The 55,649-nt window shown below is 68.2% G+C and carries 59 protein-coding genes, 1 pseudogene and 1 riboswitch (2 of these 61 running past the window's edge); of the genes and pseudogenes, 25 read left to right on the top strand and 35 right to left on the bottom strand.

The features are described 5' to 3' along the window. Together A9X00_RS21025 and A9X00_RS21030 are read right to left on the bottom strand one after the other, a co-directional pair. Positions 1-566, bottom strand: partial view of a TetR/AcrR family transcriptional regulator gene (locus A9X00_RS21025; RefSeq protein ID WP_067157889.1) — the 5' portion only. The gene continues 70 nt to the left of window position 1, outside the view; 566 of the gene's 636 nt are visible here — the first part of the coding sequence; it begins with the start codon at positions 564-566; its stop codon lies beyond the left edge, outside the window. Between the two features lie 2 nt (positions 567-568). Then, complete coding sequence (locus tag A9X00_RS21030) at positions 569-1,531, bottom strand: pirin family protein (RefSeq protein ID WP_067157892.1); 963 nt, start codon at positions 1,529-1,531, stop codon at positions 569-571. A 126-nt stretch (positions 1,532-1,657) separates the two neighbouring features. Here A9X00_RS21030 and A9X00_RS21035 point away from each other — a divergent pair, with 126 nt between their 5' ends. Then, the gene (locus A9X00_RS21035) at positions 1,658-3,049 is read left to right on the top strand and encodes a chloride channel protein (protein ID WP_067158091.1); all 1,392 of its coding nucleotides are present in this window, start codon (positions 1,658-1,660) and stop codon (positions 3,047-3,049) included. On the opposite strand, the gene A9X00_RS21040 is transcribed toward A9X00_RS21035, so the two are convergent. Both A9X00_RS21040 and A9X00_RS21045 read right to left on the bottom strand, forming a co-directional pair. Next, positions 3,050-3,598 (bottom strand): Dps family protein, encoded by a 549-nt coding sequence (locus tag A9X00_RS21040; RefSeq protein WP_067157895.1) that lies wholly within the window; start codon positions 3,596-3,598, stop codon positions 3,050-3,052. Between the two features lie 87 nt (positions 3,599-3,685). Continuing rightward, positions 3,686-4,597, bottom strand: a complete 912-nt coding sequence (locus tag A9X00_RS21045) for a DNA-3-methyladenine glycosylase (RefSeq protein ID WP_067157898.1) — start codon at positions 4,595-4,597, stop codon at positions 3,686-3,688. 60 nt (positions 4,598-4,657) lie between these two features. Between A9X00_RS21045 and A9X00_RS21050 the strand changes: the two genes are divergently transcribed. Then, positions 4,658-5,056, top strand: coding sequence for a nuclear transport factor 2 family protein (locus tag A9X00_RS21050; protein WP_067157901.1), 399 nt, complete (start codon positions 4,658-4,660; stop codon positions 5,054-5,056). A 4-nt stretch (positions 5,057-5,060) separates the two neighbouring features. On the opposite strand, the gene A9X00_RS21055 is transcribed toward A9X00_RS21050, so the two are convergent. The 5 genes from A9X00_RS21055 to A9X00_RS21075 all read right to left on the bottom strand — a co-directional run bounded on the left by A9X00_RS21055 (position 5,061) and on the right by A9X00_RS21075 (position 8,882). Next, positions 5,061-5,441, bottom strand: a complete 381-nt coding sequence (locus A9X00_RS21055; RefSeq protein ID WP_067157903.1) for a DUF427 domain-containing protein — start codon at positions 5,439-5,441, stop codon at positions 5,061-5,063. Positions 5,442-5,501: 60 nt separating this feature from the next. After that, positions 5,502-6,317, bottom strand: coding sequence for a class I SAM-dependent methyltransferase (locus tag A9X00_RS21060; RefSeq protein ID WP_067158095.1), 816 nt, complete (start codon positions 6,315-6,317; stop codon positions 5,502-5,504). A 78-nt stretch (positions 6,318-6,395) separates the two neighbouring features. Then, the gene (locus A9X00_RS21065; protein WP_067157906.1) at positions 6,396-7,415 is read right to left on the bottom strand and encodes an NAD-dependent epimerase/dehydratase family protein; all 1,020 of its coding nucleotides are present in this window, start codon (positions 7,413-7,415) and stop codon (positions 6,396-6,398) included. Next, the gene (locus tag A9X00_RS21070) at positions 7,412-7,918 is read right to left on the bottom strand and encodes a nuclear transport factor 2 family protein (protein WP_067157909.1); all 507 of its coding nucleotides are present in this window, start codon (positions 7,916-7,918) and stop codon (positions 7,412-7,414) included. Before A9X00_RS21070 ends, A9X00_RS21065 begins: the two co-directional genes overlap by 4 nt. Positions 7,919-8,042: 124 nt before the next feature. After that, positions 8,043-8,882: a hypothetical protein gene (locus A9X00_RS21075; RefSeq protein WP_067157912.1), complete on the bottom strand. Its 840-nt coding sequence runs from the start codon at positions 8,880-8,882 to the stop codon at positions 8,043-8,045. A gap of 170 nt (positions 8,883-9,052) precedes the next feature. Between A9X00_RS21075 and msrA the strand changes: the two genes are divergently transcribed. Then, positions 9,053-9,568 carry a peptide-methionine (S)-S-oxide reductase MsrA gene (msrA, locus tag A9X00_RS21080; RefSeq protein WP_067157915.1) on the top strand — a complete coding sequence of 172 codons (516 nt, stop codon included), beginning with the start codon at positions 9,053-9,055 and terminating at the stop codon, positions 9,566-9,568. Between the two features lies 1 nt (position 9,569). Here the strand turns inward: msrA and A9X00_RS21085 are convergent, their stop codons facing one another. After that, on the bottom strand, positions 9,570-10,910 hold the full coding sequence (locus tag A9X00_RS21085; RefSeq protein ID WP_067158098.1) for a cytochrome P450: 1,341 nt from the start codon (positions 10,908-10,910) through the stop codon (positions 9,570-9,572). A gap of 121 nt (positions 10,911-11,031) precedes the next feature. Here A9X00_RS21085 and A9X00_RS21090 point away from each other — a divergent pair, with 121 nt between their 5' ends. Further along, on the top strand, positions 11,032-11,637 hold the full coding sequence (locus A9X00_RS21090; protein WP_067157917.1) for a TetR/AcrR family transcriptional regulator: 606 nt from the start codon (positions 11,032-11,034) through the stop codon (positions 11,635-11,637). 33 nt (positions 11,638-11,670) lie between these two features. Further along, the gene (locus tag A9X00_RS21095) at positions 11,671-11,883 is read left to right on the top strand and encodes a molybdopterin-binding protein (RefSeq protein WP_067157920.1); all 213 of its coding nucleotides are present in this window, start codon (positions 11,671-11,673) and stop codon (positions 11,881-11,883) included. Between the two features lie 84 nt (positions 11,884-11,967). On the opposite strand, the gene A9X00_RS21100 is transcribed toward A9X00_RS21095, so the two are convergent. Then, positions 11,968-12,519, bottom strand: a complete 552-nt coding sequence (locus tag A9X00_RS21100; protein ID WP_067157922.1) for a pyridoxamine 5'-phosphate oxidase family protein — start codon at positions 12,517-12,519, stop codon at positions 11,968-11,970. An 88-nt stretch (positions 12,520-12,607) separates the two neighbouring features. On the opposite strand from A9X00_RS21100, the gene A9X00_RS21105 reads away from it, so the two are divergent. Then, positions 12,608-13,120 (top strand): helix-turn-helix domain-containing protein, encoded by a 513-nt coding sequence (locus A9X00_RS21105; protein WP_067157925.1) that lies wholly within the window; start codon positions 12,608-12,610, stop codon positions 13,118-13,120. A 9-nt stretch (positions 13,121-13,129) separates the two neighbouring features. On the opposite strand, the gene A9X00_RS21110 is transcribed toward A9X00_RS21105, so the two are convergent. Together A9X00_RS21110 and A9X00_RS21115 are read right to left on the bottom strand one after the other, a co-directional pair. After that, complete coding sequence (locus A9X00_RS21110) at positions 13,130-14,020, bottom strand: alpha/beta fold hydrolase (RefSeq protein WP_067157928.1); 891 nt, start codon at positions 14,018-14,020, stop codon at positions 13,130-13,132. Positions 14,021-14,046: 26 nt separating this feature from the next. After that, on the bottom strand, positions 14,047-15,282 hold the full coding sequence (locus tag A9X00_RS21115) for a sulfotransferase (protein WP_067157931.1): 1,236 nt from the start codon (positions 15,280-15,282) through the stop codon (positions 14,047-14,049). A gap of 28 nt (positions 15,283-15,310) precedes the next feature. On the opposite strand from A9X00_RS21115, the gene A9X00_RS21120 reads away from it, so the two are divergent. Both A9X00_RS21120 and A9X00_RS21125 read left to right on the top strand, forming a co-directional pair. Then, positions 15,311-15,886 carry a TetR/AcrR family transcriptional regulator gene (locus tag A9X00_RS21120; protein ID WP_067157934.1) on the top strand — a complete coding sequence of 192 codons (576 nt, stop codon included), beginning with the start codon at positions 15,311-15,313 and terminating at the stop codon, positions 15,884-15,886. Beyond that, positions 15,883-17,016 carry a DUF1214 domain-containing protein gene (locus A9X00_RS21125; RefSeq protein WP_067157937.1) on the top strand — a complete coding sequence of 378 codons (1,134 nt, stop codon included), beginning with the start codon at positions 15,883-15,885 and terminating at the stop codon, positions 17,014-17,016. The genes A9X00_RS21120 and A9X00_RS21125 overlap by 4 nt, the downstream gene beginning before the upstream one ends. Here A9X00_RS21125 and A9X00_RS21130 read toward each other — a convergent pair. Genes A9X00_RS21130 through A9X00_RS21145 form a run of 4 tightly spaced genes read right to left on the bottom strand, consistent with a single transcriptional unit; the run spans position 16,957 to position 20,806 of the window. Then, positions 16,957-18,000 carry an LLM class flavin-dependent oxidoreductase gene (locus A9X00_RS21130; RefSeq protein ID WP_067157940.1) on the bottom strand — a complete coding sequence of 348 codons (1,044 nt, stop codon included), beginning with the start codon at positions 17,998-18,000 and terminating at the stop codon, positions 16,957-16,959. The genes A9X00_RS21125 and A9X00_RS21130 overlap by 60 nt on opposite strands. Beyond that, complete coding sequence (locus tag A9X00_RS21135; RefSeq protein ID WP_197515222.1) at positions 18,000-18,524, bottom strand: SRPBCC family protein; 525 nt, start codon at positions 18,522-18,524, stop codon at positions 18,000-18,002. Before A9X00_RS21135 ends, A9X00_RS21130 begins: the two co-directional genes overlap by 1 nt. 55 nt (positions 18,525-18,579) lie before the next feature. Then, on the bottom strand, positions 18,580-19,686 hold the full coding sequence (locus tag A9X00_RS21140) for an acyl-CoA desaturase (RefSeq protein ID WP_067157945.1): 1,107 nt from the start codon (positions 19,684-19,686) through the stop codon (positions 18,580-18,582). Positions 19,687-19,711: 25 nt separating this feature from the next. Beyond that, positions 19,712-20,806 (bottom strand): ferredoxin reductase, encoded by a 1,095-nt coding sequence (locus A9X00_RS21145; protein WP_067157948.1) that lies wholly within the window; start codon positions 20,804-20,806, stop codon positions 19,712-19,714. A gap of 70 nt (positions 20,807-20,876) precedes the next feature. On the opposite strand from A9X00_RS21145, the gene A9X00_RS21150 reads away from it, so the two are divergent. After that, complete coding sequence (locus A9X00_RS21150; protein WP_067157951.1) at positions 20,877-21,551, top strand: TetR family transcriptional regulator; 675 nt, start codon at positions 20,877-20,879, stop codon at positions 21,549-21,551. 37 nt (positions 21,552-21,588) lie between these two features. On the opposite strand, the gene A9X00_RS21155 is transcribed toward A9X00_RS21150, so the two are convergent. After that, the gene (locus tag A9X00_RS21155; protein ID WP_067157954.1) at positions 21,589-21,945 is read right to left on the bottom strand and encodes a hypothetical protein; all 357 of its coding nucleotides are present in this window, start codon (positions 21,943-21,945) and stop codon (positions 21,589-21,591) included. Between the two features lie 119 nt (positions 21,946-22,064). Between A9X00_RS21155 and A9X00_RS21160 the strand changes: the two genes are divergently transcribed. Then, on the top strand, positions 22,065-22,418 hold the full coding sequence (locus A9X00_RS21160) for a DUF732 domain-containing protein (RefSeq protein WP_067157957.1): 354 nt from the start codon (positions 22,065-22,067) through the stop codon (positions 22,416-22,418). 9 nt (positions 22,419-22,427) lie between these two features. Here the strand turns inward: A9X00_RS21160 and A9X00_RS21165 are convergent, their stop codons facing one another. Next, complete coding sequence (locus A9X00_RS21165) at positions 22,428-23,033, bottom strand: GNAT family N-acetyltransferase (RefSeq protein ID WP_067158101.1); 606 nt, start codon at positions 23,031-23,033, stop codon at positions 22,428-22,430. 51 nt (positions 23,034-23,084) lie between these two features. On the opposite strand from A9X00_RS21165, the gene A9X00_RS21170 reads away from it, so the two are divergent. From A9X00_RS21170 to A9X00_RS21180, 3 genes are all read left to right on the top strand, one after another. Beyond that, positions 23,085-24,182 carry a F420-dependent hydroxymycolic acid dehydrogenase gene (locus tag A9X00_RS21170; RefSeq protein ID WP_067157960.1) on the top strand — a complete coding sequence of 366 codons (1,098 nt, stop codon included), beginning with the start codon at positions 23,085-23,087 and terminating at the stop codon, positions 24,180-24,182. Positions 24,183-24,249: 67 nt separating this feature from the next. After that, positions 24,250-24,963, top strand: a complete 714-nt coding sequence (locus A9X00_RS21175; protein WP_067157963.1) for a GAF and ANTAR domain-containing protein — start codon at positions 24,250-24,252, stop codon at positions 24,961-24,963. Between the two features lie 79 nt (positions 24,964-25,042). Next, entirely contained in the window at positions 25,043-26,338 is a 1,296-nt protein-coding gene (locus tag A9X00_RS21180; protein ID WP_067158105.1) for an acyl-CoA dehydrogenase family protein, read from the top strand. A 68-nt stretch (positions 26,339-26,406) separates the two neighbouring features. Here A9X00_RS21180 and A9X00_RS21185 read toward each other — a convergent pair whose 3' ends face one another. Beyond that, the gene (locus tag A9X00_RS21185; protein WP_067157965.1) at positions 26,407-26,862 is read right to left on the bottom strand and encodes a MaoC family dehydratase; all 456 of its coding nucleotides are present in this window, start codon (positions 26,860-26,862) and stop codon (positions 26,407-26,409) included. Between the two features lie 94 nt (positions 26,863-26,956). On the opposite strand from A9X00_RS21185, the gene A9X00_RS21190 reads away from it, so the two are divergent. From A9X00_RS21190 to ag85C, 6 genes are all read left to right on the top strand, one after another. Continuing rightward, positions 26,957-27,136 carry a hypothetical protein gene (locus A9X00_RS21190; RefSeq protein WP_067157967.1) on the top strand — a complete coding sequence of 60 codons (180 nt, stop codon included), beginning with the start codon at positions 26,957-26,959 and terminating at the stop codon, positions 27,134-27,136. Positions 27,137-27,150: 14 nt separating this feature from the next. Then, on the top strand, positions 27,151-27,648 hold the full coding sequence (locus tag A9X00_RS21195; RefSeq protein ID WP_067157970.1) for a metallophosphoesterase: 498 nt from the start codon (positions 27,151-27,153) through the stop codon (positions 27,646-27,648). 56 nt (positions 27,649-27,704) lie between these two features. After that, positions 27,705-28,166 (top strand): MarR family winged helix-turn-helix transcriptional regulator, encoded by a 462-nt coding sequence (locus A9X00_RS21200; RefSeq protein WP_067157973.1) that lies wholly within the window; start codon positions 27,705-27,707, stop codon positions 28,164-28,166. Further along, complete coding sequence (locus A9X00_RS21205; protein WP_067157976.1) at positions 28,163-28,984, top strand: ATP-binding cassette domain-containing protein; 822 nt, start codon at positions 28,163-28,165, stop codon at positions 28,982-28,984. Before A9X00_RS21200 ends, A9X00_RS21205 begins: the two co-directional genes overlap by 4 nt. Beyond that, entirely contained in the window at positions 28,974-29,801 is an 828-nt protein-coding gene (locus A9X00_RS21210) for an ABC transporter permease (protein ID WP_232006892.1), read from the top strand. Before A9X00_RS21205 ends, A9X00_RS21210 begins: the two co-directional genes overlap by 11 nt. 210 nt (positions 29,802-30,011) lie before the next feature. After that, on the top strand, positions 30,012-31,043 hold the full coding sequence (gene ag85C / locus A9X00_RS21215) for a diacylglycerol acyltransferase/mycolyltransferase Ag85C (protein WP_067157979.1): 1,032 nt from the start codon (positions 30,012-30,014) through the stop codon (positions 31,041-31,043). 35 nt (positions 31,044-31,078) lie between these two features. Here ag85C and A9X00_RS21220 read toward each other — a convergent pair whose 3' ends face one another. The 5 genes from A9X00_RS21220 to A9X00_RS21240 form a co-directional block, all read right to left on the bottom strand. Next, entirely contained in the window at positions 31,079-31,801 is a 723-nt protein-coding gene (locus tag A9X00_RS21220; protein WP_067157982.1) for a YoaK family protein, read from the bottom strand. Positions 31,802-31,810: 9 nt separating this feature from the next. Next, a complete protein-coding gene (locus tag A9X00_RS21225) occupies positions 31,811-33,151 on the bottom strand; it encodes a phosphotransferase (RefSeq protein WP_067157985.1) in 1,341 nt (446 codons plus the stop codon). Positions 33,152-33,200: 49 nt separating this feature from the next. Next, positions 33,201-34,973 (bottom strand): maltose alpha-D-glucosyltransferase, encoded by a 1,773-nt coding sequence (treS, locus tag A9X00_RS21230; protein ID WP_067158110.1) that lies wholly within the window; start codon positions 34,971-34,973, stop codon positions 33,201-33,203. A 120-nt stretch (positions 34,974-35,093) separates the two neighbouring features. Beyond that, on the bottom strand, positions 35,094-36,143 hold the full coding sequence (locus A9X00_RS21235) for a S1C family serine protease (protein ID WP_067157988.1): 1,050 nt from the start codon (positions 36,141-36,143) through the stop codon (positions 35,094-35,096). A gap of 111 nt (positions 36,144-36,254) precedes the next feature. After that, positions 36,255-36,719 (bottom strand): nuclear transport factor 2 family protein, encoded by a 465-nt coding sequence (locus A9X00_RS21240; RefSeq protein WP_067157991.1) that lies wholly within the window; start codon positions 36,717-36,719, stop codon positions 36,255-36,257. 161 nt (positions 36,720-36,880) lie between these two features. Here A9X00_RS21240 and A9X00_RS21245 point away from each other — a divergent pair, with 161 nt between their 5' ends. Both A9X00_RS21245 and A9X00_RS21250 read left to right on the top strand, forming a co-directional pair. Continuing rightward, positions 36,881-37,306: a TIGR03668 family PPOX class F420-dependent oxidoreductase gene (locus A9X00_RS21245; protein ID WP_067157994.1), complete on the top strand. Its 426-nt coding sequence runs from the start codon at positions 36,881-36,883 to the stop codon at positions 37,304-37,306. A gap of 168 nt (positions 37,307-37,474) precedes the next feature. Next, positions 37,475-39,634, top strand: a complete 2,160-nt coding sequence (locus tag A9X00_RS21250; protein ID WP_067157998.1) for an elongation factor G-like protein EF-G2 — start codon at positions 37,475-37,477, stop codon at positions 39,632-39,634. Positions 39,635-39,647: 13 nt separating this feature from the next. On the opposite strand, the gene A9X00_RS21255 is transcribed toward A9X00_RS21250, so the two are convergent. Then, entirely contained in the window at positions 39,648-41,195 is a 1,548-nt protein-coding gene (locus tag A9X00_RS21255) for a FadD7 family fatty acid--CoA ligase (protein ID WP_067158001.1), read from the bottom strand. A 203-nt stretch (positions 41,196-41,398) separates the two neighbouring features. Here A9X00_RS21255 and oxc point away from each other — a divergent pair. After that, a pseudogene (gene oxc, locus A9X00_RS21260) lies at positions 41,399-43,129 on the top strand (oxalyl-CoA decarboxylase); the annotation flags it as partial. Here oxc and A9X00_RS21265 read toward each other — a convergent pair. Next, positions 43,113-44,045 (bottom strand): LysR family transcriptional regulator, encoded by a 933-nt coding sequence (locus tag A9X00_RS21265; protein WP_067158007.1) that lies wholly within the window; start codon positions 44,043-44,045, stop codon positions 43,113-43,115. The pseudogene oxc and the gene A9X00_RS21265 sit on opposite strands and share 17 nt — an antisense overlap. Positions 44,046-44,360: 315 nt before the next feature. Between A9X00_RS21265 and A9X00_RS21270 the strand changes: the two genes are divergently transcribed. After that, positions 44,361-45,116 carry a L,D-transpeptidase family protein gene (locus A9X00_RS21270; RefSeq protein WP_067158010.1) on the top strand — a complete coding sequence of 252 codons (756 nt, stop codon included), beginning with the start codon at positions 44,361-44,363 and terminating at the stop codon, positions 45,114-45,116. Positions 45,117-45,149: 33 nt separating this feature from the next. On the opposite strand, the gene A9X00_RS21275 is transcribed toward A9X00_RS21270, so the two are convergent. Then, positions 45,150-45,764 carry a hypothetical protein gene (locus A9X00_RS21275; RefSeq protein ID WP_067158013.1) on the bottom strand — a complete coding sequence of 205 codons (615 nt, stop codon included), beginning with the start codon at positions 45,762-45,764 and terminating at the stop codon, positions 45,150-45,152. Positions 45,765-45,900: 136 nt separating this feature from the next. Here A9X00_RS21275 and A9X00_RS21280 point away from each other — a divergent pair, with 136 nt between their 5' ends. Next, the gene (locus A9X00_RS21280) at positions 45,901-46,836 is read left to right on the top strand and encodes an NADP-dependent oxidoreductase (RefSeq protein ID WP_067158016.1); all 936 of its coding nucleotides are present in this window, start codon (positions 45,901-45,903) and stop codon (positions 46,834-46,836) included. Position 46,837: 1 nt separating this feature from the next. Here A9X00_RS21280 and A9X00_RS21285 read toward each other — a convergent pair whose 3' ends face one another. Both A9X00_RS21285 and A9X00_RS30875 read right to left on the bottom strand, forming a co-directional pair. Continuing rightward, the gene (locus A9X00_RS21285; protein WP_067158018.1) at positions 46,838-48,604 is read right to left on the bottom strand and encodes an NRAMP family divalent metal transporter; all 1,767 of its coding nucleotides are present in this window, start codon (positions 48,602-48,604) and stop codon (positions 46,838-46,840) included. 44 nt (positions 48,605-48,648) lie between these two features. Further along, complete coding sequence (locus A9X00_RS30875; protein ID WP_156772213.1) at positions 48,649-48,864, bottom strand: hypothetical protein; 216 nt, start codon at positions 48,862-48,864, stop codon at positions 48,649-48,651. Positions 48,865-49,126: 262 nt separating this feature from the next. After that, a riboswitch (M-box (ykoK) riboswitch) is annotated at positions 49,127-49,298 on the bottom strand. 111 nt (positions 49,299-49,409) lie between these two features. Here A9X00_RS30875 and A9X00_RS21290 point away from each other — a divergent pair. After that, a complete protein-coding gene (locus A9X00_RS21290; protein WP_067158022.1) occupies positions 49,410-50,069 on the top strand; it encodes an O-methyltransferase in 660 nt (219 codons plus the stop codon). 3 nt (positions 50,070-50,072) lie between these two features. Here A9X00_RS21290 and A9X00_RS21295 read toward each other — a convergent pair whose 3' ends face one another. The 5 genes from A9X00_RS21295 to A9X00_RS21315 all read right to left on the bottom strand — a co-directional run. Then, the gene (locus A9X00_RS21295; RefSeq protein WP_156772214.1) at positions 50,073-52,163 is read right to left on the bottom strand and encodes an acyltransferase family protein; all 2,091 of its coding nucleotides are present in this window, start codon (positions 52,161-52,163) and stop codon (positions 50,073-50,075) included. A 92-nt stretch (positions 52,164-52,255) separates the two neighbouring features. After that, on the bottom strand, positions 52,256-53,464 hold the full coding sequence (locus A9X00_RS21300) for a DUF1214 domain-containing protein (protein ID WP_067158028.1): 1,209 nt from the start codon (positions 53,462-53,464) through the stop codon (positions 52,256-52,258). 24 nt (positions 53,465-53,488) lie between these two features. Beyond that, positions 53,489-54,250 carry a sugar phosphate isomerase/epimerase gene (locus A9X00_RS21305; protein WP_067158030.1) on the bottom strand — a complete coding sequence of 254 codons (762 nt, stop codon included), beginning with the start codon at positions 54,248-54,250 and terminating at the stop codon, positions 53,489-53,491. 7 nt (positions 54,251-54,257) lie between these two features. Further along, positions 54,258-55,427, bottom strand: a complete 1,170-nt coding sequence (locus tag A9X00_RS21310; RefSeq protein WP_067158033.1) for a sulfotransferase — start codon at positions 55,425-55,427, stop codon at positions 54,258-54,260. Next, positions 55,424-55,649 carry the 3' portion of an LLM class flavin-dependent oxidoreductase gene (locus A9X00_RS21315; protein ID WP_067158113.1) on the bottom strand. The gene runs 902 nt beyond the window's last position, so 226 of the gene's 1,128 nt are visible here — the last part of the coding sequence; its start codon lies off the right edge, out of view — the gene reads right to left on this strand; the stop codon is at positions 55,424-55,426. Before A9X00_RS21315 ends, A9X00_RS21310 begins: the two co-directional genes overlap by 4 nt.

Raw genomic sequence — 55,649 nt, forward strand, 5'->3', positions numbered from 1 at the left:
TCGTAGCTGCGGATGTAGCCGGCGTAAAACCCGACGCCGCAGAGCACGACTATTAGGGTCTCGACCAAAGCGGACGCGTCGATATCGGGGGCGACCTCCCCGCGCTCGATTGCTTCGTTGACCGCCGATGCCAGAAATTCGCGGCTAATTTTGACCGAATCAATTTCTGCTCCGCTTATTTCCGGATGCCGTTGCGACTCGAGCACGGCGGCAATCAGAAATGCCGAGACGGCAGGATTGTCGGAGTTTGCCCGCACCGCCGCGGTGATGAACGCCGTGAGCCGCCCCGTCAGCGTGGTCTCGCTCTCCGCCTGCCGAATGCCCGCCCCGATCACGAGGGCGTTCGTCTGCTTGAGCACCTCGCGGTACAAGAGCCGTTTGGTGGAAAAGTAATGGTTGATCGCCGGTCGGGTCAGGTCGGCGCGGGCCGCGATGGCCTGGAACGTCGCGCCGTCGTAGCCACGCTCGCTGAACACCAGGCGAGCCGCCTGCATGATCCGCTGGCGGGTCTCGTCCGCCTTTGCGGCGGGCGGACGTCCCGGCCGGCGACTCGCCGTTTGCGACATTTCTAGAGTGTGCCACCGCCACGGTGGGGCATTAGCGCATTTGGCGGAATGCTGCCGAATTTTCCGGCCCGGTAGTCCTCTAGCGCCTCTATCAATTCGGCGCGCGTGTTCATCACGAAAGGCCCGTAGTGGAATACCGGCTCGCGAATCGGCTGACCGCCCAGCAGCAGCACATCGATCGCCTCCCGGTCGGCCCCCACGGTGATCCGGTCGCCGGGTCCGAGCACGACCAATTGCCCCGAGCGGATCGGGTGGCGCACGGGACCGACGTATCCACTGCCGGACAGCACGTAGGCCAGCGCATTGAAATCACGCCGCCACGGAATGTTGAGCCGGGCGCCGGTTTCGATCGTCGCGTGCGCCAGCGTGATCGGCGTGTGGGTGATCCCGGGGCCACGGTGCCCGTCGATCTCACCGGCGATGATGCGCACCAGGGCCCCGCCGTCGTCCGACGCCACCAACCCGGCGTCCCCGCCCTCAATGGCCTGATACCGGGGCGCAGCGAACTTGTCCCGCTTCGGCAGATTGACCCACAGCTGGACGCCGTGGAAGAAGCCGCCGCTTTCGACCAGCTCGGCGGGCGGTGTCTCGATGTGCAGGATCCCCGAACCCGCCGTCATCCATTGGGTCGCGCCGTCGGTGATCAGCCCGCCGCCGCCGTGCGAATCCTGGTGCGCGAACTTCCCGTCGATGATGTAGGTGACGGTTTCGAACCCGCGGTGCGGATGCCACTCGGTGCCCCTGGCCTCCCCCGGCTGGTACTCCACCTCGCCCATCTGGTCCATGTGCACGAACGGATCCAGGGCGGCGGTGCTGACCCCGGCGAACGCGCGGACCACCGGGAAGCCCTCGCCCTCGTAGCCGCGCGGCCCGGTGGTGATGGATCGAACCGGCCGTTCGGTCTCGGCGGGACCTGCGGCGCCGACGCGTGGCAGGGTCAGAGTGTCCGCGGTTACAGCGGGCATATCGTCCTCCTTAGGTTAGCCTGCCCATATAACCGGACCACAGTCCGATTATTCCCGTCTGCCTAAGATGACGTGGTGCCCGGGGAAGAACCGACGGATGACGAGCCCCAGCCGACGGACGCCCCCGTGGCCCCGGCCCGCGCCGCCGGCGGGCGCTTCGGGGCATCGATCCGCAAGTCGGGCTACCTGCAGAAGTGGCTGCTGCTGGGCGTCACGATCGGCGTCATCTCGGGCCTGGGGGCGGTCGTCTTCTACTTCGCGCTGAAGTACACCGAAGAGTTTCTGCTCGGCTACCTGGCCGGCTACCGCGTCCCGACGCCGGTCGGGGAGGGTGGCGACCACGGGTCGACGGGCTTTGGCCGGGCGTGGGCCATCCCGCTGGTGACGACGGGCGGCGCGTTGCTGTCCGCGCTGATCGTGGCGAAGCTGGCCCCGGAGGCGACCGGCCACGGCACGGACGAAGCCATCCAGGCCGCGCACGGCGATCCGCGCGCCATCCGCTTCCGCGCCGTGCTGGTGAAGATGGCGGCCAGCGCGCTGACCATCGGCTCGGGCGGTTCGGCCGGCCGCGAGGGGCCGACGGCACAAATCTCGGCGGGCTTCTCCTCATTGCTCGCCCGGCGGCTGAACCTGTCCGACGAGGACGGCCGGACGGCGGTGGCGCTGGGCATCGGCGCCGGCATCGGAGCGATCTTCGCCGCGCCCCTGGGCGGGGCGGTGCTGGCCGCGTCGATCCCCTACCGCGACGACTTCGACTACCGCTTCCTGCTGCCCGGCTTCATCACCTCGGGCACGGCCTACGCGGTGCTCGGGGCATTCCTGGGCTTCGACCCGCTGTTCGGCTACATCGACGCCGAGTACCGCTTCGAGAAGGCGTGGCCGCTGCTGTGGTTCGTGGTGATCGGTCTGGTCGCGGCCGCGGTCGGCTACCTGTACGCCCGCACCTTCCATACCACCGTGCGGCTCACCCAGCGGCTGCCCGGCGGCGCGGTGCTCAAACCGGCGCTGGGCGGACTGCTCGTCGGGCTGCTGGGACTGCTGCTCCCGCAGATCCTGAGCAGCGGCTACGGCTGGGCCCAGCTGGCGGCCGACCGCACCTCGCTGATGGCGATCCCGTTGTGGATCGTCATCGTCCTGCCCATCGCCAAGATCATCGCCACGTCGCTGTCGATCGGTACCGGCGGATCCGGCGGGCTGTTCGGCCCGGGGATCGTCGTCGGCGCGTTCGTCGGGGCCGCCGTCTGGCGGCTGGGCGAGCTGTCCGGGCTGCCCGGGGTGCCGCACGAGCCCGGCATCTTCGTCGTGGTCGGGATGATGGCCTGCTTCGGCAGCGTCGCGCGGGCACCGCTGGCGATCATGATCATGGTCGCCGAGATGACCGGCTCGTTTTCGGTGGTGCCGGGCGCGATCCTCGCCGTCGGGATAGCGGCGTTGTTGCTGTCGCGCAGCAACGTCACCATCTACGAGGCGCAGCGGCTGAACCGGGAAACCGCCGAGGCCGAGCGCGCGAACCGATAGCTAGGACTTGCGACGGGCCGTGCTCGCCGCATCCTTTTCGGTGCTCTTGCCCTCGTGGGCCAGCTTTCCTCCGGCGCTTTCCAGATGCGCCCGGACAAACCATTGGAACTTCTCCAGGTGTCCCGCCTGCCCGATCAACAAATCCTGGGTCACCGGGTCGAGTTCGTCCGTCTCGTCGATGGATTGGCGGATGTCCTCGATGACGCCGTTGTAGACCAGGTCCAACGCGGCCAGATGCGCCTGGACCGTGTCGCGGCCGACGGAATAGTCGTCCCACGAGCGATCCCTGATGATCGCGCCCGGCGTGCCCTGCGGCGAAGCCCCAAGCGCCGCAATGCGTTCGGCGACGTCGTCGGCGAACTTGCGCACCGCGTCCACCTGGGGATCAACCATCTCGTGCACGCCAATGAAGTTCGGCCCCACCACGTTCCAGTGGATGTGCTTGAGCGTGAGATGCAGATCGTTGTAGGTGCTCAGTTGCTTTTGCAGCATCTCGGTGAGTCGCGCCGCCTGTTTGTCGGTCAATCCCGGAATAGTGAACTGAGTCATTGCTTTTTCTAGCTTCCTTCCCTGCGGTTCGCACACGGTACTTGCCCAGTTGGGTACCCGATGACCCCTCTGGAAAACAACCGCGGGTCAGAGCGTGTGGATTTGCTGCACCGGCAGCCGGGCACCGCGCCGCGGTTCGTATGCCAGCCCGCTGGCCTCGAGCAAGCGAACCACCCGGTGGCGGTGCGGGCGCATCGGTTCGAGCAGCTCGAGCATCACGGCGTCGTCGACGGGGCGGCCCAGCAGCGTCCAGCCGATCATCTTCGGGATGTGGTAGTCGCCCACCGACACGGCGTCGGCGTCACCCAATGCGCGCTGCGCGGTTTCGGCCGCGGTCCACTCACCCACTCCCGGGAGCGACGTCAACGCCCGCCGGACCTGCTCCGCCGGGCGCGACACCAGCCGCTCGAGCGAGTCCGCCCGCCGCGCACAACTCACCACGGCCTGCGCCCGCCTCGGGTCGACGTTGGCGCGATGAAACTCCCACGACGGGATGTGCCGCCACGCCTCGGCCGACGGCGGCACCCGCATCCCGGCCGGCGCCGGCCCGGGCGCGGGCGTCCCGTGCTTGGAGACCAGGACGCGCCAGGACCGGAACGCGTCGGCGCCGGGCACCCGCTGCTCGATGATCGCCGGGATCAGGGCCTCCAGCACCCGCCCGGTGCGGCCCAGTCGCAGATGCGGCACGCGTTGGTGGGCGGCGGCAACGACGGGGTCGCGCGGCTCGAAGTCCGACGCGTCGTCGTCGGCGCCCAGCATGGCGGGCAGCATCTCGATGAACTCCGGCGCACCGGCGCCCCAGGCCTCGCAATGGGCCGCGTTGGCAGCGGCGCGGCTGATCCGCGCCGTGACGGGCCCACTGGGCAGCAGGCTGGTTCGCCAGATGGTGCCGTCACCGGGCAACCGAAAGCAAGGGTCGCGCGGACCGCGGCGCAGGGGCGCCAGGGTGTGCCCGAAGCTGGCCGCCCCGGGGAATGTGACCGTGCGCGCGCTCTTCACCGATAACCCTTCGGACCGCCCTGATTGACCGCCAACTGTGCCCCAAGACAATATTGCGATGTGATGACGCCTTTCGACGGCCCGCACACCGAACTCGCGTGGATGTTCCTGCAGAGCCTCAGCGAGGGCGGCGATTTGGACGAGGGCTTTTCGCTGCTGAGCGACGACTTCACCTATTGGAGCCTGTACACCCGGGTCTCTTTCGACAAGGCGACCCTGCGGCAAGCGATCGACTGGCGCAAACGGACGCTGGAAATCACCGTCGATCTCGTCCGGTGTGTGAGCGAGGGCGACACCGTGGTCGTGGAGGCCATCGCATCCGGCACCACCACCGACGGCGTCGACTACAGAAGCCCGTTCGCCTGCATCTTCGAGATGCGCGACGGACTGATCGTCTCGATGCGGGAGTACAGCGACACCCGCGCTGCGGCGCAGGCGCTGCCCACATCCACCTTCTGAGCGCCTACTGCGCCAGGACGCTGATCTCCGCCTTGGTCGGGTAGAAGGCGACGTGCCCCGCGATCTCCGCGACGGCGGGGTAGGGCTCCTCGTACGTCCAGATCACGTCGTCGACGGTCTCGCCGGCCGAGGTGGTCACGCTGTAGTAGCTGGCGTCGCCCTTGAACGGGCAATGGGTGCTGGTGTCGGTGCGGGTGAGCCGGTCGGAGACCACGTCGCTCATCGGAATATATTGCACCGCAGGCAAACTCGCCTCGCGTAGCTCGAGCGCCGCGGTGGTGTCGGCGACCAACTCGCCCTTGACGCGGACCTGCACCCGGCCCCTCGTCGGCTCGATGGTGATCGGATGCCCGGCGCTCGGTTCTTTGATTTCCGGGTGGGTCATGGGTTCCTCCTCAGACGCGGATAGCCTGTGCAACACCAGCCCCCATGCAACCCTTCCCGATCAGGCCGGCCCGAATGCGTAGCGGTGGTATTGCGCCATCTTGGCAAAGGCCTCCACTAGCGACATTGCCTTCCCCATCACCCGCGCGGAGATCGGGAGTTGCGCGAAGGTGTAGGACTCGAACCACCGTTCCCAGGCCACGAGCCGCACACCCGGCACCGCGTCGACGATATCGTCGGGCCCGTTGATCGCCCAGGACAGCGTGGATCCCGAACGGCGCACGACGCTATTGAGCCACTGCGACTTGATCCCGAGCCAGTTGAATGCGTCGAACTGCAGCTCGCCTGAGCCGAAGTGGTCGACCATGCGGCGCAGCAGCCCGATGCCGTCCTGCTCGGTGAGATACATGGTCAGCCCCTCGCCGATCATCAGCGCGGGACGGTCCGCGGGAATGTCCCCGAGCCAGGCCGGGTCGGTGACGGAGGCGGCGATGACCCGGTAGTGGTCGCGCGCGGGGTAGAGGTGCGCGCGCAGCGCAGCGACGTCGGGGTAGTCGACGTCATACCACTCGACGCCTGGGCCTGGCCGCACCCGGAGGCATCGGCTGTCGAGTCCGCAGCCCAGGTGCAGCACGACAGCCCGCGGGTGTGCGGCGAGAAATTGGCGCACCCAGGTATCGAAGTGCGCGGACCGGGTGGTGACCGACGGCGCCCTGCTCGGCGTGATGGCGGTCTTTTTCCAGTCGTAGTCGATGCGTTGGACGATCTCCTTCGCGTACCGATCGCCCAGGATCGGCGAGTCGAAGTCGGCGTCCAGCGCCTTGGCGTACAGCGTCGCCAGCATCGTCTGGGGCGCCCCGCTGAGGTCGACGCTTATCCTTTCGGCAGTCACGCCGCCCGAGGCTAGTCGCGAGGCGACCGCCTCAGTCATGTTGAACGCCCAGCGGCGCGGCGTTCAGCTCCGAGTCGCGCTCTTGCCCGTGGCGCCTTTCAGCTCCGCCCAGAATCGGGCCGCCTCGCGGATGGATTCCTCCACCGGGCGTGGCTGCCAACCCAATTCGCGCATCGCCTTGCCGCTGTCGACGGGGGCTTCGGCGCGCATCATCCGCACCGACTTGAGGCTGAGTTCGGAGTCCTTGCCGGTGAGCCGCGCCCTCAGGCTGCCGAACGCGCCCAGGGCGTAGAGCACCGGAACAGAAATCGAGCGTCGCGGCGGCGGCACCCCCGCCTCGTCGGCCGCGATGCGCACGACATCGTTCAGCGCGAACATCCGCTCGGAGACCAGGTATCGCTCCCCGATGCGGCCGCGCTCGGCGGCCAGGATCATGGCCCGGGCGGCGTCGTCGACGCCGACGACCTCCAGCTCGATGCCGTTCATCAGGAAGGGCAGCTTCCCGAACACTGCGCCGGCGATGAAGGCGCCGTGCGGGGTACCGCCCCAGTCGCCGCTGCCGTACGTCGTCGAGACGCACATCGCGACGGCGGGCAGCCCGGCTTCGGCCACGTAGCGCATCACCAAATCCTCGGCCTGGACCCGGGATTGGACATAGGGGGTCAGCCCGCGCGGGTCGATGACGTCCTGTTCGGTCGCCACGTGCCCGTGTCGTCGGCCCACCGTCGCGTACGTGCTGGTGAAGACGAACCTGCGCAGGCCGGGCTCTTTGACGGCGACGTCGAGAACGTTGCGCAGGCCTTCGACGTTGGTGCGAAACAACGGCGACGGGTCACGCAGCCAGGCGCGGGTGTCGACGACGCAGTAGTAGACGTCGTCGACGCCGTCCATCGCCTCGCGCACCGTGTCGGTGTCGAAGACGTCGCCCTCAAAGCGGGTGACCTGCAGGTCGTCGATGCTGCGGGTGTTGGCTTTCGGGCGCACCATGACCCGCACGTCGGCGCCGTCGGCGACGAGTTGGCGGGTCACATGCGAACCCAGAAAGCCGTTGGCGCCGATGACGAGCTTGGGTTTGGCGCTCACTGTTGCCCACCGTTCTGTTGCATCCAACGCGCGGCGTCGTCGTCGAGGGTGCCCAGCTGCTGCGCCTTGCGACACCACTTCAGCCCTGCCCGCAGGAAGCGCAGCGGGTTGTAGATGTCTTCTTCGCGACTCCACAGGCCGTCGCCGGCATACGTGATGATCGTGATGTTGGTGGCGCTGATGACGCTGCCGTCGCCGGGGTCGCGCATCGGGTTGTCGAGTTCGAGGATGACCCGACCGGTGGGCGGGTCGACGACCGACCACAGCGTGGGGAACGCGACCATGTGGCTGCCGGGGAAGGTGGTCATCGTCTGCTTGATCCACTCGCGCACCTCGTCGCGGCCGCGCATGGTGCCCGCCGCGTGCTCGATGTACTCGACGTCCGGCGTGTACTGCTCGACCCAGGCGTCCCAGTCCCGGGTTTCGGCGGCCCGGGCGACCGTTTCCTCGAATTTCTCGAAGGCGGCGGCGAGTTCGCCGTGTGAGAACGTGGCGGTAGTCATGCCAAAACTAGAACACGTTCTATTGACGTTTGTCGAGCATTGCTCGCCGGCGCCACGCGCCCGCCCGGCCGCTTGAGCGAGCGTGAAACTGTCGCGAGTTTCCGCGGGGAATTTCGCAACAGCTTCACCCTCGGCGATCCCATGCCGCCAGTACCCGCCAGATGATGCTGCCCTGTGTGTCCTCGGCGGTGACCCTGATATCGATCCAGCCCAACGCGGTGACGGCCTCGACGCGTCGGATGTCCTTGTTGAATCGCCGCCGGTCGGTGCGGTGCTGGTCGCCCTCGTAGTCGAGGGCGATCTTGAGTTCCCGCCATCCCATGTCGAGGACCGCGACGAGCTGGCCATACGCGTCGTAAACCGGTATCTGGGTCTCCGGCGGTGGAAAACCCGCTCGGATGAGCAGCAGACGCAGCCACGTCTCGCGCGGCGACTCGGCGCCCGGATCGACGAGACCCAACGCGAGACGGGCGTTTCGGACGCCGCGGCGACCTGGGTATCGCTCGGCAAGCAGCTCGACGGCGGCCACTTTGAGCCGCGTCGCTCGGGCGAGGGCATCGATCAGGGCGACCGCCTCGTCGACCGGGTTGCGGCATGCCAGGTCGAAGGCGGTGCGCGCCGGCGTGGTCACCAGCATCCCGTCCACGACCGTTACCTCGTCGTCGGGCACCAGCGCAGACCATGTGCGGATTGCGGTCGGCGCGTGGCGATTCTCGTACAGGATTTCGGCCGGGGCTCGGTTGTCGACCCACTGTGCGCCGTGCACCGCCGACGCGGAGCGTCCGGCCACGACGGCGCGCCGGCGCGACCACAACCACGCCGCTCTGGCGCGCACCACCGCGGTGATCTCCGTACCGCTTTGGATATACACGTCGCGGTGGATCGCCTTGAATCGGGTGCGCAGTGCGTAGGGCGTCACACGGCCGGACGCGACGGCCTCGCTGCCGATGAATGGCTCTTCCACGCGCCGAAGTCTGCCCCGCGCGACCGACACCCTTGCCCGAGCGTGAAGTGGTTGCGAATTTCCCGCCGGTTTTTGGCAACAGTTTCACGTTCGGCGGACAACGCCTCGCCGCCAGCCGCGGCGGTTATGCGGGATAATCGGAAGATCGCAAACGACAAGGAGGGACCAGCATGGCGGTGCATGGGAAGGCGATCCTGGCCGGCGGCTGCTTCTGGGGCATGCAGGACCTGATCCGCAAACAACCCGGCGTGATCGCGACCCGGGTCGGCTACACGGGCGGCGACGTCCCCCACGCGACCTACCGCAATCACGGCACGCACGCCGAGGCCATCGAAATCGTCTACGACCCGGCGGTCACCGATTACCGCACGCTGCTGGAGTTCTTCTTCCAGATCCACGATCCGACGACGAAGAACCGCCAGGGCAACGACGTGGGGACCAGCTACCGCTCGGCGATCTTCTACCTCGACGACGAGCAGAAGCGGGTCGCTTTGGACACCATCGCCGACGTCGAGGCGTCCGGCCTATGGCCGGGCAAGGTGGTGACCGAGGTCAGCCCCGCGGGCGATTTCTGGGAGGCCGAGCCCGAGCATCAGGACTACCTGCTGCGCTACCCCAGCGGGTACACCTGCCACTTCGTGCGTCCCGGCTGGAAGTTGCCGCGTCGGGCCGCCGCCGGCAGCTGATTCAGTTTCCGGCGGGTCGCCGCCGGTGGACGACGATGCGCCCGCCGTTCTTGGGGGTGTAGGCGACACCGCGGGAGTACCACCGCTCGCCCGGCGCCGCCGTGGTCTCGATTGTGAACTCGCGCAGCACCGTTCGCAGCACCACGTCCATCTCCATGTTGGCGAACGCGGCACCCACGCAGCGGCGGGTGCCGCCGCCGAACGGGATCCACGCGAAGGTGGACGGCTTGCCTCCGATGTAGCGCTGCGGGTCGAAGCGCTCCGGGTCGGGATAGATGTCGGGATCGTCGTGGATCTGCGAGATGCTCACGATGATCGAATCCCCTTGGGGGAGGACCCATTCGCCGAGCTGGAAGGTCGGCGGAAAGACGCGGCGCGCGCAGAACAGGATGACGGTCCTGGCCCGCTGGACCTCCAGGATCGTCGCCTGACGCAGCTCGTTCCCGCCGTCATCGGCTTCCTCCACCAGGGCGGATAGCACGTCGGGGTGGCGGGTCACCCGCTCGAACGCCCACGCCAGCGTGGCCGCCGTCGTTTCGTGCCCGGCGGCCAGGAGCGCGAGCAATTCGTCACCAATGTCCTTGTGCGACATGGGGGAACCGTCGTCGTAGGTGCTGCGCAGCAGGAGGGCGAGCACATCGGTCCGTTCGGCGAAGTTCGGATCCGCCCGCTCGTCGGCGATGAGCTTGTCGATAACGACGTCATATTGGCGCCGCCACCAGTCCAGCCGGCCCCACGGGGTGAACCGGCCATATGTCCGTTCGGGTTTCGGTAATACGGCCAGGCGTGAGCCCAGGGTGACCCAGGGCGGGATGAGACTGCGCAGCTGGTCCAGTTCGGCGCCGTCGGCGCCGAAGACCGCGCGCAAGATGGCGTTGAGCGTGATGCGCATCATCGAGGGCAGGGTCGGGAAGGGCTGGCCCTCCGGCCAGTTGGCCGTTTCGCGCAGGGTCTCCTCTTCGATGATGGCCTCGTAGTTCTTCATGCTCTTGCCGTGGAACGGCGGCGCCAACAGCCGCCGCCGCTGGCGGTGCTCGTCGCGGTCCAACGCGAACACCGAACCGGTGCCGAACATCCGGCTCAGGTTGGGCTGAATGTTGCCGAGCTCCTCGGGACTGGTGGTGAACACCTGCTTCGCCAGCTGCGGGTCGCACACGATAACGGCGCGACCGAAAATCGGGATGGTAAGCGTGAAGACGTTGCCGTAGCGGCGCGCCAACCGCTTGATCATCCCGCGCCGCGAGATCGCAAATCCGATGCCGGACAGCAGCTTCGGGATTCGCGCCGTGGGCGGCATTCTGACGGCGGGGGTGCCCGACGGGGCGATGACGACGTCGCTCATGGCGTTGCTGCTCCCCATATCTACCCCGGATCCGAGGCGGTACCGCGGTGTACCAAAACCTTTCCGGATACGGTACTCTGTGGTACCAAGCCTGACAAGGGATTCACCGAAAGGGGGGGCCGTGACATCAGTGGTTGACGACGCGGTCCTGGCCAAGCCCGATGCGTTTCGGCTCCGGCTACTCGACGGCCTGGCCGCCTCGATCGGCGAGCGCGGCTACCGAACCAGCACGGTCGCCGACATCGTCCGCCACGCCCGCACCTCCAAGCGCACCTTCTACGACCAGTTCGCCAGCAAAGAGGAGTGCTTCCTGGAACTGCTGCGGGCCGACATCGAGAGGCTGGGCGAGAACATCGCCGCGGCCGTGGACCCGGAGGCCGACTGGCACCGGCAGATTCGTCAGGCCGTCGAGGCCTACGTCGAACACATGGAGGCCCGCCCGGCCATCACCTTGAGCTTGATTCGTGAGCTCCCCTCGCTGGGTGCTGTCGCTCGCCCGGTCCAGCGCCGCGGGTTGCAGCTGCTGTCCAACCTGCTGATCGACCTCAGCGCCAGCCCGGGATTCCGGCGCGCGGACCTGCCGCCGTTGACCGCGCCGCTGGCCGTGATTCTGTTGGGCGGCCTGCGCGAGCTGACCGCGCTGGCGGTAGAGGATGGCAGGCCGGTGCGCGAGATCGTCGAACCGGCGGTGGACGCGTCCATAGCCCTGCTCGGGCCGCGACACTAGGTTTGATCGCGGACCCGACAGACGGAGGACGCGATGCGGCTATCGACCCGGAACCAACTCAAAGGAACCATCACCGAGGTCGATCTCGGCGCCGTGATGGCGATCGTGAAGGTCAAGCTCGACGGCGGCGACCAGATCGTCACGTCGTCGGTCACCAAGGACGCGGCGGTCGACCTCGGCCTGGCGGTCGGTCAGCCCGCGACCGTTTTCATTAAGTCCACCGAGGTCACGATCGGCGTCGAGTAGCCATCGCGACACTTAACTCACGCCCCGACACCCCGAAAAACGCAGCAGCAGTTTAATTTTCGCCGCGAAGGAACGCGCGCAGCGTTACGGTCGATGGCGTGTGTGCGTGAAGGCCACACTGGCCAGCATCGTTTGGGCCGGCCGCGACAGGCGCTGGCGGCCAAAGGCGAGCACCTTGCTCGGCTCCACCGCGAAGACGAGTGAATGGATCCCGGCGCGGTGGAAGCCGGCGTCTGTCGCCTCGAAATCCCAAGCGCCCTTCCACTTGGTCAGCCATGCCACGGCAAGACGCTCCAACGTTGACCTGTCGACGACGCGGCGTGCCTTACCTTCGACCACTACGTCGAGTCCCCGGTCCCAGGTGTTGCACCCCGTGGTGAGTACCACGTTCGGGTTGTGCGCCAGGTTGACGCCCTTCTGCTCCGTCTCGCCCGTGCCGAAGTACAGCACTCCGTCAAGCCACACCGCGACCAGCGGCGTGACGTGTGGGCGCCCGTCCGACCGCACCGTCGACAGCCAGCTGACCTGAGCCGCGGTCAGCACCTCGCACGCCGCGGCCCAGGTGGTGGGCTGGGTGCCGGCGTCACTGAACCGCTCGTCCAGCCGGGTGGATACGGAGCCCTGTTCGAACGACACGTCGCCTCCCCAACTGATCTTATTTTGCAATCGGTTTTAGCGTAGGGCACACTGGTGCGTAAATGCAACCAGTTTGGAGCTGAGGGCGGTGCGTAAAGGGGCGCGATCGGGGTGCCCGGTCAATTTGTCGCTGGAGATCTTCGGGGACCGGTGGAGCCTGCTTGTACTGCGCGACATCATCTTCGGTGGCTCCAGGCACTTCCGTGAGCTGCTCAACGGCCCCGAGCGAATCTCGTCGAACATTCTCGCCGACCGGCTCGGCGCGCTCGTCGAGCACGGGCTGCTCACCAAGTCCGACGACCCTTCCCACAAGCAGAAGGTCACCTACAGCCTCACCGAGCAGGCGATCGAACTAGTGCCGGTTCTCGCCCAACTCACCGCCTGGGGGATGCGGCACCTTCCCGTCGGAGACGACTACGCCGCGCGCGGGACTGCGCTCGTCGCCGGTGGACCTCCGCTATGGGAGGACTTCATGGACGAGCTGCGCGAGACTCACCTCGGGCCACAAGCACGCAAGAAAGCCGCCTCACCCGGTCCCACCGTCGCGGCGCAGCTACAGGCCGCTTACGAATCCGGCCGCCCGCACCCAGTCGACTCGTGATGCCTCGGTTCACGTTTCGGCGGCGAGGAAAGCGCGCAGCCGGTCGAGCACCAGTTCGGGTCGCTGCTCGACGATCCAGTGACCGACGCCGTCGACTAGCTCGACCTTGAAATCGCTTATCCGGTCGCCGTATCCGTCCAGCAGGTCCGGGGTGAGCACCGGGTCCTTCGTTCCACACAGCCACCGCACCGGCACGTCGACGCGGGCGTCGTCGTATTCGCCGCGCATCCAGCCCAACAACTCCTTGGTCTGAAATGTGCGATACCACTTCGAACCGGCCACCGCGTGCCCCGGCTGGCGCATGCACTCGATATAGAAGCGGACGTCGTCCTCGGGCACCAAATACCCGCCGCCGACCCAGGACGCCAGCAGTCGGTAGAACCTGGCCTTGGGGTCGCCGATCACCCGTGGACCGATCACCGGCAGCATGATCGGCACCTGGTACCAGAACCGCCAGATGTTGCGGAGCATCGCAAGGTCGCGCTTCAGGTACGGCGCAGCGGTGTTCATGCCGAAAAATCCTGTGACCTTTTCCGGGTGGCGCAGCATCATGATGAACGCGATCGGCCCACCCCAATCGTGGGCGGCGAGCGTGACCGTCGCGACCCCCAGGCGGTCCAGCACCGCGGCAAGGTCGTCGGCCATGTCGTTCTTGAGGTAGTCCGAGCGGGGCGCCGAACTCCAGCCCGCGCCGCGCAGGTCGGGACACAGCACCCGGTAGCCGTCGGCGGCCAGCGGGGGAATCAATTCACGCCATTCCCACCAGTTTTGGGGGAAGCCGTGCACCAGCATCACCGCCGGTCCGTTCGCCGGGCCCGCGTCGGCGACGTGGATCGTCACCCCGTCGCCGAGTTCCACGTACCTGTGTTCGACACCGTTCAGCGCGGGCATAGCGACCATGAATTGAAACGTAGCCGACCGCCGCGTCAGGTCAGGAACCGGTCGACGTATGGCGCGAAGCGCTCCCGCAGCGCCTCCTCCGTCAACCCGAACATCTCGTACGACGTCTTGACGTTTCCCAACCGGCCGCGCTGATGCCCCGCCAGGTAGCCGGTGACCGCGGCGCGCACCTGGTCGGTGAACGGTTCGCCGGCCAGCCCGTAGACCCGCTCCGCCACGCCGAGCTCGTCGGCCATGAAGTCGTCGAAACGGATGTCGACCGAGCGTTCCGGACCGACGGTGTCGCGGTCGCGGACCAGCGCGCTCAGCATGTCGTCCAGGCGGTCGACCCACTGCTCCGCGATCTTTTCCACCGGCACGGGTGAGCGGTGCATGCGCGCGGAGTAGGTGATCATCGCGATCATCGACAGCGCCACCGGGACCGGATCGCGATGGGTGAACACGACGATGCTGCCCGGGAAAACCCGGTCCAGCACCGGCACCTGCTCGAGATGCTGCGGCGACTTGAGCAGCCAGCGCCGCCCGCCGCGCAGGAACTGCATGGCTTTGAGTTGCCGGGCCAGGTACTCGTAGTGGGGCGTCTGGTCGTGCGCCTGGTAGTAGGCGCGCCAGCGCGGCGCCTCGGCGAGAGTCTCGAAGAGCATCGTGGAGAAGTCGTTGGCGAGCAGTTGGATTTCCTCGTGCACGTGGTCCGTGGTCATCTCGTGCATCAGCGGGAAGTAGGGCATCACGGTGTTGATGACCCCGACCCCGACGTCCATCCGGGTCCGCCGGGGATCCGGCTCGATTCCCACCTCGGCCGGGAGCGGGAACGGCTCGACGCTTTCCCAGTACGGCATGGTGCGGAAGGTGGGCGGCGCCGCCAGAAGGTTGTGCAGGTGGGTGGTGCCGGTGCGGGGCAGGCCGGCGATCACGATCGGCGGCTGCAGGTCGATGTCGTCGATCTCGGGATGCCGGCGCAGCAGGTCGGTGAACAGCAGCCGGTTCTTCAGCAGCTGCACCAGCTGCGCGAAGAAGTTGACCACCCCGGCCGGCTGCAGCCCGTCGATGGCCCGCAGGTCGGCGAGGTAGACGTCGAGTCGTTCTCGATAGTCGTCCGCGCCGAAATCGTCCAGGCCGGTGTCGGCGCTGGCCCTCGCGTGCAGGGCGTCGGCATCGAGCGGACAGTCCGCGGCCATGGTGGCCATCATGTCCAGGATCTGCTGGGCCTCCGCGCCGAATCGGGGCTCGGCCAGGTCTTCTAAGCGAACAGCATTGGTCACGGCGACTTATGTTACTCTGAGTTACGTAATGACGATAGACTTTGGCCGGCCCCGTGACCCGCGTATCGACGCCGCGGTGCTGCGCGCGACCGTCGAACTGCTCGCGGAAACCGGGTATTCCGGCCTTCTGGTCTCCGCCATTGCCGAGCGGGCCGGCACCAGCAAGCCCGCGATCTATCGACGCTGGCCCAGCAAGGCGCACCTCGTGCACGAGGCGGTGTTCCCGATCGGCGCCGCGACCGCGATCCCCGACACCGGGTCACTGCCCGACGACCTGCGCGAAATGGTGCGCCGCGCAATGGCTTTCCTGACGACTCCGGCCGCCCGGGCCGCGCTGCCGGGGCTGGTCGGCGAGATGGCCGCCGACCCGACCCTGCATTCGGCGCTCTTGGAGCGGTTCGCCGACGTCATCGCCGGTGGCCTCGCCGAGTGGCTGCAGGCCGCGGCCGCACGGGGCGAGGTGCGCGCCGACGTCAGCGCCGCCGAACTGGCCGAGGCCGTCGCAGGCCTGATCCTGGTCACCCTGCTCACCCGTGCCAAGGAACTCGACGACGCGTGGATCGACCGCACCACCACGCTGCTACTGAAGGGAATCAGCGCATGACGCACGACTCGACGGCCGCATGGCAGGAGCTGCTCGCCACCCTCGGCACCCTCGACCGCTCCTTCCTCGAGGGCGACCGCGCCGTCACCGACGATCGCCACATCGCCGACGGCTACCGCATGCTCGCGGCCACACTGGGCGTGGCCTTCGACGCCTACCTGTTCCCCGAGCCCGGCCGCCCTCAGTTCGTCGCGGTGAACACGCCGTTCCGGCGCGACCGTCGGTGGGGCGGCGACAACACCGACGCCTACTACTTCTTGTGCCCGGTCGACCCCAGGCGGCGCTACCGCGTCAGCGGCAATCGCGGTGACAGCGTGTACTTTTCGGTGACGGCCTACAACGAACCCTCGCCCGGCGCGTGGTCGGACCGGGTCGTCGCGATCGTCCGCGACAGCGACCTCGACATCGACGCCGATGGCAACTTCAGTTTCGAATTCCCACCAACGCCGGACGCGGCCGTGCTGATGACCCGCGACTACCAGGCCGACCCGCTGACCGGCCGCCCGGTGGTGTGGAACATCGAGGCGCTCGACGAGCCGGACCCGATCCGGCACGGCGACGCCGAGACCGCGGCGAGCCTGCGGGCGGCGGCCACCTGGCTGCGCACGATGTTCGCCATCGTGCCGCTGGCCGTCGGCACCAGAGCGGACGATGAGCACGGGCTCGGGCACGAGACCGCCCACGCGGCAAACGAATTCGCCGATCCCTACCAGGTGCCCGACGCCAACTTCGGCTGGTCGGCGCGTGACGCGTGCTATTCCTACGGCAGTTTCGTGCTCGACGACGACGAGGCGCTGGTCATCACGCACCGACCGCCGGCCTGCCGGTTCTGGAACATGGTGGTGTGGAACCAGTTCATGGCCACCTATGGCGCGGCCGACGCCAGGTGTTCCATCAACGGAAGCAGCGCCGCGCTCAACGACGACGGCTCGGTGACGATCGTGTTGTCCCGCGGCATGACGACCCACCCGAATTCGCTGACCACGCTTGACTATCCGCGCGGCAACCTCGCCTTCCGGTGGTTCCTGGCCGACGGTGTGCCGGCGCGGCCCCAGGTGCAACTGGTGAAACTACGCGACCTCGCGGACCAGCTCGATGGCCCGCCCCAGAGTGCCCAACTTGGCCTCTAGCGTTTCCCCCGCGGGATACAACCGCACGGTGTCGACGCCGGCGTCGCGCCAGACCCCGAGGCGCGCCCGGACCATCTCCTCGGTTCCGATCAGCGTGGTGGCCAGCACCATCTCATCGGTCACCAGCTCCGCGGCGCCGTCGCGGTCGCCCCGTTGCCACCGCTCCCGGGCCTCGGCCGCGACGTCGGCCCAGCCCTGCCGGCTGTAGGCCTGGTTGTAGAAATTCGTTCTCGACGACCCCATGCCGCCGAGGCTGAAGGCGAGCTCCTTCTTGCGGCCCGCGATCATGCTGCGCAGCTCGTCCTCGTCGGCGGCGAAGGCGACCTCGGCTCCCTGGCAGACGTCGATGTCGGCGCGAGTGCGACCCGCGGCCGCCAGCCCCTGGTCGAGGTGGGAGAAATAGGCGTCGCCGGAGCCCTCGGGAACGAAGCTGGTGCCCAGCCACCCGTCGGCGATGCGCCCGGTCAGCCGCAGCATCGCCGGTGACAACGACGCCAGGTAGATCGGAATGGCGTGCTCGGCCCGGGTCGACAGTCGCATCGGCACCCCCTCGCCGCCGGGCCGGGGAATCTGAAACTCCTTGCCGGAGTGCGAGATCTTGCCGCCAGCGAACACCTGCCGCACGATGTCGACGGTTTCGGCCATCCGCGCCAGCGGCCGGCCGAACGCCACCCCGTGCAGGCCCTCGATCACCTGGGGACCCGACGCCCCCAGCCCGAGCAGGAACCGACCGTTCGACAGGTTCGACAGCGTGATCGCGGTCTGGGCGACCATGACGGGCGACCGGACGCCGACTTGCAGGACACCCGAACCGAGCAGCATCCGCTCGGTCCGCGCCGCGAGGTAGCCCAGCGCCGAGGGCGCGTCGGCGCCCCAGGCCTCGGCCACCCAGCAAACGTCGAGACCCAACCTTTCCGCCTCGACGGCGAACTCGGCGACTTCGTTTGCAGTGCGGGACAATTCGACCGTCGTCGCCGTGCGCATCAACGCACCCCGTGCTCGGCGAGCCTCTTGAGCGCGGCCAGCGTCTTGCCGATCGCACCCTCGAACTCTCGCATCCGCACGAAGACGATCTTTTCCTCTTTGTCCGGCATCGCGTCGATGGCCACCGACAGCCCGGACCGCCCCGGTCCCATCTGCATCCAAAAGTTCAGCAGCGTGCCGCCGTCGCGGGGCATCAACCGGAATCGCCAGGTCGCCGAGGGATGATCGGGTTCGCCCACGGCCCAGGCGAATACGCGCGGGGCGTCGCACGCGACGATCTGTGAGGTGGTGCTCCACTGGCCGAACGCGTCGTGCTCGTTGTGTCCGACGAACCGGGCGCCGACGCGGGGCCGGTCCGAGCCGTCCGCCCACTCCACCGCCTTCAACTCGTTGCTGAACGTCGGCATCAGCTCGATGTCGGAGACCAGATCCCACACCCGCGCCGGGTCGGCGTCGATCCACGTCGAGGCTTCCACCGTGGGGGTATCCGCGTAGCGTGCGCCGGTCCATTCCACGCACCTCATTGTCCCCCCGAACGGTCCCGAGGCAATGCCTCGGGACCGAAGCGGGACTCATACGTTATGCGGCGACCGGAACCCGATCCGCGGGGCGGTCACCGCCGGGTTTCCGCACCCAGGAGTCCGGGAAGGTCAGCTTGACGATCTTGCGGACGACGGTGCCGAACTGCCGCGGCAGCGGCCCGCGGTTGTAGGGGATGCCGTAGCGCCGGCAGATCTCCTGCACCTCGGGCGCGATGTCGGCGTACCGGCGGGCCGGCATGTCCGGGAACAGGTGGTGCTCGATCTGGTGCGACAGGTTGCCGGACATCAGGTGAAAGAGCTTGCCCCCGGTCAGGTTTGCCGATCCCAGCACCTGGCGGAAGTACCACATACCGCGGGACTCGTCCTTGGTCTCCTCGACGGTGAATTCCTGGGTTCCGTCCGGGAAGTGGCCGCAGAAGATGATCATGTACGACCACACGTTGCGCATCAGGTTGGCCGAGAGGTTCCCCGCGAAGACGAACGGCGCGAACGGCCCGGCGAGCAGCGGGAAGGCGACGTAGTCCTTGAGCGTCTGCCGGCGGGTCTTCTTCCAGATCTCGCGCAGCACCTCACGCTTGTCGCGCAGCCGGATCTCGCCGGAGCGGATGCGCTCGGTTTCCAGCTCGTGCAGCGCGACGCCGTACTGGAACAGCACCATCAGCAGGAACGCGTAGACCGGGTTGCCCAGGTAGTAGGGGTGCCACCGCTGGTCTTCGCTGATCCGCAGGACGCCGTAGCCGATGTCGCGGTCCATCCCCACGATGTTGGTGTGGGTGTGGTGCATGTAGTTATGGCTGTGCCGCCACTGGTCGGCCGGGCAGGAGGTGTCCCACTCGAACGTGCGGCCGTTGATCGCCGGGTCACGCATCCAGTCGTACTGACCGTGCATGATGTTGTGCCCGATCTCCATGTTGTCGAGGATTTTCGACACGCCCAGCATCAGGGTGCCCAGCGGCCACGCCGGCGGCAGGAACAGCAGCGCGCGTCCGCCGACCTCCAGCGCGCGCTGGGCCTTGATGACGCGGCGGATGTAGTCGGCGTCCTCTTCGCCCAGGTCCGCCATCACGCGTTCCTTGATGGCGTCGAGTTCGCGGCCGAACGCCTCGGCCTGCTCGGGTGTGAGGGTGATCGTGTTGTGTGTCATGGCTTTTCCTTTCAAGGCTCGGAACCTAAAGGGATAGGTCCACGTCACCGACGGCAACGGACACGCAGATCTGGACGTCCTCGTCGGGCTGGGTCGACACCGCGCCGGTGATCAGGTTGCGCACCGTTCCGGCGGTCTTGCGCCGCGTGCAGGTGTGGCAGATGCCCATCCGGCACCCGTTCTGTGGCGTCAGGCCGGCCGATTCGGCCTGCTCCAACAGCGAACGACCGTCGTCGTCGACGTCGATCCCGCTGTCGGCGAACGTGATTCGCCCGCCCGACGGGTTGGCCGGTGCGTCGAAGACCGGCGGCACGAAGCTCTCGGTGTACACGTTGTCGCAGTGCTCCCGCACCGCCTCGACCAAAGCCGTTGGCCCGCAGACGAACACCGCGTCGGGGTCGGGCATCGCGGCGGCCAGGTGCTCCGGCCCGAACCGGCCGGCGAGGTCGCCGGCCCCGGAACGGGTGTAGCCGTGCAGCACGCGGACACCGGGCTGATCGTTGTGGGCGGCGAGTTCCTCGCGGTAGCACGCCTCGGCGGGGGTGCGGGCGTAGTGCACGAACGCGACCTCGCCCGGATGGCGCTCGGCGATCAGGGTGCGCAGCATCGCCATCACCGGCGTGATGCCGCTTCCGCCGGAGACGAACAAGATCCGCCGGGGGCGCGCCGCGGGCAACACAAAGTCACCGCCGGTGCCGGCCAGGCCGACGACCATGCCGCGGCGGGCCCGCTCGTACAGGTAGCTCGACACCAGCCCGCCGTCGTGGTGACCGATCGTCAGCTCGAGGTCGGCGCTGCCTTCGGCGTTGGCCGGCGAGTAGCAGCGGGTGTGGCGCCGACCGTCGATGTCGACGGTGAGGTTGACGTACTGGCCGGCCTTGAGGGTGTGGTTGGACGCGAAGGCCTGGTTGGGGGTGAGCGTGAGGGTGACGCTGCGCGGCGTGCTGCGGCGCACGTCGACGACCTTGGCGCGGGCCTCGCCCAGCGTCCACGTCGGCGCCACCAGTTCGGTGTAGCGGTCCACACCGTGCGGACCGGTGAGGAGGTCTAACAGGTCTGAGCCCAGGACGCGCTTGCGCAGGGTTTGCGCGAGGTTCCGGGTCGAAGTCTGAGTGAACATATGTACACCGTGCGCGCACCCCCCGCAGGTCGTCAAGGGTTTAGTGCACGTTTGTGGTAGGGTTCACATAGTGAACAGCCGTACTCCTAGCTCACGCCCGCATCGGTCGGGTCGGGAGCGCTCACGCGAGAACCCGTCGCGTGAGGAGCGCAAGGAGGCCACGCGTCGCGCCATCATCGCCGCGGCCCTCAAGCTGCTGCAGGACCGCAGCTTTTCCAGCCTCAGCCTGCGCGAGGTGACCCGCGAGGTCGGGATCGTGCCCGCGGCCTTCTACCGTCACTTCGAGTCGATGGAGGCCCTCGGGCTGGTTCTGATCGACGAATCGTTTCGCACCCTGCGCGACACCCTGCGCGGGGCGCGGACCGGCCGGCTGGATCCGAACCGGGTGATCGAGTCGTCGGTCGAGACCGTCATCGCCAGCATCACCGATCGCCGCGAGCACTGGCGGTTCATCTATCGGGAACGCTCGGGCGGGGTCACCGTGCTGCGCTACGCCATCCGCACCGAACTGCGGCTGATCACCTCCGAACTGGCCACCGACCTGGCCCGCTTCAACAGGCTCAACGAGTGGAGCACCGAGGACCTCAACGTCCTGGCGACGCTGTTCGTGAACTCGATGATCGTCATCGCCGAGGCGATCGAGGACGCCCAGACCACCGAGGCCATCGAGGACATCCGGCGGCTCGCCGTCAAGCAGTTGCGGATGATCACCATCGGCATAGCCGGCTGGCGGAGCGCTCCCTAGCGGCGGTCACTTCGTCGCCGGAGTGAACAACCGAGCACTAATTTTCGGTCTGTTCGTCGACGACCTCGTACAGCGATTCGCCGTCCTCGGGGGCGCCGTCGATTTGGGACCGGTGGGCGCGCCCGGGGCCCCCGCCGTCGGTGGTGTCGATCGGCGCGCTCGCGCCGGTGAATACGTCCGGCTCCTCTTCGGCCAGCCGCTGGTCGAGGGATTCGCCCTCCCGCTCCTCGCGGGCCGTCACCCCGAAGCGGTCGGCTTCGCTCCAGCCCTCGGGCGGGTCGACGACGATGTCGCCGTCGTCGTTGCGCAGCTCGTCGGAGTCGGTGCCTTCGCTCGGATTGAGGGTGTCGCCTGGACCGCCCTCCTCGGGAAAGTCGCCGTTGTCGATAGCCATACGCAAACGGTTGCCCCAGCCCCCGGCGATTAAACTTTCGCAATTCCCGACGTGACCAACGCCGCAGGCACATACGCTGCGAGTTCGGGCAACTTCACCAAGCGAGAGAGTCTCGGCACATGTTCTTCCGCGCATCACCGGTCGCCGCGGCCATCCTGACGGTCGGGTCGGTAGTCGGGTTTGCCCCGGCGGCCCTGGCCGACGTCGCCGACGACTCCTTCATCCAAGCCCTGGACGGCTACGGCATGCAGTACGGCACACTCGACAACGCGATCGGTGTGGCCAAGACCTACGTTTGCGGCCAACTCGCCGCCAACCCGAGCGAACCGATGAACGATGTCGTTTCCGGCGTGGCGGACAACACCAACTGGTCCATCGCCGACAGCACCTTCTTCACCGGGTCGGCGATCACCGCGTACTGCCCGCAGTACCAATACATCGCCAGTGGGCCGACCAACGTGCCGATTTCCTAAACGCCGTTTTCAGCGCGGCTGCCGCCACATCGCCCACAGCGTCGGGCCGCCGTCGGGCAACTCGATCTCGCGGGTGACGCTGAACCCGAAACGCTCGTAATACGGCACGTTTTCGGGCTTGCTCGACTCGAGGTACGCCGGGCAATACTCGGCATCGCAGCGGTCCAGGCGGGACCGCATCAGGACCTGGCCGAAGCCCTGACCGCGGACCGTCGGGTCGCTCCCGATCACGGCGAGGTACCAGTGCGGTTCCTCGGGATGTTCGCGCTTCATGAGGTCCTGCACGGTGCGCGCCCTCGCCGAATCCGACCCGAAGACCCGGATGAAGCTCGGCAGCATCGCCAGCTCTTCCCAGCGGGACTGCCGCCACCGACCCGGCGGATCCCACAGGGCCGCCGCACCGACGCCCTGACCGTCGCAGGCCACCTCCACACCGCCGCCGGCCAGATGATGGCGGCGCGTCAACGTCGCGAACAGCCGGACCAGCTGGGTCGGCCGCGCGTCGTCGTCGGGCAGCATCCAGGTGGTGACGGGATCGTCGTGGAACGCCCGGGCCAGGGTGCGTGACAGCTCGCGGATGTCGGCTTTGCGCGCCGGGCGCGCCTGCGGGGCCACCCACGCCACGTTAGCGGGTGTGACGTGCCCCGTGCGGGGTATGCCGGTCCGGTGACGGGCATCTCGCGCCGCAAGCTGGGAAGCATGGTCGCCGGCGCGGGCGCGCTCGGCGCGGTCGGACTGCCGCAGGGCTGCGGGAAGCCGGAGGCCGGCCACGGCAATCCGACCGGTCCGCCGCCGGCGGCGGGTAAGGGCGTGGGGGTCGTGCTCTCGCACGAGCAGTTCCGCACCGACCAGTTGGTCGCGCAGGCCCGGGCGGCCGAGCAGGCCGGCTTTCAGTACGCGTGGGCCAGCGATCACATCCAGCCGTGGCAGGACAACGAGGGCCACTCGATGTTTCCGTGGCTCACCCTGGCCCTGGTCGGCAATGCCACCAGCCGAATCTCGTTCGGCAGCGGGGTGACCTGCCCGACCTATCGCTATCACCCCGCCACCGTGGCCCAGGCTTTCGCGTCGCTGGCGATCCTCAACCCGGGACGGGTGTTTCTGGGATTGGGCACCGGCGAACGGCTCAACGAACAGGCCACCACGAACGCGTTCGGCAACTACGCCGAGCGTCATGACCGGCTGATCGAGGCGATCGGACTGATCCGTCAGCTGTGGAGCGGATCGCGAATCTCCTTTTCCGGCCGCTACTTTCAGACGAACGCTTTGAAGCTCTACGACACGCCCCCAACGCCGCCGCCGATTTTCGTCGCGGCCGGGGGGCCCAAGAGCGCGAAGCTGGCCGGTCAGTACGGCGACGGCTGGATCACCCAGGCCCACGACGTGACGAACGCGAAGTTGCTCGCCGCGTTCGGCGCGGGAGCGCAGGCCGCCGGGCGGGACGCCGCCAATTTGGGAAAGCGCGCCGAACTTTTCGCAGTCGTCGGCACCAACGACGTGGCCGCCCGCGCCGCCACGCTGTGGCGCTTCACCGCCGGCGCCGTCGACCAGCCGAACCCCGTCGAGATCCAACGCGCCGCCGAGTCCAATCCCATCGACAAGGTCCTGGCGAACTGGGCGATCGGCACCGATCCCGCGGCCCACATCGACGCCGTGCAAAGGGTTCTCGACGCCGGGGCGACCCCGTTTCTGCACTTCCCCCAGGACGACCCGGTCGCCGCGATCAACTTCTACGGCGGCAACGTCTTGCCCAGGCTCCGCTGAAGCGGCCCGGGTAGGTTCGGGCGACGGCGGGTACCCGAGGGGTTGCGGAAACCCGCGACCGAACACTATGGACCCTTCACACGCAAGCCCCAACCACGAGGCCTCCAATCACGAGCTGGCCGTGCGCATGGCCGAGCTCGCTCGGGAGATCTCCGCGCCCCGCGCGCTCGAGCACGTGCTCGCCGATGTGACCGCCGCGGCCGTGCAGCTCATACCCGGAGCCGACGTCGCGGGCGTGCTGCTCGTGAAAGCGGGCGGCGACTTCGAGTCGCTGGCGGACACCGACGACCTGGCCGGGCAGCTGGACAAGCTGCAGCACGACTTTGGCGAAGGCCCCTGCGCCGACGCCGCTCTCAAGCAGACGATCGTGCGGACCGACGACCTGCGCAGCGAGCCGCGCTGGCCGAGATACGCGCCGGCGGCGGTGCAACTCGGCGTGCTCAGCAGCCTGTCGTTCAAGCTCTACACCGCCGACCGCACGGCGGGCGCGCTGAACTTGTTCAGCTTCAACGCCGGCGTGTGGGACACCGAAGCGGAGACCATCGGATCGGTGTTCGCCGCGCACGCGGCCGCCGCGATCATGGCCGGGCGCCATGGCGAGCAGATGGAGTCGGCGCTGTCGAGTCGAGACCGCATCGGTCAGGCCAAGGGCATCATCATGGAGCGCTACGGCGTGGACGACGTGCGCGCCTTCGAGATGCTGCGGGCGCTGTCGCAGGAAAGCCAGAACAAGCTCGTCGACATCGCCCAGCGCGTCATCGAAACCCGCGGCGACGTCTGATCGCTTTCCGCCGCGATCTACGATGGGGTGCTTATCAACGAGTCCGGCGCGGCGCTGCGCCGGGGAACGGTTGGCCACGGTGTGGGACTTCGAAACTGACCCGGAATACCAGGCGAAGCTGGACTGGGTCGAAAAGTTCATGGTCGACGAGCTGGAACCGCTCGATCTGGTCGCACTCGACCCGTACGACAAGAAGAACGCCGAGATGATGGCGATCCTGCGGCCGCTGCAGCAGCAGGTGAAGGACCAGGGCCTGTGGGCCGCGCATCTACGGCCCGAGCTGGGTGGTCAGGGCTTCGGTCAGGTCAAGCTGGCGCTGCTCAACGAGATCCTCGGGCGCTCGCGTTGGGCGCCTTCGGTGTTCGGCTGCCAGGCGCCGGATTCGGGCAACGCCGAGATCCTCGCGCTGTTCGGCACCGACGAACAGAAGGCCCGCTACCTGCAGCCGCTGCTCGACGGCGAGATCACCTCGTGCTACTCGATGACCGAGCCGCAGGGCGGTTCGGATCCCGGGATGTTCGTGACGACGGCGACCCGGGACGGTGACGACTGGGTCATCAACGGGGAGAAGTGGTTCTCCAGCAACGCCAAACACGCGTCGTTCTTCATCGTGATGGCGGTGACCAAACCCGACGCCCGGACATACGACAAGATGTCGCTGTTCATCGTCCCGGGCGAGACGCCGGGCATCGAGATCATCCGCAACGTCGCGGTGGGCGGCGAGTCGGGAAGGCACGGCTCGCACGGCTACGTCCGCTACAACGACGTGCGGGTGCCGGCCGATCATGTGCTGGGCGGCGAGGGTCAGGCGTTCATGATCGCGCAGACCCGCCTCGGCGGCGGCCGGATCCACCATGCGATGCGCACGATCGCGTTGGCGCGCAAGGCATTCGACATGATGTGTGAGCGGGCGGTGTCACGCAAGACCCGGCACGGCCACCTGTCCGACTTCCAGATGACGCAGGAGAAGATCGCCGACAGTTGGATCCAGATCGAGCAGTTCCGGCTCCTGGTGCTGCGCACCGCGTGGTTGATCGACAAGCACCACGACTACCAGAAGGTGCGCCGCGACATCGCGGCGGTGAAGGTCGCCATGCCGCAGGTGCTGCACGACGTCGCGCAACGGGCGATGCACCTGCACGGCGCGCTCGGCGTCTCCGACGAGATGCCGTTCGTCAAAATGCTGGTGGCGGCCGAGTCGCTGGGCATCGCCGACGGCGCCACCGAGCTGCATAAGATGACGGTCGCCCGCCGGACGCTGCGCGAATACCAGCCTGTGACAACGCCTTTCCCGTCACAGCACATACCGACCCGGCGCGCCGAGGCGGAGGCCAGGCTGGCCGAGCGCCTGGAACACTCGATCGGCGAGTTTTAACCGCGAGCAGACGCAGAATCGCACTCGCCGCACGGTTTTGGTGCGATTCTGCGTCTGCTCGCCAACTTTCAGGAGATGTAGCGGACGATGCTTTCGGCCACGCAGGCCGGCTTGGGCGCGCCCTCGATCTCGATGGTGGTCGACACGGTCGCCTGCACGGCGCCGACGCCGAGGTCGTCGACGCTGACCAGCGAGCTTTGCGCGCGAACGCGCGAGCCGACGGGCACCGGAGCGGGGAAGCGAACCTTGTTGAGGCCGTAGTTGATTGCGAGCTTGATCCCCTTCACGGTGTACATCTCGTGCTGCAAGCGCGGCAGCAGCGAAAGGGTCATGAAACCGTGGGCGATGGTCTTGCCGAACGGGCCCGCCGCCGCCCGTTCCGGGTCGACGTGGATCCACTGGTGGTCGCCGGTCGCGTCGGCGAACAGGTTGACGTCTTCCTGGGTGATGGTCACCCAGTCGCTCTGCCCGATGGTCTCGCCCGCGGCGGCGGCGAGGTCCGCTACTGATTCGAAGGTGCGCATTGGTTCTCCTCGGGATGCTGTCGATGCCCGCATGCACCCTATCGGAGCCGGCCATCGCCGTTTCGCGCGCCGCTGCGCGGGAAACCTGGGCCCCATGCCGGAAAACAAGGGCCACAGGGCCGAGGAAGACGTCGAGCCCGAGGTGCACGAGGCTCGATCACGGGCCGCCGCAGGGGACGACGACGGGTCGTACGTGGGCGCGGCCGGTTCCGACGACACTTTTGATGCGGGCGAGACGGGCGCCGAGGCGCGCAGCCGGGACGGCCAACGGTAGCGCAAGATGGCGGCGTGAGGCTGCTGCTGATTGCCGACACCCACGTCCCGCGCCGCGCCCGCGACCTGCCCGCGCAGGTTTGGGACGAGGTCGCCAGCGCCGATGTCGTGGTGCACGCCGGCGACTGGGTATCGACCGAATTGCTCGACGCGCTGGAAAGCCGGGCCGCGCGGCTGGTCGCGTGTTGGGGCAACAACGACGGGCCGGCGTTGCGTGCACGGTTGCCCGAACGCGCCGACGCCACGCTGGGCGGGCTGCGCCTGACCGTGGTTCACGAGACCGGCGCCGCGGCCGGCCGGGACGCGCGCATGTCGCGGCTCTATCCGGATCGCGACGTGCTGGTGTTCGGCCACAGCCACATCCCGTGGGATACGACGACGCCAACCGGGCTGCGCCTGCTCAACCCGGGTTCGCCAACGGACCGGCGCCGGCAACCGTTCTGCAGCTACATGACCGCAAGCGTCGACAACGGGCAGTTGACCGACGTGGTCCTGCATTCGCTCAACAAGTAGCTGGGAGCTAGCCCCCACACAGCTCGCACCCATATTTAGCTCGTAAACAGAGGTATATGGGCGCAGTGCAGACCAGCACCGATGTGGTCGCCGAGTTGTTCGGCATCGTCGGCAGGTTTCGCCGGGAACTTCGCCGGTCGGCCGGCCGGGGGCTCGATTCCGCGCGGCTGTCCGAATCCCAGGCGGAGCTGCTGTGGCTGGTCGGACGGCGACCGGGGATCTCCGTCGGCACCGCCGCGGCGGAGCTCGGCCTGGTGCCCAACACCGCATCGACCTTGGTCTCCAAGCTGGCCGGCAACGGCTTGCTGATCCGGACTGTCGACGAGTCGGACCGCCGCGTCGGCCAGCTGCGGCTCGCCGAACCCACCCAGCAGCTCGTCGACGCGTCTCGGGCGGCGCGCCGGGCGCTGGTCGCCGACGCGCTCGGCGAGCTGGATGACGATCAAATCGAGTCCCTGGCAAAGGGATTGGAGGTTCTAGACACCATGACCCGACTACTGCAGGAGCGGCGATCATGAGCGAACGACTGCCCATGGCGATCGACGGCCGCAACCTGACCTACCGGTACGGCCAGTTCACCGCGGTCGATGATGTGACGCTACAGGTGCGGCCGGGCGAGACGATGGGCCTGCTGGGGCCCAACGGCGCCGGAAAGACGACGCTGGTCCGCATGCTCACCACGTTGACGCCGGTGCAGCGCGGCGAGTTGCGCATTTTCGGCATGGACGCCCGCCGCCAGACCATCGACATCCGCAGCAACATCGGCTATGTGCCCCAACAACTTTCCGTCGAGCCCGCGTTGACCGGACGGCAGAACGTGCGGTGGTTCGCGCGGCTCTACGGGGTGCCGCGCGCCTGCCGGGCCGAACGGGTGGAACAGGCGCTGGCCGCCATGGAGCTGCTCGACGTGGCCGACCGGCGGGCCGGGTCCTACTCCGGCGGCATGGTGCGCCGCCTGGAGGTGGCGCAGGCGTTGGTCAACCGTCCGTCGCTGCTGGTGCTCGATGAGCCGACGGTCGGGCTGGACCCGATCGCGCGCGACGGTGTCTGGCAACAGGTGCGGAGCATGCAGGCCCAGTTCGGCATGACGGTGCTGCTCACCACCCACTACATGGAGGAGGCCGACGCGCTGTGCGACCGGGTCGCGCTGATGCACCGCGGTCGATTGCGCGCCGTGGGCACGCCCGCGAAGCTGAAGGCCACCGTGTCGCCCGGCGCCACGCTCGAGGACGTGTTCCGCCACTACGCGGCCGAGGACCTGTCCGGCCAGCCGGAATCGTCCGGCTCCTTCCGTGAGATCCGTTCCAGCAGAAAGGTTGCCAGCCGTGCCAGTTGACATCGCACCCAAAGCCCCGGCGGCCACCCTGGTTCGTGCGCCGCGCGGGTGGCAACGGGTCCAGGCAACGCTGGCGCGGGTCGGGGCGTTCGCGATCGTGGAACTGCAGAAGCTGCAGCACGACCGGACCGAGCTCGTCACCCGGATGGTGCAACCCGCGCTGTGGCTGCTGATCTTCGGCACGACCTTTTCCAAGTTGCACGTCATCCACACCGGGCCGGTGTCCTACCTCGCCTTCCTGGCGCCCGGGATCATCGCGCAGTCGGCGCTGTTCATCTCGATCTTCTATGGCATACAGATCATTTGGGACCGCGACGCCGGCGTGCTGGCCAAGCTGATGGTGACGCCCGCCCCCGCGTCGGCGCTGATCACCGGCAAGGCGTTCGCGGCCGGAGTGCGGTCGGTCGCCCAAGTGGTCGGGGTGATGGCGCTGGCATACCTGATGAACGTCGGCCTGACCGTCAACCCGCTGCGGATCCTGGCCGCGATGGCCGTCGTCATGCTCGGCGCGGCGTTCTTCGCGTGCCTGTCGATGACGCTGGCCGGCCTGGTCCTCAGCCGCGACCGCCTGATGGGAATCGGCCAGGCCATCACGATGCCGCTGTTCTTCGCGTCCAATGCGCTCTATCCCGTCGACGTGATGCCCGCCTGGTTGCGCGCCCTGAGCAAGGTCAACCCGCTCAGCTACGAGGTGGACGCGCTGCGGGCGCTGTTGATCGGCACCCCGTTCAACCCGGCCGACTTCGTCGTGCTGGTGGTGGCGGCGCTGGTCGGAATTGCCACGGCGTCAACGCTTTTGCGCCGGCTCGTCGCGTAGGGCAAGCCACTGCACGGTTTCGTGAGCCATTCGTGACCCGAATGTGACGATTCCCGGCCGACTCCCAATCGTTAGCCAACCGCGATCTCGCATCGCGGCCGCGACACACGAATTGCGCCCTCCCCCTGTGTTTCACTGCGCAGGCGAACAGATTCGACCGTCATCGCGCGGCATCGAACAACCGATGAAAGTTGGGATGGGTAGGGAGCTATGTCGTTCATCGAAGAGGTGCGGAAGGTGCGTGGCGCAGCGGCGGGGATGCCGCGCCGGCTCGCCATCGCGGCCGTGGGGGCTGCCCTGTTGTCGGGTCTGATCGGCGCCGTCGGCGGCTCGGCTACCGCGGGCGCGTTCTCCAAGCCGGGACTCCCGGTGGAATACCTGCAGGTGCCATCGCCGTCGATGGGCCGCAACATCAAGGTGCAGTTCCAGCCCGGCGGACAGCACGCGGTCTACTTGCTCGACGGCCTTCGGGCACAGGACGATTACAACGGCTGGGACATCAACACCCCGGCCTTCGAGGAGTTCTACCAGTCCGGGTTGTCGGTGATCATGCCCGTCGGCGGCCAGTCCAGCTTCTACAGCAACTGGTATCAGCCGTCGTCCGGCAACGGACAGAACTACACCTACAAATGGGAGACGTTCCTGACCCAGGAGATGCCCGGTTGGCTGCAGGCCAACAAGCAGGTGTCGCCGTACGGCAACGCCGCGGTGGGGCTGTCGATGTCGGGCGGTTCGGCGCTGATCATGGCTGCCTACTACCCGCAGCAATTCCCTTATGCCGCTTCGCTATCCGGCTTCCTCAACCCGTCCGAGGGCTGGTGGCCCACCCTGATCGGCTTGGCGATGAACGACTCCGGCGGCTACAACGCCAACAGCATGTGGGGTCCGTCGTCCGACCCGGCGTGGAAGCGCAACGACCCGATGATCCAGATTCCGCGGCTGGTCGCGAACAACACGCGGGTGTGGGTCTACTGCGGTAACGGCACCCCAAGCGACCTCGGCGGCGACAACATGCCGGCGAAGTTCCTGGAAGGCCTCACGCTGCGCACCAACGAAACGTTCCAGAACAACTATGTGGCCGCGGGCGGGCGCAACGGGGTGTTCAACTTCCCGGCCAACGGGACGCACTCATGGCCCTACTGGAACCAGCAGTTGGTTGCCATGAAGCCCGACATCATCCAGGTGCTCAACGCCGTCAACACGACCGCGCAACCGTCGCAACCGGCACAACCGGCCGCCTGACACCCCCAAAGCCGGCATCGGCAGTAGCGCACCGGTCAGCGCTGCTGCCGATGCTGTTTTTCTGACCGGTCATTCAGCAGCGCCCGGCGATCCTGGTGGAAATAGGTGTATCCGGTCGTCAGCGCGCACACGGACGTGGCGACCACCAGCATCCAGGTGCCATTGACGACGAGGCTGATGCCGCCGCCCACCACGGCGCCCAACACGAAGCTGCTGAACAGCAGGAAGTAGCCGAGCCAGTCCGCGGCGGCTCCGCCGGCGATGTGGCGTTCGATGCCCTGGCCCATCTTGACCAGCGTGCCGGTGACGTAGCTCAGCGGCACGGACACTTCGCCGTCTTTGACGAACGACGTGTTCAGCGCGCCAATGGCGAACGCGACCAACATGATTGGCGCGAAGTCGAGGAGGTTTTCCTCCCACCCCTCGTCGAGCACGTCCACCACGGTGGCGGCCAGCAGGCTGAAGGTCGTCAGCACGGTGGGCCCGTGCGGATGCGCGACCCAGAAATGCCGGCGACACACCGACGCGATCACCACGCCGGCGACGAAGCACACAATCAGCAGCGCCGCCGACACCGAGAGCACGACGTCGCCGCGGAAAAAACCCAGCGCGCCGCGCTGGGCATTCCCGGTCATGAAGGTGACGAAATACCCGGCCGAATGGGTAAAGGCCGTCGCTCCCAGCACGCCGGCCAGCCCGGCCAGCACCCACGACAACCTTGCCTCGCTGTTGAATGTCTCTTTCCCCACGCGGGACATGCTTTCAGATCACGCGGCCGTCAGCCGGGCGATGGACCGCAGCGGGATCGGCAGCCAACCCGGGCGGTGTCGCGCCTCGTAGCCGGCCTCATACACCGCCTTGTCGAGCTCGTAGGCGGCCAGCAGCTGGGCCGAATCGCGCGGGTCGGTGCCTGACGCGGCCGCGTAGCCGTCGCAGAACGCGGCGCAGTTGCGCTCGACCCACTCCCGGGCGCGCGCGGCCAGCTGCTTGTCGGCGCCCTGGTCGATCAGCGGCCCGTAGGCGGCGTACTCGAACGAGCGCAGCACCCCGGCCACGTCGCGCAGCGGCGAATCCGGCGCGCGCCGCTCGTCGAGCGGCTGCCCCGGTTCGCCTTCGAAGTCGATGAGCAGCCAGCTCTCGGGTGTGCGCAGTACCTGCCCCAGGTGCAGGTCGCCGTGCACCCGCTGGATGGTGGTCGTCTCGCCCGCGAGCTTTTGGAATCGCTCCTCGATGGTCGCCGCGTATTCCTCGAGTTCGGGCACCTTTGCGACGGTCGACGACAGCCGCGCCAGCACGGTGTCGACCGGGAACGTGGCGTCGGCCGTGCCAAGGCACTCCGCCAGGGTGGCGTGCACGGAGGCCACGGCCTCGCCCAGCCGGTTGGATTCGGCGGCGAAGTCACCGCCGACCTCGTAGGCGTACAGGTCGCCCTCCGCGAACAGGTCGCGCACGCTGGCGGTGGCCATGGCCCAGCCCTCGGCGGCGTTCGACGCGAATTCGGTCACCATGCCCAGGGGCCACGGCTCGCCGCCCGGCGGGACCATCTCGTAGGTGCCCAGCAACCGCGCCACGTGGGGGTTGCCGGCGCGGGCGAGCACCCGGTTCAGTTCGATGTCGGGGTTGATGCCGCTGCTGACCCGCCGAAAGACCTTGAAAATGGCGTCTCGGTCGAAGATCACGCTGGTGTTGCTCTGCTCGGCATCGGAGACGTGCGGCAGCGCGTCCAGCGGCAGATCGACGTCGGGCTCCTTGGTGAAGGTCACCTGGTCGCCGGACGAGCCTCGCGCGGCGGCCGAGTCGATGAGCGAGAGCAGAAACCGCGGGGCGTCGGTGTCGTACAGCGCGTCGAACCCGGTGCGGTCGTCGGCGGCGCCGATGGTCGCGACGGTGCTGTATTCGGACACCGGCGCGGAGTCCCACCGGACGATCACCTGGTAGCGCTCCGAGGAGCCGTCGGTGTACCGGGCATCGACGAGGACCAGGTCGAGGTCCTCGCGCAGCGACACGACGACGCCGGGCTCGGCGCTGGACAGTTCGCGGTTGCGTCCCGCATACCACCGCTGCTGCGGGAGCCACTCAGACCAGGGCAGCTTGAACGGCTCAGTCATCGGCGCCGCTCCTCCTCATCACTTCGTTCTGCATCGTCGCCGGCGCGCGTCATGCGTTCTCCTCAGATCCGGTCAGCTGGAACCAGTAGAACCCGTGTCCCGGCAGTGTCAGCAGGTAGGGCAGGTGACCGATGCGCGGGAATTCCACATGCCCGGTCAGCTCCACCGGTGTGGAGCCGCTCCATTGCTGCAGGTTCAATTCGATCGGTTGGGGGAACCGCGACAGGTTGTTGACACACAGCACGGTGTCCCCGTCGTCCGCCGCGTGGCGCACAAACGCCAGAACGGACGGGTTCGACCCGCCCAGTTCCTCGAACCTGCCGATCGCGAAGGCCTTGTGGCGGCCGCGCACCGCCAGCATCACCCGGGTGAAGTTGAGCAGCGACGTTGAGGTGTCGCGTTGCGCCTCGACGTTGACCGCCTGATACCCGTACACCGAGTCCTGGCTGGGCGGGAGATACAGCCGGCCCGGGTTGGCCTTGGAGAAGCCGGCGTTGCGGTCCGGTGTCCACTGCATCGGGGTGCGCACGCCGTCGCGGTCCCCCAACCAGATCACGTCGCCCATGCCGATCTCGTCGCCGTAGTACAGCACCGGCGAGCCGGGCAGCGACATCAGCAGCGCGGTGAACAGCTCGATCTGGTTGCGGTCGTTGTCCAGCAGCGGTGCGAGGCGGCGCCGGATCCCGACGTTGGCCTTCATCCGCGGATCCTTGGCGTACTCCGCGTACATGTAGTCGCGCTCTTCGTCGGTGACCATCTCCAGGGTCAGCTCGTCGTGGTTGCGCAGGAAGATCCCCCACTGCGCCATGTCAGGGATCTCCGGCGTCTGCGCCAGGATCTCGGAGATCGGGAACCGCGATTCCCGGCGGACCGCCATGAAGATGCGGGGCATCAGCGGGAAATGGAACGCCATGTGGCACTCGTCGCCGCCGGTGCTGGCGTCACCGAAGTACTCGACGACGTCGGCCGGCCACTGATTGGCCTCGGCCAGCAGCACCCGGCCCGGGAACTCGTCGTCGACGACCTTGCGGACCCGCTTGAGGAACGCGTGCGTCTCCGGGAGGTTCTCGCAGTTGGTGCCCTCGCGTTCGAACAGGTAGGGGACCGCGTCCAGGCGAAACCCGTCGATCCCCAATCCCAGCCAGAAGCGCAGGACGTCGATCATCGCTTCCTGAACGGCCGGGTTCTCGTAGTTCAGGTCGGGCTGGTGGGAGAAGAACCGGTGCCAGTAGAACTGGCGACGGACCGGGTCGAAGGTCCAGTTCGATTCCTCGGTGTCGACGAAGATGATCCGGGCGTCGGTGTACTTCTCGCTGGTGTCGCTCCACACGTAGTAATCGCCGTACGGCCCGTCGGGGTCGTGCCGCGACTCCTGAAACCACGGGTGCGACTCGGACGTGTGGTTCATCACCAGGTCGGTGATCACCCGGATGCCTCGCTCGTGGGCGGCGTCCAGCAACGCGACGAAGTCGTCGACCGTGCCGAACTCGGGCAGCACCTTGTAGAAGTCCCGGATGTCGTACCCGCCGTCACGCAGCGGGGAGTCGTAAAAAGGGGGCAGCCAGATGCAGTCGATGCCGAGCCACTGCAGGTAGTCCAGGCGCTCCATCAGCCCCCGCAGGTCACCCGACCCGTCGGCGTTGGCGTCGAAGAACGCCCGGACCAGCACCTCGTAGAAGACCGCGTGCTTGAACCAGGTCGGATCGGCGGGCAGCGCGGCGGCATTGTCGAAATCTTCGGCGTTCGGATGCTCAACCACGCCGCCCTCGACGTGACTGCCCCCCGCGGGATCGTGCTCGACTGCGTCTCTTGCGTCGTTCATCAATTCCACGATGCCACGTGTACCCGACACGGCAACTCGGGAATCACGACCGCAGTGATGCGGCCAATCCCCATGCGCCGCAAGGGAATCCGACGGGCGGCGGTCATTATCCGCGCGGCATCAGGCGGGAGGCCCGTCCGCCAGCGTCACCGGTCCGCTGCGATCTCCGTCACTCTTGGCGCGCCAGTGCAGGGTGACGGTGTCGCCGGGGTGGTGCGGGACCAGCACATCCGTCATCGAGGTGGCCCCGGTGATCGGGATGTTGTCGAACCCGGTGATGACGTCGCCGGCCGAGATTCCGGCCGCCGCCGCGGGACCGCTGCCGACGACGCGTTCGACCCGGGCGCCGTTGCCGCCGTTGTCCGTCACGCCCAGGCCCAGGAAGGCCGTCGGGCCGATGTGCACGGTGTTCGACGCGGCGCCGGACCGGATCTGTCCGGCGACCCCCATCGCGGTGCCGATCGGAATGGCGAAACCCTGACCGCCGGACATCTTGTAGCTGTCGGTGGCGGCGGTGTTCATCCCGATCACCTGGCCGGCCTGGTTGACCATGGGGCCGCCGGAGTCGCCGGGCCTGATCGCGGCGTCGGCCTGGATCAACCCGCCCAGGTTCTCCTCGGCGCCGGTGAGGGTATCGGTCGCGGACACGCTCTGGTTGAGCCCGACGACCTTACCGGCCACCGCGCTCGGCGTGCCGCCCTGACCGCCCGCGTTGCCCAGCGCGACGACGGGCTCGCCGATCCCGACCCCGCCGCCGATGTTGGCGGCGGGCAGGCCGCCCCCGCCGCGCAGCTGAAGGACCGCGACGTCCGCGGTCCGGTCATAGCCGATGACGTCGACGGCGTAGGTCTGGCCGTTGCCGACGGCGAACGCGCTGATGTCGGTGGCCCCCGAGATCACGTGGTTGTTGGTGAGAATGACGCCGCCCGGATCGATGACGATGCCGGTCCCGGCTCCGACGGCGTTGTTGTAGCCGAACTTGGTGCTGATGTCGACGACCTGGGGCCCGACCTTGCCGACGATGCCCGACGGGTCCAGCGGCGCCAGGGGCCGGTCGTGGGTGGGCGACGCGGACGCCGGCGCCGCGGCCGTGGCCAGGCCCAGCCCCACCACGGCCAGCACGCTGACCACCCGTGACCACCAGACGGAGCGGTGGTGCCATTTGCTCATACCGTCACCTCCTGCGACGCAGTAAGAACCAGAATTTGGCCCAGCCTCCCGGTCTGGGTAACACGACTCGATGTGTATAACCGTAATGCAGATTGCTATTCACAACAGTGCTCAGGCCCCTTGGGCGGGCGCGATGGGATGGGCCAGGTGCTGGCTGACGTCGCCGACCATGTCGATGAGCGTGAGATCGCGGTAACAGAATCGCCACTGGTCGTCGACGCGTTCGAATCGGTCGTGATAGCGACCGGTGACGATGGTCTGTAGCGGCAGCTCGTCGGTCTGCTGCAGCACCGTGTAGTAACTGCGGCAACTCGCGGTGCCGGCCCCGTCGTCGATCTCGATGATCGGATTGGTCGTCACGTGCTTGGTTCGCGGCGTCCCGTCCGGATGAAGCACGATCAGCGATTTCCAGATCCCCAACAGCCGGGCCGCGTCGACGGTGTCCGGTTCGGCCTCCGAGCCGCCGATCCGGATGCGGGCGTGTTCGAAGAGCGCGGCCGCGCCCGCCAGGTCACCGGCGTCGATGCATTCGGCGTAGCGATACAGCAGGTTGGCGATCTGGGTCTCGGCCGGCATGCGGTTAACCTAACGCGGCGACGATGCCGACCGGAACGGTCGGAGGAGGAGGCGCGCAATTCGGCCTAGCGCGGCGACGATGCCGACCGGAACGGTCGGAGGAGGAGGCGCGCAATTCGGCCCAGCGCGACCGGGCCCGCCCTCGGCCCTAATCTGAGGCAGTGGGCGAATTCGACCCGAAGGCCCGATTCACACAGTCCCCGATAGCCCGCCTGGCCACCGCCACACCCGACGGCGCGCCGCACCTGGTGCCGGTGGTCTTCGCCGTGAGTGAATCCGGGCTCCACGAGCAAGACGTGGTCTACACGGCCGTCGATGCCAAACCCAAGACGACGCGACGGCTGCGGCGCCTGGCCAACATCGAAAGCAACCCACAGGTCAGCCTGCTCGTCGACCACTACGCCGACGACTGGGCGCGGTTGTGGTGGGTCCGCGCCGACGGCCTGGCGACCATTCACACCGACGGCGCGGCGATGGACACCGGCTTGCGGCTGCTGCGCGCCAAATACCCCCAGTATCAATCGGTTTCGCTGGAAGGCCCGGTCATCGCGGTCACCGTGCTGCGCTGGTCGGGCTGGCACGCCTGACCCGGCGGCCCTCGGCACCGATCCGGCGGGAATGACCGCCCCCGATTGTGGCTGGCCGGTGGCCTTGTGTTGGGCGGCAGTTGGGGGAAAAGTTGCCTACAGGCGTCCTGTGGTCTGCGACACACCGCGCCACAGCACACCGCAACGCTGCGGAACTGGAGGAAAGTCATGGCGGACAAGGCGAACACTTCCCTGGGCGTGGCGGCCGCACCCACGGCGAACGGTCCGGGCGATGTTCGCAACGTGGTCCTGGTCGGACCCTCCGGCGGCGGCAAGACCACCCTGGTCGAGGCGCTGCTGGTCGCCGCCGGCGTGCTGACCCGGCCGGGCTCGGTCACCGAGGGCAGCACCATCTGCGACTACGACGAGGCCGAGATCCGGCAACAGCGCTCCGTCGGCGTCGCCGTCGCGTCCCTGTCCCACGGCGGCATCAAGATCAACCTGGTCGACACGCCCGGGTACGCCGACTTCGTCGGCGAGCTGCGCGCCGGGCTGCGCGCCGCGGACTGCGCGCTGTTCGTGATCGCCGCGAACGAGGACGTCGACGAGCCGACCAAGTCGCTCTGGCAGGAATGCAGCCAGGTCGGCATGCCACGCGCCGTGGTGATCACCAAGCTCGACCACGCGCGGGCAAACTATTCCGAGGCGCTGGCCGCCGCGCAAAACGCGTTCGGCGACAAGGTCTTACCGCTTTACCTGCCGATCGGCTCACCGTCCTGCGAAGGCCTGATCGGCCTGCTGTCGCAGACGCGCTACCTGTATTCGGGCGGCAAGCGGACCACGCAACCGCCCGACCCCGAGGACGCCGACCGGATCGAGGAGGCGCGCGGCAGCCTGATCGAGGGCATCATCGAGGAATCCGAGGACGAGTCCCTGATGGAGCGCTATCTCGGCGGCGAAACGATCGACGAGTCGGTGCTCATCGAGGACCTGGAGAAGGCCGTCGCCCGGGGCTCCTTCTTCCCCGTCATCCCGGTCTGCAGCGGCACCGGCGTCGGCACCCTCGAACTCCTGGAGGTCGCCACCCGCGGCTTCCCGTCCCCGATGGAACACCCGCTGCCGGAGGTCTTCACGCCGAACGGTGCGACGCACGCGACGCTGGCCTGTGACGCCGACGCACCCCTGCTCGCAGAGGTGGTGAAGACGACGTCGGACCCCTACGTCGGCCGGGTGAGCCTGGTCCGGGTGTTCTCCGGGACCATCAGGCCCGACACGACGGTTCATGTGTCGGGCCATTTTGCGTCGTTCTTCGGCGGGACCAACGGGAACGGGCATTCGCACCCCGATCACGACGAGGACGAACGCATCGGGGTCCTGTCCTTCCCGCTCGGCAAGCAGCAGCGCCCCGCGGCCGCCGTGGTGGCGGGCGACATCTGCGCGATCGGCAAGCTGAGCCGCGCCGAAACCGGCGACACGCTCTCGGACAAGTCCGAGCCGCTGGTCCTGCGGCCGTGGACGATGCCCGAACCGCTGCTGCCGGTGGCCATCCAGGCCCACGCCAAGACCGACGAGGACAAACTGTCCGTCGGGCTGGGGCGCCTCGCCGCCGAAGACCCGACGCTGCGGATCGAGCAGAACCAGGAAACCCACCAGATCGTGCTGTGGTGCATGGGCGAGGCCCACGCCGGCGTCGTCCTCGACGCGCTGGCCAACCGGTACGGCGTCACCGTGGACACGGTCGAGCTGCGCGTCCCGCTGCGAGAAACCTTCAGCGGCAAGGCGAAAGGGCACGGCCGCCACATCAAGCAGTCCGGCGGGCACGGCCAGTACGCGGTGTGCGACATCGAGGTGGAGCCGCTGCCCGAGGGCTCCGGGTTCGAGTTCGTCGACAAGGTGGTCGGCGGGGCGGTGCCGCGCAACTTCATCCCGAGTGTGGAGAAGGGGGTGCGCGCGCAGATGGAAAAGGGCGTGCACGCGGGTTACCCCGTGGTCGACATCCGGGTGACGCTGTTCGACGGCAAGGCCCACAGCGTGGACTCCTCGGACTTCGCGTTTCAGGCGGCGGGCGCGCTGGCGTTGCGCGAGGCGGCGGCGGCGACCAAGGTGACCCTGCTCGAGCCGATCGACGAGATCTCGGTGCTGGTGCCCGACGATTTCGTCGGCGCGGTGATGGGCGACCTGTCGGGGCGTCGCGGACGCGTGCTCGGCACCGAGGCCGCGGGCAACGAACGCACGGTCGTCAGAGCCGAGGTGCCTCAGGTTGAGCTGACGCGGTACGCGATCGACCTGCGTTCGCTTGCGCATGGGGCCGCGTCGTTCACCCGTTCTTTCGCCCGCTACGAACCCATGCCCGAGTCCGCGGCGGCCCGGGTGAAAACCACGGTGTGAGCGTTCCTCAGGGCTAGTCCCCGCGGCCGAATTGGTCGGCCACGGCGCGGCGGTCCAGCGAGCCCTTCGCGGTGTGCGGCAGGGCGGCGGCTTCGGCGAAGGTGGCGGGAATCTCGAAGGCCGCCAGCCGCTCGCGGCAGAACACCGCCAGCTCGGCGGTTGTCGGCGCCGGCGATTCCCGGGGCACGATCACCGCGGCCACCGCCTCTCCGTACAGCTTGTCCGGCACACCGAAGACGGCGACCTCGAGGACGTTGGGATGGGTGGCCAGGACGCCCTCGACCCGCTCCGGCGAAATCTTCTCGCCGCCCCGGTTGATGAGTTCCTTTATCCGGCCCCGGATCGTCAAATCGCCCGCGTCCGACAATGATCCGAGGTCGCCGGTGCGCAGCCATCCGTCGGTGAAGTTCGCGGCGGTTATCGCCGGGTCGCCGAGGTAGCCGCGCACCACGGTGGTGCCGCGCAGCCAGACCTCCCCGACGGATCCCGGCGGCAGCGGCTGCCCGTCCGGTCCGGCGATCCGGATTTCGGGCCCGGTGGACCGCCCGACGAGACCCGGTGTGGCGGACGGGTTTTCGCTCTGCCCGGCGCCGGTCGTGGCCACCTGGTGGGTGGCCTCGGTCATGCCGAAGGCGCACACCACCGGCGCCGAAAACGTCTCCTGCAGCGCCTGGGCCGCCTCCGCGGTGAGCGGGGCGCTGCAGCTGCGGATGAAGCGCAGCGCGGCCGGCTTGGCGCTCGCCTGTTCGGTCTTGTTGCGCTCCAACAGGATCTGGTGAATCGTCGGGACCGCGGTGTACCAGGTGGCCCCGGCGGCGTCGATGTCGTCCCAGAACGTGTGCGCGGAGAACCGCCCCCGCGCCGGCAGCAGCACCGTGCCCCCGGACGCCAGCGTCGACAGCAACGCGGCGATCAGCCCGTGACCGTGGTAGAGCGGCATCACCGCGACCGTCGCATCCTGCGGGCCCAGCCCGTAGCCGGCGACGATCGCCCGCACCGAGGCGGCGATGTTCTCCTGCGTCCAGGGCACCATCTTCGGCACCCCCGTGGTTCCGCCGGTGAACATGATCATCGCGTCGTCGTCGCGGAGCCCCTGCGGCGTCGAAACGTCTTGCGCCGGCGGCGTCGCGGCGTCGAGATGCACCGCCGCCGCGCCGGCGGTGACGGTCACCGCGATCGGCCACCGCCGCAAGCCCGGCTCGCCCTCGTCGCCGAGGCCCGTGCCGTCGACCAGCACCGCCCGCGCCCCGACCGCCTCGCTTCGGGTGCGCTGCTCGCCGGCAGGCAGGGCCGGGTCCAGCGGCACCACGACCAGCCCGGCTCGCGACGCCGCCAACAACCCGACGACGAACTCGGCGTTGCTGCCCGCTCGGAGCCCGACCCGGTCACCCGGGGACAAGCCGCCGCGACTCAGCTGTCCGGCCAGGTCGTCGACCAGGCGCAGCAGGTCCCGGTAGCTCACCGGGGTGCGCTCGGACATGACGACGAGCGCCGCCGCGTCCGGTCGCCGGCTCGCCGCCACCTCGACCAGATCGGCGACGGTGTGAGTGCCTGTCTTCATCGCCAAGCCCCTTTCGGTGAATGTGAAAGCTCCTGCTCGAACCATGCCGCGGCCCCACCATGTCCGTCCAATACCGATCCGCTCACTATCGATAACCGCCGACTATCGATAGACGGCGTGAATCGCTGCATAGCGGCTTAGTCTTGGACACCTGCGCGCACCGGGACGACAGTGATGACTGACCTTAGGTAGCTCACGAGGAGGCGGCCACCATGACGCGTTTGACCGACGGCTTTCACCTCGTCGTCGACGCCCTCAAGGCGAACGACGTCGACACCATCTACGGGATCGTCGGCATCCCGATCACCGACCTCGCCCGCACCGCCCAGGCGTCGGGCATCCGCTACATCGGCTTTCGGCAGGAAGCCTCGGCCGGCAATGCCGCCGCCGCCGCCGGGTTCCTCACCCGCCGCCCGGGCGTGTGCCTGACGACGTCGGGCCCGGGATTTCTCAACGCCCTGCCCGCGCTGGCCAACGCCACCACGAACTGTTTCCCGATGATCCAGATCTCGGGTTCCAGCAATCGCGCGATGGTGGACCTGCAGCGCGGCGACTACCAGGACCTCGACCAGCTCGACGCCGCAAGGCCTTTCGCCAAGGCCGCCTATCGGATCGGCCGGATCGAGGACATCGGGCGCGGCGTGGCGCGCGCGATTCGCACGGCGATCTCCGGGCGGCCGGGCGGCGTCTACCTCGACATCCCCGCCGACGTTCTGGGTCAGGCCCTGGAGGCTTCGGCGGCGGCGGCCACCGTGTGGCGGGTCGTCGACCCGGCCCCGCGGCAGCTGCCCGCGCCGGAGTCGGTTGACCGCGCGGTGCAGGTGCTGAGGCGGGCGCGCCGGCCGCTGATCGTCCTCGGCAAGGGCGCCGCGTACGCCCAGGCCGACGAGACGATCCGGAAGTTCGTGGAGGACACCGGAATTCCGTTCCTGCCGATGTCGATGGCCAAAGGGCTGCTGCCCGACTCGCACCCCCAGTCGGCTGCGGCGGCGCGTTCGCTGGCGATCGCCCGCGCCGACGCCGTCTTGCTGGTCGGCGCCCGGCTGAATTGGCTGCTCGGCCACGGGGAATCGCCGCAATGGTCCCCCGACGCAAAGTTCGTCCAGATCGACATCGCGGCATCGGAGTTCGACAGCAACCGGCCGATCGAGGCGCCGCTGACCGGTGACATCGGCTCGGTGATGGCTGCCCTGTGCGACGCGGTGACCGCGGACCCCCTCGTCGCGCCCATCGAATGGGTCGACGAGCTGGCCGAGCGCAAAGCCCGCAACGAGGCCAAGATGGTTCAGCGACTCGCCGAGGACCCGCACCCCATGCGGTTTTACAACGCGCTGGGCGCCATTCGCTCTGTGCTGCAGGAAAACCCGGGGGTCTATGTGGTCAACGAGGGCGCCAACGCGCTGGACCTGGCCCGCAACGTCATCGACATGGAGGCGCCGCGACACCGGCTCGACACCGGCACGTGGGGCGTGATGGGCATCGGGATGGGATACGCCATCGCCGCGGCGGTGGAGACCGGCGACCCCGTCGTCGCGATCGAGGGCGACAGCGCGTTCGGGTTCTCCGGCATGGAAGTCGAGACGATCTGCCGCTACCGGCTGCCGGTGACCGTCGTCATCCTCAACAATGGCGGCGTCTACCGTGGCGACGAAGCGCCGGCCGGCTCGGCCTCGCCGGGACCGGATCCCGCACCAACCGTGCTGAACGCCCGGGCGCGTCACGAGCTGATCGCAGAGGCGTTCGGCGGCAAGGGATATCACGTCACCACGCCGTCCGAGCTGCGCGCGGCGCTGGCCGAGGCGATCGCCGGCAAGGGACCGTCGGTCATCGACTGCGAGCTCGACCCGGCGGCCGGCGTGGAAAGCGGGCATCTGGCGAGCCTCAACCCGAGCAGCGCGGCGACGACGCCACAGGTGGTCAGCGCCGGCGCGTGATGCCCAGCAGTTGGGTGTCGAAGAACTCGTTGAGCTGCAACTGTTGCGCGCTCGCGGTGAGCGCACGCGCGACGGGTGAGCCCGGCCCGGAAGCGTTGGTGGCCAGCGCGATCTCGGCCTTGAGCGCCGGCTCGACCATCTCGACCGCGCGGATATCCGCTCCCAGCGGTGAAGTCCACAGCCAGGTGTGCGGGACGATGCAGGCCCAGTTGCCCGTCGCCACCTGAGCCAATAGCGAAGCGACGGAATCGGTTTCGACCTGCGGGGTGACGGTGATCGCGTGGCCGGCGAAGGCTTCGTCGATGATTTGGCGATCCCGCATGTCGGCGGTGAGCAGCGCCAGGGGCAGCTGCGCCGCCTCGGGCCACGTCAGTGTCGACGCTCCGGCGGGCAACATGCTGGCCGTCGAAAGCAGCACGTAGTGCTCCTCGTAGAGCGGCACCAGGTTCACGTCGTGGGCGTCGTCGGTGGCGGAGTGCACTATTGCGGCGTCCAGGTCGAACTCGCGCACCCGCCGATACAGCTCGGTGGCCGCGAGCCGGGAGAGGATTTGCACCTTCGCCAGCGGATGCTCCGAACAGAACGCCGAGAGAACCAGCGACGCCGTGGTCGAGGCGGTGGGCACCGTGCCGAGCCGAAGCGTTCCGGCGATGCCGGACCGCACGGCGTGCACCTCGGCCTTGAACGCGTCGTGTTCGGCGAGAATCCGTTTGGCCCACACGACCAGTCGTTCACCCTCGGGCGTGAGGCCCTCGAAGCTGTGTCCGCGGTTGATCAGCGTGACGTTGAGCTCGCGTTCGAGCTTGCCGATCGCGGCGGACAGCGCGGGTTGCGAGACGTAGCACTTCTCGGCCGCCCTGGCGAAGTGGCGTTCCTGGGCGACCGCAACGAAGTACTCCAGTTGACGGAAAAGCACCCGCGCGCTCCTCGGTGTTCGGGCTGGGCCTTCGGGCACCGGCCTGGGTGAGGCTAACACGGCGCGCCGGGCGCCCCGCCGGGGTTTTAGGCCTTTGCTGCCGCGAAAGCCGTTGTGCCGTCACCGGTTTTGCGCGGCCGCCGACGGTTCAACGCTTTTCGGGCGTGCGCGGCGTCGTCAGCCGCGCCACAGCGGGGCAGCGACGGCGCCAGCACTGGACCCAGCGAACACGTCGATGTTTGCTGAAAACCGGAATGCGCCGACAACCAGTAGAATATCGTTGTGTCGGTCCATCCATCGCAAAGGGTAAGCGCCATGCGTCGAGCGGTTCGTTATCTATTCGTTATGGTAGCGATCGTCGGCATGGGCGCGCTGGGCAGCGGCGCCCTCAGCGTGGCCTCCGTCCCGCTGCCCCAGCCCGTCCCGGGGATTGCCTCAGTTTCTCCGGCTAACGGAGCCCTGGTGGGGGTGGCGCACCCGGTCGTGGTCACGTTCGGTGCGCCGGTCACCGACCGCGTCGCCGCCGAACGGACCATCCACGTCACCTCGCCGAGCGGCATGCCCGGCCATTTCGACTGGGTCGAGAACAACGTCGTGCAGTGGGTTCCGGACCACTACTGGCCCACCCACAGCCACGTCTCGGTCGGTGTGCAGGCCCTGACGACGGGTTTTGACACCGGTGACGAGTTGCTCGGGGTTGCCAGCTTGTCCGGACACACCTTTACCGTCAGCCGCAACGGCGAAGTGCTGCGCACGATGCCGGCATCGATGGGCAAGCCGAGCCGTCCCACGCCGATCGGGAACTTCACCGCCCTGGAAAAGGAGCGCACCGTCGTGATGGACTCGCGGACCATCGGCATCCCGCTGAGTTCGCCCGAGGGATACAAGATCACGGCGCAGTACGCGGTCCGGGTCACGTGGAGCGGTGTGTACGTGCACTCGGCCCCATGGTCGGTCGACTCGCAGGGCCACGCCAACGTCAGTCACGGATGCATCAACCTGAGCCCCGACAATGCCGCTTGGTATTTCAACCAGGTCAACGTGGGTGACCCCATTCAGGTCGTGGCCTGAGCGCCTCGCGCGCAGGACATTCCGCGTTTCGGGCTAGCCGGGCAATCCGGTCTTGATGGCCGCGTCCTGCTTGCGGGCGATGTCGGTCGCGACGCCAGGATCGGTGGGATCGTTGGGCGCGCTGTCGAATTCGAGGTTGACGAGCGCCTTGCCCTCGTTGAAGAGCACCACGGTGATGGCCTGGGGATTGCCGGGGGCGGTGCCGGAAATCATCGCCCCGTTGGAACCGATATCGATCGGCTGCCACGTTCCACTGACCTTGCCCGCGTAATTGGCCTTGGTGTTCTCGATTCCCGCCGCCGCCACCTTCGGGTCGGCGACGATCAATATCGTGTCTCCGATCCGGCGGCTGTTGTCGGCGTTGGCGAAAAGCTGCGCGACGCCCGGGGCGTTGTTGGGATTGAGCACGGGCGGCTGGGGAGTGGTGAAGTCGGCGCCGATGTCGCTGGCCTTGATCAACAAATTGCTGTAATCGGTCTGCTGCCCCGGCGCCGGGCTCGTCACCGCGCTCGAACCGGTCGACGACGCGGCAGTGCCCGGTATCGATGTGGAGGGCGAAGTGTGGTGGTAGTCGCCGCAGCCGGTGGTCGCGGCGCCGACCACCGTGGCGACCGCCCAGCCGGCGACGGTGATCCGCGCGAGCTCCATGGGGTTCCCTCCCTGTCCATCCGCTGTCCCGTCCGCGGCGCCTAAAGCTACTGCGAAATGCGGGCGGGAACAAGGGCAGGCCACGCGCCTATGCTGGCGGAGGCTTGGGGGTATTCGGCGGGGCGAGGAGGCCAAGATGGCGGCGCGAGCGGTGCGGTTCGACCGTTATGGGGACCGCGACGTGTTGTACGTGGCGGATGTGGACATGCCGTCGGCGGGCCCGGGCGAGGTGGTGGTCGAAGTCCGCGCCGCCGGGATCAACCCCGGCGAGGCCGCCATCCGAAGCGGGGCGATGCACGACATGTTCCCCGCCACCTTTCCCTCCGGCGAGGGCAGCGACCTCGCCGGGGTGGTGACCGCCGTGGGACCGGGGGTGACCGAATTTTCCGTCGGCGACGAGGTCCTCGGCTTCAGCTTCCGCCGATCCAGCCACGCCACACACACCGCCGTCCCGGTCGACCAACTGATTCGAAAGCCCCCCGAATTGAGTTGGGAGGTAGCGGGTTCGCTGTACGTGGCCGGCGTGACGGCCTACGCCGCCGTTCGCGCGGTCGACCCGAAACCGGGCGAGACGGTTGCCGTCTCGGCGGCGGCGGGAGGGGTCGGCAGCCTCGTCGTGCAGCTGTTGGTCCTGCGCAAGGCGGTGGTGCTCGGTATCGCCGGGCCGGGCAACGCCGACTGGCTGCGCGCCCACGGCGTCATCCCTGTCGAGTACGGCGACGGCCTGGCCGACCGGCTGCGAGAGGCGGCGCCCGACGGGATCGACGCGTTCATCGATCTGTTCGGCCCCGACTACGTCCAGCTCGCCGTGGATCTCGGCGTCGCGCCCGATCGGGTCGAGACCATCATCTCGTTCCAGAAGGCCGGCGAGGTCGGCGCCAGGACCGAGGGCAGCGTGGACGCGTCGACGCCGGAAGTGCTCAACGAGATGGCCAACCTGGTCGCGACCGGCGCCATCGATTTCGAGGTCGCCGGCAGCTACCCGCTGGACCGCGTCGCCGACGCCTTCGAGGAAGTCGAAAAGCGGCACACCCGCGGCAAAATCGTTCTGCTGCCGAACGGCTCACAATGATTCACAGCGATGTGGCCGGCCCGATGATGCCGGCCTGCACGATCTTGATGATCACGAACACGACGGCCACGACCAGATAGCCCCGCAGGGTCAACAGCCCGGCCCGCCGGATCGGCGACATGGCCGGCCGGTCCAGCATGGCGAGGTTGGGGGTCTGCCAGTGTGCCCGGTCCTGCCGGCGCACGGCCCGCCGCTCGGCGCGCGTGAGGAGCGGCGCGTCGTCGAGTTCGTCCACCTCTTCGGGATCCAGGCCCCCGCCGAGCGCCCCCGCGATGGCTTCCGCGTCCCGCAGGTCGCGACGCCGCGCGCCGGTGACGATCGCGACGGCCCCGCCCGCGATCCCGATCGCCGCACCGGCCGCGAGGCCGGCCCCGATGGTGGCCGTCGACAGGCCCGGGAAGAAGGTCGTCGCCGTCAGCGCGAGCGACAAGACCACCAGACACCACACGACGGCCCACGCGATGATGTTCTGCCGCACCGTGTTTACCCACGGCCCGAGCACCGCCCGGTCGTTGCAGAGCAGGACCAGGAACACCGTCGCCGAGGGCAACAGGACACCCGCCAGGGCCTGCACGCCCTGGGTCACCAGGCCGAGGACGTGGTCCGGGCTGAATGCGACCGCGGCGGACACTGCCAGCAGCACGGCGTACCCGCCGTAAAATAGGGGAGCCTCGCTGATCTTCCAATGCAGCGAGTGCCGCTTGCCCAGCGCGTCACCGACGGCATAGGTGGTGGCCAGCCCGATCGCGTTGGCGCCGATCAAGGACGCGTCCAGCAGGATGACCGCGAACAACGCTCCCACCGTGCCGCCCAGGTGCCGGGACAGGCCCGCGGCGACCGCACCCGCGTCGGTGAAGCCGCCGACGTCGCTGGTGCCGGCGAAGCCGAACGCGGTCACCGCCATCAGGGCCGTGGCGCCGACCATGACGACGACGATCCCGATGATCAGATCGGCTCGGGCATAAGCGATCCAGCGGGTCGTGATGCGCTTGTCCACCACATTGGACTGCTGAAAGAACAGCTGCCACGGCGCGACCGTCGTGCCCACGATCGCGATGACGAGCAGCAGCACGGTCGAGTTGAGCCCGCCCGGGAATTGCGGCACCAGCCCGCCCACGGTGCCTTTCGGCGTGGGATGCGCCATCAGCACCATGGGAATGATGAGCACGTTCACCGCGATCAGCAGGAACATCAGGCCCTCCCAGCGGCGGAACGAGCCCCCGGCCACCACGGCGAACAACAACACCGCGGCGGCCGGGATCGCGATCGCCTTGGGGCAGCCCAAGAACCCGAGTGCCAGTGATACTCCGATGAATTCGGTGACGATCGTCAACGCGTTGAGGATCAGCAGATCACCGACGCTGAAGGCGCCCCAGAACTTGCCGAAGCGCTCGAAGATCAGCCGCGCGTGGCCGACCCGGGTGACAGCGCCCAGCCGCAGCACCATCTCCTGATTCACGTACAGCACGGGGATCAGCATCGCCAGCGTCCACAGCAGCCCCATCCCGTAGTTCTGCCCCGCCTGCGCGTAGGTCGCGACGCCGCCGGCATCGTTGTCGCCCACCATCACGATCAGTCCGGGGCCGGTGATGACCAGCAGCGTCCGCAGCCGCCGCCACCGGCCGCCGGTGCCTGGGTGCGCGGCGTCCCGGTGGATGCGACCGAACGCGCCGACGATGTCGCCGGCGTGCGCCGAATCCAACACGGCTTGGCCCGGCGCCTCGGACGCACCCAGGCCGCCGCGCGGCTCGGTGGAGATCGACGTCATCGAATCCTCGCTAGCTGGAATAGGTTCGGGCTCGGGTCAGCGAATCAGCGCCGATTGGCCGCGCTGTCCGCCGGGTGTCCGCCCAGCGAGGCCGAGATGACCGCGATCGGCATCCGCGCGACATAGAGGTTGGCCCGCTCCTGGGGAGTCAGCGTGCTGCGCGCGTGCAGCTTGCTGACCAAGAGTCGGCCGATTCGCTGCATCGGCCGGCCGCGTCCCCGCTGCGGACCGGTAAGGCGGTGGGTAACAACAAAAGCCATGATCGTCTCCTGACGGGAGGTCCGATCGGCTCGTGGCATAGGGCTAGCCGCCGGCAAAGTGCTTGATGCGCAGCGGTATCGGTCGCCCGAGGAAATCAGGCGGCGAAAAGAATGCCGGAACCGGATCGGGACAAGACGGAATTGGGATACGGACTGTCGCCGGGACTCATCTCGCCCTCACCTCCTCACGGCCGGGACACACGCGGGTGTCGTCACATTCACCTGAACGGGAGGAGGCGAAATGACCGGCGGAAAACCACCGGCCGCACCCCTCTCGTCGGAGCTTCGGCACTGCACGGCGTATCCGATGGTTCCGGAAGCCACTTGGGCTCAACCCTTGGGTCCGGGAAGAGCTGTCCTGACCCGGGGCGTCTCTCGACGTTCGGGGTCAGTGGCCTGTATCCGTGCAGACGCCTCACCTACCGAGGTGCTTGCCCGTCCATCTTGCACCGCGCCCCGACGGGCGTCAAATTAGTTTACGTAACCATTACGTTGGTTTTTGTTAACCCACGGGCCCATCGGGCGTCGCGACTACCCTCGAAACCATGGCTAATACCTTGCAGGCGCCCAAGGTCGCGACCGTGCTCGACCGGATGTACACCGAATCGAAAAATCAGATGTCGCGGTTGCGAGAAAGGGTCGGCGATTTCGACCGGCCGATGAGCGCGCAGGAGCGCGCCGACGCGATGAGCGAGTTCTACATTCCGGTGACGCCCGAATCCGGCCGATTGCTTTATGCGCTGGTGCGGGCCACCCGCCCGGCCACGGTCGTGGAGTTCGGCATGTCCTTCGGCATCTCCGCGGTTCACCTGGCCGCGGCGGTGCGCGACAACGGCACCGGCCGGGTGGTGACCACCGAGCTCAGCGCCACCAAGATCGCCGCGGCCAAGCAGACGTTCGCCGAGACCGGCCTGGACGACGTGATCACCATTCTCGAGGGAGACGCGCTGACCACGCTGGAAAAGCTGGACGGCTCCGTCGATTTCGTGCTGCTCGACGGGTGGAAGGACCTCTACCTCCCGGTGATCGAGCTGCTCGAACCGCGCCTGAAGACCGGCGCGCTGATCGTCGCCGACAACGCCAGTGCCGCGGATATGCGGCCGTACCTGGACCGGGTGCGGGACCCGGACAACGGCTACGTCAGCTTCAACTTCCTCGTCCGGGAAAGCGACAGCATGGAAATCAGCTGCCGCACCGGCGATTAACGGTTATCTCAGGGATTCCTCGAGCCAGGGCGTCAGCCATTTCACCCCTTCGGGGGTGAGATGGACGCCGTCGCTGCGCACCTTGATGCCGTCGACCTTGGTCGTGTAAACCCCGTCGGGGCAGAGCTTCTTGTTCAGGTCGAGGATCTGGACGCCCCCGTGCTGGGCGACCGTCTTGCGCAGCATGGTGTTCCAGAGGTTGACGCGATCGGGCTGGTCCTCCGGGTACAGCCGGCCGTCCGGCTTCTCGCCGCCCCGGCTGTACGGCACGGTCGCCACCACCACACGAATTCCGTTGGCGCTCAGGATGTTCAGCGCGCGCTGTAATTCGCCGTTGAGGTAGGCGTCGAAGGTCGGATCGCCGATATGGGTCCATTGCCCTTCGTTGACCCGATCGACCGTCTCCCAGCGGCCGATGATCAGCAGCGCGACGTCGGGCTGATCCTGGCCGAGCTGCGCCGACCACCTGATGGGCCAGCCGTCGCATTCGGGTCTCTGCTCAAGTGTTTGGCCGATGTACCGATACGGCGTGCCGCGCACCAGGCTGCAGCCGATGACGGTGTGGTCGAGGAACGCGAAGCCGGGCGTCGGTGGCAGATAATGCATCCAGGTCCACCCGATCGAGTCGCCGAAGACCGAAACGGTGAAGGGCCGGTGGGGATCGCGCGGCGCCGGGCGGGCACCACCGGGCGGGGACGGCGAGACCGCGGCCACGGCCGAGACCCCCGGCGGCAGGCCCTCGCGCAGGCCGGGTCCGGTGCCCACGGGGACCACCAACAGCGTGACCGCGGCGGCGCCGGCGGCGGTGGCCGCCGCGAGCGGCAGCAGCGGCACCCGCGCCGGCCGCCACCGCCGGATGGGTTGTTCGATCAGCCACCAGGACGCGGCGGCGATCACCACGGTGGCGGCGCACCGCGCGCCGAACAGCGGCAGCCCGGACCAACCGGTGCGTTCCCCGTTGAGGGCCAGGAAGATTGGCCAGTGCCACAGGTAGACGCCGTAGGAGATGGTGCCGAGCCACACCAGGGGACGCAGGGCCAGGATGCGGGCGATGGCGCCGCGCTGCTCCATCGCCACCGGGGCGACCACGAGGACGGACGCGACCGCGACCCCGATCAGCAGACCGTGCCGGAACTCGCCGGCGCGGCCCGACGCGAAGTGCGTCGCCGCCGCCAGACCCGCCACACCGAACAGCGGCAGGAAGCGGGCGACCCGCCGTCCCCACCGGCTCCGGATGAGGCACCAGCCGCGGTTCATCGACGGCCAATCCCGCACCAGCAGGGCCGCCGCCGCGGCGCCGGTGAGCAACGCCTCCGCGCGGGTGTCGGTGCCGAAATAGATCCGGTCCCGCGTGGAGTCGGAGGCCAGGACGATCGCGACGGCCGCGGAGGCGAGCGCGCCGGTGGTGGCGATCAGGAAGGTGGCGAACCGCACCCCGCCGACGGTGGCCCGCCGAAAGTAGCGCCTGGCCCGCGCGGCCAGCAGCAGGGTCACCGCGATGAGCAGGACCGGCCAGATGAAGTAGTACTGCTCCTCCACTCCGAGCGACCAGGTGTGCTGCAGCGGCGACGGCGGGGCCCCCTGGGTGAAGTAGTCGGTCTTCTGGGCCACGAACCGCCAATTCGCGACCCACAGGAACGCGGCGATCGCGTCGTCGCGTAGTCCGGTGAGCGACTGGCTCGGCAGGAGTTCGCGGGCCGCGCCCACGGTGAGCACCATCAACACCAGCGCCGGCAGCAGCCGTCGCGCCCGCCGAATCCAAAAGCCGGTCAGCTCAATTCGGCCGGTGCGCTGGAGTTCGTCGAGCAGCAGCGAGGTGATCAGGAATCCGCTGAGGACGAAGAAGATGTCGACGCCGATGAATCCGCCGGCCACGCCCGGGATGCCGCCGTGCCCGACGAGCACCAGCGTGACCGCGATCGCGCGGAGCCCGTCGAGCGCCGGGATGCCGCTGCGCCGTTCCGGTTGATCCCAGATCGCGATGCGCCCGGCGCGGCGCACTGGAGCGACCCATCGCGGGCGCCGAGCAGAACGCGCCGGTGCGGGATTCCTCCCGCCCGGCTCAGTGTCCGCCGTTAACGCGTCCTGGCCCATGCCGATACGTCGCTGCCCCTCCTCGTGATCGCAGCCAGCCTAATTGCGGGGGCGCCCGGAAAGCCGGAAAGACACGCGCCCCCGGGACCGCATCAGAGGGGAAATCGGTTGCGGATCCCGTTGAAGCGCTCCCACATCAACGCGGTGCGTTCGGCGCTGGTGACGCGCGCGGTTTCCGGCGGCAACGCGCGCTCGAGGTCGGCGTGTTCGACCAGCCGCGTCGTCAGCGCCGCGGGCTCACCCGCGAGCATGTGCCGGTAGGTGAGGTTTCCCCGTTCGAATCCCTGGGTGTCGATCCAGTTGTGAAAGCCCGGGTCCTGGTGGGCAAGAATCAGTCTGACTTTGCCGTCTTCGTCGACGGATGCGCGGCTGGGCGTGTAGCTCACCGGCCGGTAGAGGAAGTCCATGCTGGTGAAGTACGCCCCCATGTTGGTGATCATCCACAACCCCTCGTGGGCGTCGAACTCGACGATGAGGGCTTCGTCGGGGCCCAGTTCCCAGTACATGTTGGCGGCGGACCGGCCGCGTCGGGCGTCCGCATCCGATGCGTCCGCGCGGGGGAACCGGTTCGGATGTTCGGCGTCGACGCCGCCGTGGGTGAACGGGAACTCGGGCCAGTCGCTCATCAGCCCGGTGACGAAATCACCCGCCCAGCGCATGGCGGCGGTCATGGTGTCGGGGGTGGGCAGCGGCTTCGGCGAGGTCATGTCGATGCGCTCGATCCGCATTCGGGCGGGGCGCTCGTCCCAGCGGTCGAAGCCTTGGCGGATGAACAGCTTGCGCGAGTGCGCGGTGGTCGGCAGCCAGTTCGGGTCGCGCTCGGGACCGCCGATATACAGCTCGAAGGTGCCGTCGGGCTCGACGCGCAGCTGGTGGCCGAGCAGGTTGACCTCCGGCACGTCGCCGAACGGTTCGTGCAGGACGTGCGGGCCGGCCGGGCGCGCCCCCTGCACGGTGATGTTGAAAAAGGGTGCGGTGCCGCGGGTTCCGGTGATCCGGTACGTCGACTCGCCGTCGATCCAGACCTGTTGGTAGGTGAAATCGGCGCAGTCCCCGCCCAGTTTGCGGGTCGGGTTGCAGAACGCGTGCAGCACCGGATAGCGGGTGTCGCGGGTTTCCAGGGCCAGGTCGAAGGCTTGCCCAAGGTTCTGGGTGAGGAAGCGAAACGCGTCGGCGCGCTGCAGGCCGGAGGTCGCGTTGAAATCCTTGAACGCCTGCTTGCCGGCGGCCTTCAGTCGCTCGCAGAATTCGCTCCACGCGCGGTCCAGCGCCGCGTCGTCGGGACCGTCACCGAAAGTCACTGTGCCCCTGCCTTTCTCGGCTGCTCAGCCGGCGAGCCTGTCGAGCATTGCGGTCACGGCCGCGCACGCGCGCCCGGCCGCCGCTAACCTGCCCTCCGCGTCGATGCGGGGGCCGAGCAATTCCAGGTCGAATCCGAACCGGTAGCCCCCGGCCAACGCCTGGGCTACGAAGGATTCGATCGGAATCGCGCCGTCACCGGGCACCGCGCGGGCCGGGAGGGCGCGGTCGCCCAGCACGTAATCGCTCAACTGGATCAGTTGGGTTCGGGGCAGCGCCCGCCGCAGCAGTTCCGCGAGACCGGCTTCGGCCCAGCAGTGGAACAGGTCGATGCAGATCCCGAGTCCGGCCAGCTCGGCGAGGGTGATCGTGTCACGCAGGCTGTGTGCGAAATGGATGTCGGCGTACAGGCTCGACGCGTTCTCGATGGCCAGGCCGACCCCAGCCCGCTCGGCCTGTTGCACACACGGCTCGATCGCGCGGCAAAACCGCTCGGCCGCCCGCTCCCAGGTGAGCCCGTCCCGGCCGCCCGTGAGCAGGTAGATGCACCGTGCCCCCGTGGCCGCGGCCGCATCGATCAGCCGGGACAGGTCCGTCCCGGCGCCGAACAGGTGGTAGACCGCCTCGACCGCGTACCCTTCGGCGCCGATCAGGCGAACGAAGCCGGGGTCGAGGAGCTGCGTGTCGAGGACGCTGAGGTGCCGCAGGCCAAGGGCCTTCCAATTCTGGTGCAGCTCAGCGGTATCCGCACCGAGGAACGTCACGTTGTGGACCGATAGCGCGCGCACGAGTGTCTCAGTCCCGCTTTTCGATGCTGACCCCGAACCGCTCCCGGAAGGGCGCGAACTCGGCGTGCAGGTCGTCGAGGTTCTCGCCAATGTCGGTCAGCAACCGGGTGGAGTAGCGGAACTTCCCGTAGCGGTCGCCGCGGTTGTAGGCCAGGTAGTCGCGCATCGACGCCTCGGCCTCGCCGGTGAGGGCCCGCCCGCAAAAGGCGTAGTAGCGCCCGACGGTCGCGACCGGGTCCGCGATGAAGTCGGCGTAGGGGACGTGCAGGATCCGCGGGTCGTCGACCAGCGGGTTGGTCATGGTGTTGGCGATGCTGGCCCGGGTCATCTCGAGATGCTTCTTCGCCTCGACCGCGAGGTCGATCGGGCCGACGATACCGTCGAGGATGTCGGCCATCATCATGGTGCGCGACGCCGCGACCTGGACCGGGTCACGATGCAGCCAGAGCAGGTTAGCGTCGGGATAGGTAGCGAACAGCTCCTTGAGCCGAAAGCCGTGGAATCCCTTCAGCACCCAGTACTTTCGGGGCCGGTGGTACTGAAACTGCTGGAGCATCGCCTTGTGCAGGCGGTACTGCGCGGCCGCATCCGTCGGCAGGCCACCGACGAGGGTCTGCATCGGCACCCGCCACCACGCCGTCGGCGTCATCACCCGAAAGTCGAACGCCCAGGTGCGCTCGTCCTCGGGGAGACCGTCGCCGAGCATGTCGTTGTACGGGTGGCTGAGCAGCCATTTGGGCATCTTCGCGTTGATCTCGCGCCAGTCGGCGTCCGCCTGGGTCCGGCGGGGGTCGTCCGGGCGGGTGGTGCCGGGAGGGGGCGACGGGTACATCACCTCCCAGAACCGCAGCGCACGCGCGTGCGGGTCCACCGCCATCAGCGCGTGCACGAGCGTGGTGCCCGAGCGCGGTTCCCCCGTCACGAACATCGGGTGATCGACCACCTCGGCGGCGATCGGATGGCGGTTGCGGTCCTCGATCAGCTCCAGCCGCGACGTCAGCAGCCAGTGACAAACGGCTTCGGCTTGTTCAATGCCGTTGGCGTCCAGGCCGATACCGTTGAGGTGGCCGACGGCCAGGCGGAACCGCTCCGGCAGGGTCGGGTCGCCGTAGTCGTCCAGTCCCGTCTCGGCCTGCGCGCGGGCAAGCATCGCGGACGCATCGAGCCGCGGCGTCATGGTTGCCCTGCACATAGAGTCAACAGCTCGTCCTCCGTCTCGCGCACGTTGGCGGCCGACGCGGCGCTGAATTCGAGCCCGGCCATCGCCGCGTAGTCCAGGATCTTGGGGACGCGGAGCCCGGCGTCCACATAGGACTTGATGGCTCGGGCCACCTGTTGCGGCGTGCCGTGCGGGACGACCGCCCGAATCGCGTCGGGATCGACGCGGCCCAGGAAGTCG

It is taken from the genome of Mycobacterium sp. 1245805.9 (assembly GCF_001672915.1).
Taxonomy (GTDB): domain Bacteria; phylum Actinomycetota; class Actinomycetes; order Mycobacteriales; family Mycobacteriaceae; genus Mycobacterium.

Coding starts and splice junctions, on each gene's coding strand:
- A9X00_RS21110 (WP_067157928.1), bottom strand. CDS start 14,020: ATGGTCGCTATGCCCGCGCTGAACGGTGTCGAACACAGGTACGTGGAA.
- A9X00_RS21070 (WP_067157909.1), bottom strand. CDS start 7,918: ATGACTACCGCCACGTTCTCACACGGCGAACTCGCCGCCGCCTTCGAG.
- A9X00_RS21130 (WP_067157940.1), bottom strand. CDS start 18,000: ATGCGCACGGCGACGACGGTCGAATTGTCCCGCACTGCAAACGAAGTC.
- A9X00_RS21275 (WP_067158013.1), bottom strand. CDS start 45,764: ATGGAGCTCGCGCGGATCACCGTCGCCGGCTGGGCGGTCGCCACGGTG.
- A9X00_RS21160 (WP_067157957.1), top strand. CDS start 22,065: ATGTTCTTCCGCGCATCACCGGTCGCCGCGGCCATCCTGACGGTCGGG.
- A9X00_RS21145 (WP_067157948.1), bottom strand. CDS start 20,806: ATGTTCACTCAGACTTCGACCCGGAACCTCGCGCAAACCCTGCGCAAG.
- A9X00_RS21095 (WP_067157920.1), top strand. CDS start 11,671: ATGCGGCTATCGACCCGGAACCAACTCAAAGGAACCATCACCGAGGTC.
- A9X00_RS21255 (WP_067158001.1), bottom strand. CDS start 41,195: ATGAAGACAGGCACTCACACCGTCGCCGATCTGGTCGAGGTGGCGGCG.
- A9X00_RS21125 (WP_067157937.1), top strand. CDS start 15,883: ATGACGCACGACTCGACGGCCGCATGGCAGGAGCTGCTCGCCACCCTC.
- A9X00_RS21085 (WP_067158098.1), bottom strand. CDS start 10,910: ATGAGCGACGTCGTCATCGCCCCGTCGGGCACCCCCGCCGTCAGAATG.
- A9X00_RS21220 (WP_067157982.1), bottom strand. CDS start 31,801: ATGTCCCGCGTGGGGAAAGAGACATTCAACAGCGAGGCAAGGTTGTCG.
- A9X00_RS21280 (WP_067158016.1), top strand. CDS start 45,901: ATGGCGGCGCGAGCGGTGCGGTTCGACCGTTATGGGGACCGCGACGTG.
- A9X00_RS21285 (WP_067158018.1), bottom strand. CDS start 48,604: ATGACGTCGATCTCCACCGAGCCGCGCGGCGGCCTGGGTGCGTCCGAG.
- A9X00_RS21250 (WP_067157998.1), top strand. CDS start 37,475: ATGGCGGACAAGGCGAACACTTCCCTGGGCGTGGCGGCCGCACCCACG.
- A9X00_RS21240 (WP_067157991.1), bottom strand. CDS start 36,719: ATGCCGGCCGAGACCCAGATCGCCAACCTGCTGTATCGCTACGCCGAA.
- A9X00_RS30875 (WP_156772213.1), bottom strand. CDS start 48,864: ATGGCTTTTGTTGTTACCCACCGCCTTACCGGTCCGCAGCGGGGACGC.
- A9X00_RS21190 (WP_067157967.1), top strand. CDS start 26,957: ATGCCGGAAAACAAGGGCCACAGGGCCGAGGAAGACGTCGAGCCCGAG.
- A9X00_RS21310 (WP_067158033.1), bottom strand. CDS start 55,427: ATGACGCCGCGGCTCGATGCGTCCGCGATGCTTGCCCGCGCGCAGGCC.
- A9X00_RS21295 (WP_156772214.1), bottom strand. CDS start 52,163: ATGGGCCAGGACGCGTTAACGGCGGACACTGAGCCGGGCGGGAGGAAT.
- msrA (WP_067157915.1), top strand. CDS start 9,053: ATGGCGGTGCATGGGAAGGCGATCCTGGCCGGCGGCTGCTTCTGGGGC.
- A9X00_RS21155 (WP_067157954.1), bottom strand. CDS start 21,945: ATGGCTATCGACAACGGCGACTTTCCCGAGGAGGGCGGTCCAGGCGAC.
- A9X00_RS21185 (WP_067157965.1), bottom strand. CDS start 26,862: ATGCGCACCTTCGAATCAGTAGCGGACCTCGCCGCCGCCGCGGGCGAG.
- A9X00_RS21200 (WP_067157973.1), top strand. CDS start 27,705: ATGGGCGCAGTGCAGACCAGCACCGATGTGGTCGCCGAGTTGTTCGGC.
- A9X00_RS21030 (WP_067157892.1), bottom strand. CDS start 1,531: ATGCCCGCTGTAACCGCGGACACTCTGACCCTGCCACGCGTCGGCGCC.
- A9X00_RS21140 (WP_067157945.1), bottom strand. CDS start 19,686: ATGACACACAACACGATCACCCTCACACCCGAGCAGGCCGAGGCGTTC.
- A9X00_RS21235 (WP_067157988.1), bottom strand. CDS start 36,143: ATGAGCAAATGGCACCACCGCTCCGTCTGGTGGTCACGGGTGGTCAGC.
- A9X00_RS21055 (WP_067157903.1), bottom strand. CDS start 5,441: ATGACCCACCCGGAAATCAAAGAACCGAGCGCCGGGCATCCGATCACC.
- A9X00_RS21175 (WP_067157963.1), top strand. CDS start 24,250: ATGGACCCTTCACACGCAAGCCCCAACCACGAGGCCTCCAATCACGAG.
- A9X00_RS21040 (WP_067157895.1), bottom strand. CDS start 3,598: ATGACTCAGTTCACTATTCCGGGATTGACCGACAAACAGGCGGCGCGA.
- A9X00_RS21135 (WP_197515222.1), bottom strand. CDS start 18,524: ATGAGGTGCGTGGAATGGACCGGCGCACGCTACGCGGATACCCCCACG.
- ag85C (WP_067157979.1), top strand. CDS start 30,012: ATGTCGTTCATCGAAGAGGTGCGGAAGGTGCGTGGCGCAGCGGCGGGG.
- A9X00_RS21120 (WP_067157934.1), top strand. CDS start 15,311: ATGACGATAGACTTTGGCCGGCCCCGTGACCCGCGTATCGACGCCGCG.
- A9X00_RS21205 (WP_067157976.1), top strand. CDS start 28,163: ATGAGCGAACGACTGCCCATGGCGATCGACGGCCGCAACCTGACCTAC.
- A9X00_RS21225 (WP_067157985.1), bottom strand. CDS start 33,151: ATGACTGAGCCGTTCAAGCTGCCCTGGTCTGAGTGGCTCCCGCAGCAG.
- A9X00_RS21270 (WP_067158010.1), top strand. CDS start 44,361: ATGCGTCGAGCGGTTCGTTATCTATTCGTTATGGTAGCGATCGTCGGC.
- treS (WP_067158110.1), bottom strand. CDS start 34,973: ATGAACGACGCAAGAGACGCAGTCGAGCACGATCCCGCGGGGGGCAGT.
- A9X00_RS21290 (WP_067158022.1), top strand. CDS start 49,410: ATGGCTAATACCTTGCAGGCGCCCAAGGTCGCGACCGTGCTCGACCGG.